Raw genomic sequence first — 51,169 nt, 5'->3', positions numbered from 1 at the left:
GACTACGAATTTCCCATCCGCCAGCATCGTTTGAAAATCCAATGGCATAGTATGTTCGATTGGTATTATTGTATCGAATTTCAGAACAGAATCTATTGGCAATGCAGAGAGGTATTCCTCGCTCTACAATGTAACGTAACAAATAAGGATTGGAAAGCGGTTGTGCTGAGAGGATTTCCAATTTGCGCTCGTAGATTTTTCTTTCACCGCCAAAAGAAAAATCTTGATGCGCTACTTGTTTAGCACCACTCAAAAGCCTGATGGCTTCGCTGATAGTGCAACGATGTAAAGCGCATACAAGGTCGATGATGTAGCCATATTCGCCCGAGCCGAAGTCGTACCACTGGTTGCGCTCTGTATTGACTTTGAAGGATGGTGTGCGTTCATTGCGCAGCGGAGAGTAGTACCAATAGTGAATGCCTTGTACTCGTGCTGGCGCATAGCCCTGTTGTTGCAAATAATCGGTGATAGCGATTTGCTTGATGTATTGTATTTCCATTGTGATGTTGTTTTAAGTTGAAATGAATTTGATCCAGCCTTTTTCTTTTGGAGGCTGGTTGATTGTTGTTTGGTCGGACGGTCGTACACTATAGGCACCCATTTGCGACCGACCAAACTTATTTCTCTTTGGTCGGGTTGGTTCAGGTATATATATAGCCTGCGTCCGACCGACCGAAGGTTTTATTGTAGAGAATTATGCCTGAGCCGATATTTTCCTCGCTCTTCTTTGACCAATATGCCTTTATTCAGCAGAAATTGCAAAAGCCCCTTAAGCTTTGTTTGTCCATAGGATTGTCCCACAACCTCTGCATAAACCTTTCTGAGTGCCACGATAAGTTCGCCATAGGTCAGGACTTCACGCAAAGAAAAGGCTTGTGTCAATGCTTTACGATGTTCCGTGTCGCTTATTTCATGGTAAGAATAGCGGTGGGGTTTGCTATCTGCGTCCTTGTAAGAAGTATCGATTTCGGGAATGCATATCTCATCTTCCATTTCCTTGAGCCGAAAAGCGAATTTGTTAAAGGGTTTAGAACGGATGATGGCTGGAGCAACGATGCTTCGGTCTGGCAGCGTGTTGTCTTTCATGATTTGCAAGACTGTCTCTGCCTTGTTGTTGAGTTCCGTGCCAATATGCCCTCGCGCGTTATCGTCTCCTTTATTGAGGTGCAGCACGGTCTGAATGTGGATATTCTGCTCGCTGGTCCACTGCATCAGGTCGCCTACAAGTTTAGTCGCCTCCGTTGAGTTATTGATGTCGAGCATCAAATCGCGAATGCCGTCAATGACTACCAAACCCACATTAGGCGTATGGTAGATGGCGTAACGGATAATCTCTCTGCGCTCGTTTGGGTCGGCAATGGCTCTGAGGTGGCTGAACTTCAAATGCTCGGGTTCTCTGTCTATCGGTAGTTTTGCCAATTTCAAAATACGTTGCATCACAAGTTGACAATGATAAGGGCTTTGTTCCGTATCAAAGTAAAGAATAGTGCGTTTACTTTCTGGGAATGATGCTTGATATTCCAGTACCTGCCCATTGACAAGAGCTGCTGCAACGATGGCACTCACATTGAAAGTCTTCTTGGCTTTCGCCTTACCTGTCGATACACTGAAGTTACCCAGCGTACCTATAATAGCTTCGTCTACTTGCAGTACAACAGGAGGAAGCGCAAACTCGTCCGTAACGTGAATGAGCGACACTTTCCAAATGTTTTCATAATCAGTCGTGTTCATCTTCGCCCTCCCGTCTTTCGCCCTGCCAATTCCAGCGCAAGTTCGGCATCCACAATAATCTTACGACCGACTTGTGTAATGGCACGATTGATTTTACCACTCTGTTTGATACGGTTAGCTGTGGGCAGACTGCACCCGAAGAGGCGTGCAATGCCTGCCAACCCATACACATATCGCTTTTCTTCTTTGGAGGAGGAAACTTTTGCCGTTTCTCCACTTGTGGACATATTGCCGTGCTGTGCCAAGAAGAGCAATTCTTCACCCGTCATCTGCCACACAGGTTTATCCAATAATTCGTTTGTCGTCATAACTCGATTGTTTTGAAATGAATAACTAACCCTTGCGCATAGGGCATTCAGTCAGCTCTGACGATGCAAAAGTAGAGGGCTTTTAATGCTATTCCAAGTGAAAGGGATATGGCGGGAAATATAAGAGAAAATAGGGAAATCAGAGACAATCAAAAACACTTAAACCATACTCATAAAGTAAACAATATCGGGCAAAATACCGTTTATAAGTAATTATTATGACTGTTTTAGTAATTTTCTCTTACACGTACATTAGATTCTAGACAGGTGTAGAACTATAAAAGTATTGAGAGGAAATCGTGTCTAATTTTTCACCAAGGGTAGCAACCTAACTTTGTGAGGGGAAAATAAATCTCTGTTCGCAAAATTCAGTCTCTCATTTACTTCCAGCAAACACTCTCCCTCGTAAGAACAAACTTTGGCTCCGTGTCATCACCACGGCCAAAGCTGCACGGTCGATGCCCCAGACCAAGCACGAATACCCGCAATCGCTTTTCCACCGTGCGAGATTGATTGCACCTACCGCTACAAGCTCCCAAAGGGCTCACTCCCTCTTCCCTCGAGCATATCAAAAATGGGCGGTAACCAACCACTAGGCGACAAGGTGTCCGCCAGAGCAAAGCGACTACCGATAAAAAGAAAGCAAGCCTTGGTGTCGCCAAACGGCGGATCCAAAGTCTGCTTGTAAATAGAAGTTTGTATAATCTTATCTCTTCTTGAAGATAAACAAAAAGTCAATGAACTTTACATAATTGACCATGCTTGCAGAATGTCTGTTGTTTCCAGAATGATTTCTGCTTATATAGGCTGGCATAGTGTCAAGCATTTTCTGATACCTTTTTATATCCTTTTGATTGTCTACTTCATAGAGTGAGGTGTAGCCATCTTTCTCCAACACATCCTTAATAAAGTCTGAACAACTCATTAGGGTGGTTGCATAGGCATTTCGGGATGTGGGGCTAAGACCTATTAGCTCCATAAACATTAGAAAATGCTTCTTATTTAGTGTTTCTTTTTCTGTTAATTCTCTCATGACTCAGGCATTATAAATCCTTTGTTTTCTATTTTGTCGATAATCTTCATCAGTTGCTTGCACTGTTTAGGAGAAGGCAACTTTCCCAAATTGATATAGTCGCCTATACCATTGATGAATGACAATTCACCATAAGGAAGAATTGCTTCTTTTGCAACCTCGGTATAAACCTTATGCCAATAAGCTGCGCCTAACTTAAATATTTCGACAGATAAGTCAACATTGCTATTAAACTTGTGTGCTCGCTTTGCAGCTTTTTCTGTATCTTTCGTTTCTTGGAGTGATACAAGGCTGGCAATGAACTGGTCGGAAAGTTGGATTTTCAATTCCTTACATTTCTTCCATGTGTCCAGTTTACGAGACATAGAACGTACCAAACCACCATCAGCTTCTTTCATCAAAAACTCATGGATAGCATGAGCGATTTGCTCCAATTCAGTTGCCAGTTGGTGGTATAGTGTTTGGTTCTTCCAGATGGAAACCCAATCAAGGTCAGCACCTTTTGGAAGCATTGACATCAATTTAGCAATAGAATAAGGAACTATCTGTGCCTTATTACCGCCAGAAGGATACCATTCTGCTTTATTCACCATTCGGTCGAGGGTGTCAAACACGATAACACAGCACACACATTTCTTAAAATATTCTTCGTTTATACTATCTCGTGACTTTTCGTATATATCATCAATGGTGGTTGCAAAACGCTTAAAGTTGATAGCAGAACTTTGACACACTTCATGAGGATTCATAGCAAAAGCATTCAAACACTTTGCCAGTTTCTCCTTTTTGAGAACTTGGTTTTTAGGATGCTTAGCCATGAACTGCTGACGTTGTGCCGGCGTAAGTTTCATCTGGTCTTGTTCCCATTTACCCCTTGAACGCTCATAGTACCAAATAGTTTGGAATGGATTTCCATTTACAGGCGGCGCCATTGTCTTCAGAGATAACTTCTCCATCATAACATGGAATGGATGATTAGAAAAGAAGTCTGCATCAGATACAGCATTCTGGCTATTTGCACATTGAGAAATTTTCTTTGTGATGTCATTATAGCGTTCCACCTCGTCCTCTGACATTTCGTTTTCAATGTTGAGAACGGTCAACTTCATTGGTACAAAGAGGTTCTGCATGGCATCCGCCATCTTTTCTTTTTTAATAATGGCATTTGCTAGGGAAGCAGTTGTCTGACCACCATTTATGATTTGTGGGTCTCGCATATGAACAATCTTTGTACCGTCGTCAGAGAAACGAACAGAACGTGCTACGACTGCAATACCATTATTATAGGTGAAAAAGTTTTCTGGGGAATTGATGATGGTGTCTCGTATTCCACGATTCACTTTTCCACGTATGCTCAGAAAAGCACGGACATTTCCTTGAAGCAACTTGCTACCATATTTCAGATAAGCATTTGCTAAGAAGCTACCAGGCACAATACCCAAATAAGCATCATAGTCTGCCTCTTCGCCGATTTGTGCTTTAAGGCATTGTATACCGTCACACCCAAACTCCTCTGTATCAAATTCAATTATCTCGGCAGAATTAGACGAGTATGTTTGGAAGAATCTTTCCAGCGTCCAAATATTTAATACAACTGGACGATCAAGGAAATCTTCTCGGCTAATATTTTTAACCTGTTTACTGAGGATGGAGTTTGAGATGATAACGAATTTGAAACGTACAATATCCCAATTCAACCTACCTCTTCCTGCTCTTTCTTTTATCTCTTTGGCAATACTTAAAGCAGGGTCAGAGTCATCGCAATAATCAGACATTTTGCCAGTCACGCTCTCCTCTATAAAATTGCGCATCCTTGTATAAAGTTCATCAATGCGTGTATTAGTAAGAGTCTGAACGGTGTCAATCTCATTTGAGAAATCACTGGCAATCATAATAAGAGCACCGTCTGCTTCATCATAAGCATAGGCATCAAATGCCATAAGACGGTTTCTCTTACCACGTATCTCAATTGATATTGGCATAGCATCGCTAACATCTCCCGTTTCTTCGAGGATTTCGAGAGATTTTTCTATGAATTGTGTCTCAGGAGCAGTTCCCTCATGCTCTGCATCGAAGCGAAGCTGCTCCATGAATTGTTTTCTATAATCTTCTATCTCCATGGGGTCGTTGACTTGAAAGTGTCTAATTCAGACAAAATTATTTCGTACTGTGATTTTGCAATTGCCTTTGGAAGCAAATCTCTCCTCAACCTCGGAAAGTCCTCTGTTACAGCAAATGTTAAACAATCTGTTATCTCATATACATAGTTGTCGTATTCTGGAGATCCCTCATATCCATACGTTGATAGTTTAGACATGAATACGTCTCTCACAAACTGATTGTTTATGTTAATCAGTAGCTCATTGACAATATTGTTTAGCTTTAAGCCTTTGTAGTTGGTACTCATCTTTTCGAGAGCATAAACGACAAGACTTCCATTTTCATTTCCATCAAGCTGTTCAATAGACGAAATTTTAACCAGCTCTTTGCCAGAAGAAACGGTTTTAATTTCAATCCATTTGTCATCAAAGGAAAAGTCCTTATGGGTCTTTTCTGGACCCATCCAACTTTCGATAGCTTTTTCTACACCAAATGTAGGAATCATTGTGTCTTTCAAGAAGAGTAATTCACCAATGAGACCCATAATTTCTGGCTCTGTAAGATTTCCTGTTGATGGTTTGAATAGCTTCTTCCAAGAGAAAAAGCGGTTGCAAATTTCCTTGTAACCTTGGTTTACGTCTGTAATTCCATCTACAGCGTCAGCCAAATCTTGGCAGAAAATGCTAAAACGTTCGAGCAATTCGTCTTTCTCTAATGAGAAACAAATTGAGTTGAACGAGTCGTGCTTAAATTGATCGACCAAAATCAGCTCTGAACATTTAACCTTAATGGGTGTAAATGCACCTCTGTATTCAAAAGAATAGAGTCCACTATCGTTTTTCCCGACATACAAATCTAATGCCGGGTTGCTGTTTAATCTTTTGTAAAATCCTGCATCGAAACCTTCCTTGAAGGTGTCGAAAATAGAGTTATTCGTCTTCATCGTCCAGCTCTTCAGGTTCATCCATCAAGTTTTGTGTATAGTAAACCTTATTCACCTTATAGTGCTTGGCTTTATCTACGCCTTTAACACCAGGGAAACCCATAGCAAATGCTACTACATATGATTGTCCCAAATCGCTTCTGAACTTGATGAGCTTCTGCTCTTCATCCTCATTTTCTTTTGGCGGTTTTGGTACAATCAGCATTACAATCAGAATGGGCTTTCTATTTGGCAAATGTTCAAAATAAGCCTTTGAGGGGATAGTTCGGTCTACACTGGATCCTTCTTCTTCCCATTTAGCTTTGCAAGCATTGACGGCTTTGGCTATCTGTTCCTCACTCAATGCCAATTTACCAGCACTGGTGTTAAGCAGTCGTCGTCTTGAACTGACAACAACAGCATTGTGCTCAATGTGGATAGCACGTCCTGCGCAGGTCAATTTCTCTAATCCTTCAATATCGAAATGCGTTTCAGATTCACCACCTTGGAAAACGACATCCCAAGAATCAAGACCTATTGTATTGGTGTCATCAATGAAATCTTTGATATACTCCTCGTTGAAACTTGGATTCATCTTAGAACACACAATACCACCGACAAAACTTGAAATCAGTGATTTGGGAACATCTCTAACAATATATGCGCCCTTACCTGACTTCTTGAAATTATAGCCATGACTCCACAGTTGAGAAGCTAATGCTTTTGTTTGTGCAACATTCTTCTTGTTTTGTTCGGTATTCAGACTAATGTACGAGGTTTCATGCAAATTGCCATAGAATGAAACTTGCTCATTCAGGTCAAATGACATGCGCATTTTGTTAGAGGCAGTGATTTGCAATTCCTCGCAATTATCTCGCACCTTAATACCAAAATCCTTTGGAGTAAGGTGCTGGTCAAACATCTTGCGAAGTTGCTCTTTCAAATCCTCTGAAGCTTTTGAAATCTCATCGTACCATCTTGCACTTGCCATGGTAGTCCAAATCTGAAATATATCCTCGTATTTAGGTCTATATCCAAACCATCTTCCCATCTGCATTAACACATCAAAGGTTGCTGTATTTCTATAGAAATAACTGGTAAGCAGCCCCTCCAATGTCAAGCCTCGTGAAAGGGCAATGCCACCCACAGCGATAACTCGTAACGATGGATTTTTCTTGTAGTCTAATTTGTTACTGTTCTTAGACCCATTGACAACAACAATTTTAATGTCATTGATTGCCTTGATAAGGTTTTCTTTCTGAAGGACTCTATCAACAGAAATATCTCCAATGAAAGAATAGTGCTTATGCCACAATTCTTCCAGAGTGTTATATAAAGGAAGACTTTTGTCTGCATCAGTGCCACTGAAAGAGAACTCTATTTTTGATTTAAAATCATTATAGATTTTCTCGACATGTTCCTTGATGACTCTCTGGACTTTTACGAAACGTGACATGTTAACAAGCATGCTACGTGGTTTCCCACTATCTCCGCGTAAGTCTCTTATAACATTTGCTAAGAAAAAACAATACATGGACTGGGTTAGTGATTTCGGAAAAACACCATCCCAGTTCTTGCTGTGCTTGTAGTAAAATGGGCCATCGTTTAGTCCATCTATGTCATTGGAGACTCTATCTTTATACTCTTCACTTGTATAGTCCGGCTCTTCAATATCTGTAATGAAGCGGACATTTCTATGGAACTCTCCATCTTCATCAAAGATTTTCTTTGCTCCTAAATATGTGGATGGGCTCGGCAATACATACATGAAGTTCTCTGGGAAAAGATCTGCATTCTTCATGCTGTCAACAGAGTCTGGGTCAATGAAACAGTTAGCGAAAGGAGTTGCCGTAAAACCGACATACGTTGCGTTTTTGAACAATGCACAGATATGTCTGATTTTGGCATTGGTCTTTGTCGGATTGGTTTCGTCCTTATTTGTATTCAATGAAGCATTATCTGCCTCGTCGTCGATAAGTAACAATGGGCAGTCGATGTATCCTTTAGAAGAATCGTAGTTGTTATTTTTTAGCCAGTTGTATAGTTTGTTGAGAACTGACACATTCTTCTTGATGACTAGTAAAACAGTCTTATGCGAAGCCAAAGATGTGACAATATTGTCATTGGTTGCAACAAAGTCATACGCTTGTGTTGTCAACGAGGTAGCCCGTACTTCTTTCATATCCAATCCGACACCGACACGATGTGTTTCAGGTGTTTTAAGAATGGGATTCATTGTACGAGCTAATCCAACGATGCCTTCATCAATACGTTGCTGAGTCTGCTGACGTAGGCTTTCCGTAATTCCTGCCAAAAGAATTACAACTTTATAGCCAGCATCAACAGCCTTGCATATCAAACCCGAATAGGTTGCTGTTTTTCCTGATTGTACATCACCAATCACAAGACCTCTACGAAGACGTATGCCCTCAAATTCTTCAGTCGGGTTGCCAAGACAATTCATAATCTGAGGCAGAGTTGTCTTGTCAAGGAGTTCTATGCTTTTGGGATTCAGCGAAGAAAATTCCTCCAAATACCTTTTGTATCTTGTCCAAAAGTATGGGTCTTCGATATTTTCTTCATGATACCAGTCTCTCACCTGGTCATAGTCATCGAAGATGGCACACCCTTTACTGTGTTTGATTGAGAAGCGTTGTTCTATATCATGGAAAACTAGTTTATATTCATCTTCCGTGAGTGTAACATTAAGAAACTTTTGGGTATTCTCAATGTATTTATCAATGTTATTATAATTGACTTCTATACCTCGATTTATGTCTGTTTTTACATTCTGATTAGTAATAATCAGAAAACTTTGTAGGAGTTCATTTTCCATATTTCTCGGTGCAATAGGTGTTCAACATTCCTTTTAATTCGCTTTTGGTGCAGAAAGGTTCGGAAGTCATAACGTATTCTATGGCCTCTTCTTTAGATTTCCCAAATTTCATAGCAGCTTCTACAAGAGTAATTCCTTGTTGATACAAATCGTCAAGGCGGTCGTCCCTCTCAGGGATTTCAATTACTTCGTTGCACCTGTCTATATATATCTGCTGAATGGGGATGCTTAGCTGAATTTCATCCAACATCAGATCAATGTATGAATGGTAGTCGGCAGGGATATAGTCTTTTACATTTTTAAAAAGCAGATTGTCTTTGTTTAACTCATAATAGAAGTTATTGTTGCGTCCTTGCATGCGGTTCCAAATATAGCTGATATTGGCATCCACATTTTCTTTTCTTCCTCGATGAGTCTGCTTTCTTGTTGCAATATCCATAGCGTCCTTAACCGTTTTTCTTAGCTGGTTAAGGATATTCTTTGGAATCGTTGCGGTTCTTTTTGTAATATCAATACCCCAAATGTCATCAAGACTATTGGGAATATTAACTCTGATTCTGGCGTTTTTTGTAAGTTCGCCTAAACGCATACCAAACCAAGTGCCCCAAATGATAAGCCTTTTGTTTCGGTATATGTAAAAACCCTGAAGGGAGCGAAAGTTCTCCGCCCCTCCAGCATTTTTCATGTCTTCAGCTGTCATGTCTGCAGCAAATGGCAACACAAAAGCTTTGACTTTAATTTGTCGTTCTATGTTTAAAGAATCACGATTACTTATGGAAACCTCTTTCTTTTGAGTGGTTTTTTTATTCTTTTCAAGGAAAGGGTCTCTGGGCTTTAACGAGTGATTGTTTATTTTAATTTTAATAGACTTGTCGTCGAGAAATCTGTGATAGATTAGCGACAGATAATCTGACGTTTTATTTTGAAGTTCAATAAGTGCGTCATAGATTTGCCCGTCAGAAGATTTTTCAAGAACATCAAAGTCTTGCCAAACCACCAAGGTACCATCATTAGATGACTCTAATAAATTCTCCACATAAGGTGTTGATGCAACCTCGTCTTTATTGAGTTCTTGTAAAATCCATGCTTTTTTTTCAAGGATATAGTTATAATCCCATCTAAAAGCATGTACTGAGCCCACCTGTTTGCTGACAACTGTTAATATTCGGCATTGTGACATTGATGCGGATTTCATTCCAAGTCCGAAACGTCCAAGGTCTGTTTCCTGTCGTTCTTCCTTAGAGTCACTTCCGTATCTCATAGCCTCAAACAATTCGTCAGAAGACATACCTTTTCCGTCATCCAGAATACCGACAGCAAGTGTGTCGTAACTTTTAAGAGGGAAAAATAAGATGACGTTCTTACAATTAGCACTGATGCTGTTATCAATAACATCTGCCACTGCGGACTCAAAGGAGTAACCCATTGAGCGCATTGACCCCATCAGCATATTTGCTCTCGGTATGTTTTCTCTATCTTTACTCATTGGATTTTAATCTTGATAAGAAAGGATTTTTTTCACGACAGCTTTTGCAAGCAGTGGAGGAACTGCATTTCCAATCTGTTGTTGAATATGAGAAATAGGACCTTCAAATATAAAATCATCAGGAAAACTCTGAATGCGAGCTGCTTCTCGAACAGACAAACCTCTATCTTGGAATGGATGAATAAGCATACTCTTACGGTAATTTGATATTACGACAGAAGGCTTGTCTGCCAACAAACGCTTATAGATACCGCTGTGTGTACGTTTTTTGTCTGCATAGTTTTCCATAAGGCTATCGGGAATTGTACGCCAATTTTGTCCCTGTTTGATATGCTTGTATCTTTCAATCACAAGGTCGTTATTCTTGGAAACAAAATTTTGGGTTGCATTTGCTGAGCGTTTACGCATTTGTTGAGCATAGCCGCTTGCCTCTTCAAATGAAATTCTATATGGCAGACTATCAAAGCTATCACCGTTACCGAGTATTGGCAAATCACCGATGGCTTCTTCTACACTGATTTGTTTCTCGTGTTTTTGGGGAAACTCAAATTTGATGCCATTAGCATTACCAATTAAGAAGAAGCGGTTACGATGTTGTGGAACGCCATAATCGGATGCCCACAGTACCGATGGAGAGACAGTATATCCAAGGCTTTCAAAACATTGTTCAATCATCTTTTGGGTTTCCCCATGATTCATGCTTGTAAGTCCAGATACGTTCTCAAAAACAAACCAAGTGGGATGCAATTCATCTACGAAACGAACAAACTCCCTAAATAATAAATTCTTAGGATTGTCCATGTTTCTGTTCATGGTATTTGACAAGGAAAAGCCTTGGCACGGGGGACCGCCCATAATAATAAAAACCTTATTATCGCCAACAATCTCTTTTGGCGATAATTTGGTAATATCATTACAGATAACCTCTGCTCCTTTATGATTTTTTCGGAAGGTTTGAGCTGCACTTTTGTTAATTTCAATAGCGTATTTAACATCAATCCCAGCCATTTCTGCACCGAGACTCAAACCACCAGCACCTGAAAATATATCTAATCCTATTTTAGGTTGCGTTGCATTTTCCTTTCCCTTGCCCATAGTATCAATCTAATGCTTTTTTAGATAGATTTTCCTTTACTATGGCAAGGAAATTTCTTTCATCATCAATATCAAGGGCTGAAAATTCTTTGTTCAGAACCTCCAACACCTCACTTAATTTATTTGCTTGCTCAATGAGCAACGTTTTTTCTTCCTGTGTCATGTTAAATTATATCTCTTCTTGCCAGATCGTCAAGCGTGACATCAAGAGCATTGGCGATTTTTATCATTGTCTTAAAACTTGGTTGGCAGGTGTTTGTTACCCATCTGGAAACAGTTGTTTGGTCTCGATGTAATTCATCTGCCAACCACTTGTTAGTGAGCTGCTTCTCTGCGAGTATAACCTTTATCCTATTTAGTTGTTTGCTCATAAATCGGCACTTGTTTAATTTTCGAGTTCAAAGTTACAATATTATATCAAAGAAGCAGCACAAACAGTCCTTAAACTTAGGCAAATATAGCAATTTTATAGCAAATAACACAATTTTAGGTGCATAATTGAACATAAGGGAGCGATATAACTGCACAATAGGCTATTACATCACGCTACTTACAGGTACACTCACTATATCATGTACTGGGAATTTCTTGCAACCGATATAGAGGGTGTCGAAAGCGTCGGAGCCGGCGGTGCGGTGTTCGAGGAGGTCTTCTTCCGATTCGGCGAGTTTCTCGCCCGACTTGTCCTTGCGGAAGCTGTTGCGCCCTCGGCTCACTCCTGCCGACTGGATGCAAGAATAAGGCCGGGATTGTTGCTACGGCTGAAAAAGGGACATAAGGCGTTGCTTACCAGCGAAGCCCTTGACTGATGAACTGGTGCTGCTCGTTAAGACGCATTGGGTTGCCTAGATGACCCACTTCTACTTGCTAACCGTGGCATTCAAACTCGTGGATGACCACGAAAATCCTACTCGTTGGTGGGAGATTTTGTTACGACAAAGGGCAATAGTGTAGTAGTTGATGACAGTCTTATTCTAGTAACTCTGAATGATACGTAAAAATAGAATCTTTGACATCGTGCCGCAATAAACCATACAAGAAATACCGAGAAACTTTTTGGGTGTAATAAAGGGTGTAAATCACGTAACTCGTTGATTTACACCCTTGTTTGCGGAGAGAGAGGGATTCGAACCCCCGGTGCCTCTCAGCACGGCGGTTTTCAAGACCGCTGTAATCGACCACTCTACCATCTCTCCTTTCAGTCGCTTGACGCGATGGCTTTTAGTCGAAAAGCGGTGCAAAGATAAAGGTATTTTTGGATACAACAAAGGGAAAAGGCATTTATTTTATATTTTTTTGAAATTTAGTTGATTTGGCCCAAAATGGAACAGGGGACACTGATTCGCGCGCCAAAGCATGGGGATTTCCTTTTCAAAGATGTTGGGAGGTTTAAGGTGGAGGAAACAAGATGGGAGGAGTATTATACCGCGAAAGGGGTAGTTGAGACAGGATAGGCTTTGCGTAATTTTGCAACCACCAAAAGAAATGAAAGTTTAGAAATATATTCATTAAAGAAAATAACAAAGAAAATTATGAAGAAGACATTAGTGGTGTTTGGTTCCAGCACCGGAACTCTCGAGGGCATTGCAGAAGACATTGCCAGCAAGTTAGGAGCCGATGTTAAGAATGTATCAGAAATTGATGTAGCTTTACTCGAAGAATATGACAACCTGCTGTTGGGCTCTTCCACTTGGGGCGCTGGCGAAGTTCAGGACGACTGGTACGATGGCCTCGAAGTGCTGAAACAAGCTAATTTGGCAGGCAAGACAATTGCGCTATACGGTTGTGGCGACGCTGAAAGCTACGGCGACACGTTCTGTGGTGCGCTGATCGAGCTCTACAACGCAGTGGTTAACAGTGGTGCTAAACTGGTGGGTGCTGTTGATGCATCAACTTATAACTATGTAGAGTCTGAAGCCGTTATTGATGGTAAGTTCGTCGGCTTGGCTCTCGACATCAACGAGGACAACAGTGAGCGCATTGCCAATTGGTTGGAAGAAATCAAAGGCGAGTTGGCTTAATCTCTTTCCGAAGCTTAGCCGGGCACATTTGTTACCCGACCTGACAGTCCCCTATTCGCGGCATTCCTTTTGTTTAAGGAGTTTGTCAGAAAACAGATTCCGCTTGCGGAACGAATAAAGGGCTGGTCCCGTAACTCACAAACACATTTTTATTATGGCAAAGTTTGAAAAAGGTAAGATTTTCGTAGCAAACGATTTGGTAGACTATGCAGAAGGTGGCGTAGTAAGTAAGGAATTGGTACACAACAATGCTGGTAGCGTAACGCTGTTTAGCTTTGACGAAGGCCAAGGCCTCTCCGAACACCTCGCACCTTTCGACGCCTTCATCCAAGTGACTGATGGCGAGATGCTACTCAATGTTGAAGGCACGGACAATCGCATCAAAGCCGGCGAGAGCTTCATCATTCCCAGTGGGGCACGTCACAGCGTAAAAGCAGAACGCCCCTTCAAAATGATTATTACAATGATACGAGGGTAGACACGAGGGGGACGACAACAAGATACAAGGGACGAGCATTAGAGCGGAGATGTTTTCTTCAACCAATATCTCGTACGAGGTGACTTGCAAAATCGTCCCCCGCCCTTTGTTATAAAACAAAAGAAACAATGAAAATCGAAAAAATCCACGCAAGAGAAATCCTCGACTCAAGAGGTAATCCCACGATAGAGGTAGAAGTGACACTCGAAAACGGTGTAATGGGTCGCGCCAGCGTTCCCTCTGGTGCTTCTACAGGTGAAAACGAAGCTCTCGAACTTCGCGATGGCGACAAGGCTCGTTATGGTGGTAAGGGCGTTTTGAAAGCTGTTGAGAATGTCAATAACATTATTGCTCCCGCGCTTCGTGGCGACAATGTGCTCAATCAGCGCGCCATCGACTATAAGATGCTCGACCTCGACGGTACGCCGACGAAGAGCAACTTGGGTGCTAACGCCATTTTGGGCGTGAGCTTGGCTGTAGCTCAAACGGCTGCCAAAGCTCTGAATATGCCGCTCTATCGCTACATTGGTGGCACTAACACCTACGTACTTCCTGTTCCGATGATGAACATTATCAATGGTGGTGCTCATAGTGATGCCCCCATCGCCTTCCAAGAATTCATGATTCGTCCGGTAGGTGCAAGTTCTGAGAAGGAAGCTATCCGCATGGGTGCAGAAGTGTTCCACGCATTGCAGAAGGATCTCAAGAAGCGCGGTCTCTCCACTGCTGTGGGCGACGAAGGTGGTTTCGCACCAGCTCTCGACGGCATTGAAGACGCCCTGCAGAGCATTGTCGACGCCATTCGCAACGCCGGCTACGAACCAGGCAAGGACATTCGCATTGCTATGGACTGCGCAGCGAGCGAGTTTGCTTCTGTTCGCGATGGTAAGTACTATTACAACTACAAGCAACTTTCTAACGGTATGCCTAAAGATCCGAACGGCAAAGAACTTTCCGATGACGAGCAGATTGCTTACCTCGAAGAACTCATCACCAAGTATCCTATCGACTCTATTGAGGATGGTCTCGACCAGAACGACTGGGAAGGTTGGAAGAAACTCACCGCTGCCATTGGCAACCGCTGCCAGCTTGTGGGCGATGACCTCTTTGTCACCAACACGCGTTTCCTGAAGAAGGGTATCGAACTGGGTGCAGCCAACTCTATTCTGATCAAGGTTAATCAGATTGGTTCACTCACCGAAACCCTTGAAGCCATCGAAATGGCTCACCGTCACGGCTACACCTCCGTAACTTCTCACCGCTCGGGCGAGACGGAGGATACTACGATTGCTGACATCGCTGTGGCTACCAACTCTGGACAGATCAAGACAGGTAGTATGAGCCGCACCGACCGTATGGCTAAGTACAACCAGCTCATTCGTATCGAAGAGGAACTGGGAGCCTGCGCAAGATATGGCTATGAGGCTTAAAAATCGAACTTTTTAGGCGGACACTACTATCCGTCCTAAAAAATACTCAAAACGAGGTACAAGAACAGAGAGGTTTTCCCTCCACTTGTGCCTCGTTTTTCTTGTGTGCTAAAAGCCATCTTGAAAAATGGCAGAATTGAGAAACACACTCACCGTAAACCACTGACAAACAAGCGCATAAAGAAGGGTAAAAATATCCTTATTGTGTCAGCTGACAGAATAAGGCTGTCAGTTCACGCAATAAGGCTGTCAGCTGACAGTCTTATTGTATTTTTGTCCCCTCATATACTTGTTCTTTCCTACCTCAACTCTTGTATTTCGCAGCTCACAACTTCTCCTTATCTTTGCATAAGAAAATCAAAAAGAAGAAATATGACATCTGATATTATCTGGGGAATACTCATCCCCCTCATAGGCACAACGCTGGGTGCCACTTTTGTGTTTTTACTCCGAAAAGAGTTGAGCCTCTCCGTCAACCGAATGCTCACAGGTTTTGCTGCTGGAGTGATGGTGGCAGCCTCTGTGTGGAGCCTGCTCATCCCTGCCATCGAGCAAAGTAGCCAGATGGGGCGGTGGTCCTTTGTTCCAGCCGTCATCGGCTTTTGGGTAGGTATCCTTTTCTTGTTGCTGCTCGACAAAATCATCCCCCACCTCCACGCAGGAGCCGTTGCACCAGAAGGTCCGAAGAGCCATTTGCAGCGTACCACGATGATGGTACTCGCCGTCGTACTCCACAACATCCCCGAGGGTATGGCCGTCGGAGCTATCTACTCCGGACTCTTGGGCGGCTCAAGCAGCGTGACGGCGGCGGGAGCTCTAACGCTCTCCATCGGTATTGCCATCCAGAACGTGCCCGAGGGAGCTATCATCTCGATGCCACTGAAGAGTGCGGGAATGGGCAAGCCGAAAGCCTTCCTTATGGGCTTCCTCTCGGGCGTAGTAGAACCCATTGCGGCCGTCCTTGTGCTCGTGGCTACAAGTGTTTTGCTCCCTGTTCTCCCCTACACGCTTGCCTTTGCAGCGGGTGCAATGATCTATGTCGTAGTGGAAGAGCTGATTCCAGAGATGTCGGAAGGACCTCACTCCAACATCGGCACCATCTTCTTTGCCGTGGGCTTCAGCGTGATGATGATGCTCGATGTGGCATTGGGATAAACCTCCGACAAACAGCAGAAAAATGATACTACTTCGAAAATACCCCTTCAAGGAAAGCACATGGGGAGAACAGTTGCTCTATGCCGCCATCGTTTTCCTTATTCTCTATTTGCTGCGCCCCTTTGGGCTGGCAGCTGCCAAGAGCAATATCTTGCTGCCGTGCCTCGCGTCGGGCCTCATCACCTTTCTCCTCGAGATGGTGCATACACTCGTTGCACGGCAGGTGATGAAGCGCAAAGCGAAATGGACAATCCTCGATGCCAGTATCGCCACGATTCTGCTCGTCGTCTTTATCGGCGTGGGGAATTTCGCCTTTTGGGGTTTGTATTTCGGGGTGAGTCTGTTCAATCTCTCCTTGCTTCTTACTTTCCTCTATTGGACCTCCATCGTTGGCCTTTTCATCACGTTTATCTCCATAGGCATTAGCTACAACCGCATGCTGCGAACAGAACTCGCCTCTATGCTCAACAAAACGGCGGAGCAGCAAACCGACATCCGCGTGAGCATCCGCGATGCAGCTGTGAGGGGACAAGCTCTGGAGTTGCCCATCAACGATTTCCTCTTTGCCGAGTCGGTGAGAAACGACATTATTGTCCACTACAAGCAGCAGGACACCGTTGCCAGTCAAACGTTCCGCCTGACCATTGCCGAGCTCATGCAGCAACTCCCCTACGACAATGTCTTTCAGTGTCACCGCTCTTTTGTTGTCAATCTCAACAATATCACGAAAGCCAAAGGTAATTCCAACGGCTATGTCCTCACGCTTGCCCCATCAGAAGCAACTGTACCCGTGTCGCGCTCCTATGTGGCAAAGCTCAAAACGTTCTTATAAAAACAGAGAAAGAAAATCGGCCTTATCAGCTCAAAGATAGGTCCGATTTTTTGATACTTATCCGCAGAAACCACTTAGTTGTTCGTCCCAAAAAATCGCTGCTCGTCCCACGCAGTAGTTATTTCTCCCAGAAAGTGGTTGTGCGTCACAACTATTTGCACGGTATTTTTCCCTTACATAATTTTGTTGCAGGAAATCGAACTGATACGGCCGTTTCTCCTTCGATCCAGATTCATTAAAGTTCCACTAAAAAACAACAAACATTATGAAAACTATCATTTCCAACCTCGCCATCGCCTTCTTCTTTATTGCAAGTATGAGTTTCTCCGCTTCGGCTCAAACCACCAAGGAAAAACCGCTCGACATGAAGCAGCAAATCAGCGCTTGCCTTAGTCAGATGCAAGCTCCCACGCCCGAAAACCTCCTCAACTGCATTGCACAGATGGAGCAAATAGAGGCACAGTTCCCCGACAGTGTACAGCCAAAGTACCAAGCGGCTCGCCTCTGCCTCATCTTTGCTGTGATGAATCCCCAAAACGACCAGGCCGACGGCCTTGCCAAAGCGGCAGACCGACGCATCAGCCAACTCCGAAAGATGAAAATGGCTTCGCCCTCCGATATCTATACCCTGCAAGGTTTCTACCTCACTGCGCTCATCGTGAAAAACCCGATGAAAGAAGGCCCTGTATATTATCGCGACGCGCTCGACTGCTTCGACAAGGCGCTACAGCTCGACCCTAACAACGCGTTTGCCCGACAACTCAAAGCGCGCTTTGTGGAAGAAGCAAATCGGATTATGGGAACGAAATAAAAACACATCGGACTGGTTGGCGTCCTCAGCGCGTTGCTAAATGGTTCAACCAGTCCGACTTTTTTTCTTTGAACTTTTCCGCTTTTCTTTCTCGCGCGGAAAAGTTTGCTTAGTCGCAGCTAAGACAGAATAAATAGGAGCGTCCTAAAAGTCTATTTTCACATCAATACCTACTTGCAACGGGCGCGTATATTGCGCATAGCGGCGCGACATAGAGATAAAGGACATCTCGCTATAATGGGCTTTCGTCAGATTTCTCGCCCAGAAATCAACACTCACCTTGCCAGCCAGCTCCACTCCCGCGTGGGCATTGAGCACTGCATGGAACGGACTGCTAAATGTATTGGCTTCGTCCCACCAAATACGCCCCGCACCCACCATTTCAGCTCCAACCGTGAAGGCCTCAAAGAAAGCGTTCGATAAAGGTTGGCGGAAGTCGGCCGAAGCCGCAAGCGTGTGTTCGGGAGCATAAGGCACAAAATTTCCTTTATAGTTCGTTGCGTGCGTAGCCCCTTTGGCCTGTCCGAGAAAATACTGTGTGAAAGTGCTATGTGCCCACCCATAGGAGGCTTGCAGGCTCAGGCGGTTATCGAGGAGGGAAGAGCGCACGCTCAGCTCCACTCCGTACGTCCGGCTTCGCCCTGCGTTCACAATCTCGCGCCCCATACCGCTGGGCGAGAAACGCGCCATCTGCAAGTGGTGGGTACTCAGGAGAAAGGCAGCAGCATCCAGTTGCAGCGCGCCTTCGAAGAGCGTGAGATGAGTGCCCAACTCGTGGTTCCAACTGTATTCAGGTTTATAAGACAATGCGGACACACTTACCTCTCTGGGCATATTGGCAGCAATCATACCGCTCATGCCTGCGATGGCCTTTTCTCGGCTCTCCTCCGTCAGGCTCGGCAGCGTTTGCAGCGTAGCGATGCTGTAGTCGCGCACCTGTCCCATGATGTTTCGGCGTAGGAGGTTTTGCGCAAGGTCGCTGTAGTTCTCCAGATTGTAGCCACCACTGCGATACCCCTTGCTCACTGCCCAATAAACATTTCCGATGCCGCTGGGCAAATCATACTGCAATGCCACCTTCGGAATGAGCTGCCAACTGCCATGATGGCTTTTTCCGGCCAGTCCTGCCTCGCTCGTGAAAGACTGATTGATGTCGAGCCCAAACGTAGGCATCTGGAGTTGGAAGAGATAGTTGTAGGGGCGCGCAGGAGAATTGAGCGTCAGCGCATGGCGGTCGTAGTCGAGGCGAAGTCCTGCTGTAAGCGATAGTCCCTCAAGGAGAAAATGGCGGAAAGTGGACTGATGGAACAGAGCCACGTTCATCCCCGGAGTTTTCAAAGAAGCATCGAACGGCAAACGAGAGTCGGTGAACTGCAAAGTAACGAAACTCGGCATCACACTGCGGAACATTGAATTGAGGAAGTCCACTCCGCCCGCATAGAAATTGACGGGGCAAGTGGTGCGCTTATTCTCGTAGAGAAAGAAAGCTCCCGTGGTCCACGCCCAGTGGCGCCCGTTGCTACCTTTGAAGTTCAGCTCTTCGCTCACGCTATTCATCCGCTGCCGCTGCTCAAGAGAAAAGATGTCCGCGCGGATGTAATCTTGGTCCATAAACAGGCGGTCGCGGAGATGGAGGTAGGAAGTAATGGCCGAAAAGGTGAACTTCTTGGCTTTATACTCTACGTTGAGTCCCGTATGGAAGAGTCCGCGGCGATAACTGCTTTGGCGATTTTGGGAAATGAGGTTGAGAAGATAAGGATAAGGCTCAGAAGCGGAGGTTGAACCAAGATAGTAGTAAGGGTTACTATTCTCATCGCTATAAAGATAGGCCGAACTAAAATCGAACCGCAGGCGGTCGTTGGCGCGCCAAACAGCTCGAAAGCGCCCTCCCCCCTCGTTGCTGCCATCGGCCTTGCGCCCTGTTGTCGTATTACGAAAGAAACCAGCACTACCCGCATAGAGTCCGCTCAGCGATATGTCCAGCCCTGGAGCAGGGTGAAGGAATGTGGTGGCACTGATGCGTCGCCCCGTATCTGGCCCAGAAGCACCCAGACGTACGGTCGTGCCGTTGTGTTGCGAGGGATCGGCCGTGAACACACGCATCAAACCGCTCATCGAACCGCGCCCATAGAGCGTTCCTTGCGGTCCGCGCAGGAGGTCGATACGGTCAATGTCGAGAAAAGAAAAGTCGTAGCAAGCTTTATCCGCAAAGGGAATATTGTCAACATAAAGTCCCACGGCCGGCGTATTGATGCGCGACCCCACACCGCGCACATAGATGGCACTCGTGAAGCGCGAACCATAGTTGGGCATATACACATTGGGCGCAAAAGCCGAGAGATTCTTCACGGCCTCAATGTGGTGGAGCGCCATCTCCTTTGTGCCAAACACAGAAGCCGAGACAGGTTGGTGGCGAAAAGCTGTGTGCTCTTTCGGAGAAGCCACAACGACAGCTTCCTCAATATCGTATACCCGCGAAGTATCCACAGGCGTGTCTTCCATAGTGCTCGCACTCACCGTTAGCGGAAAAACCAACGCGCCGAGCAGCAGTTTGTTATGCCTCATCTTAAATTGTTATTTTGTTTCGCTGGCAAAATTACATTTTTACTTGCGCGCCCGAAATCCTTATTTATAGGGACTTAAAACAACTTAATGCTGTCGGAACACATCTTTTTCCATCTTTTTTACACATTAAGGCAATAAAACATAGTGACTACTACGCTATAAATTCCTAACTTTGCCAACATAGCTCTTCAAAAGGAAAAACAATGAAAGATAGTTATAAAGAAGTAGACCGTATGTACGACGTTCTATGCGACGAACACCATCTCTTTCAGATGCTAAGTCGCTTCGGAATACCTCTGGGCTTCGGCGAGAAAAATGTGCGCGAAGTGTGCAAAGAGAGTAATGTCGATGTCACTACGTTCTTGGCCGTGGCCAACTACGTTAAAGTGGGGCCAGAAGTAGCCTCTTATTATGTAGATAAAGTTAGCGCGGCTGCCCTTACGGACTATCTCAAGCGTGCCCACTCTTATTTTCTCGATTTCCAACTCCCGGACATTCGCCGGCGCTTGGTGAGTTCTATCAACTGCTCCGATGCCAACGAAGTGGCATTCCTCATCCTCCAATTCTTCGATGAGTTCATGCGCGATGTTCGCCACCACATGGAAGCAGAGAATAAGAAGATGTTCCGGAGTGTAGACCAGTTGTTGCAGGGCGGCTCTATTCCCGATACACAATTCTTGCAGTTTGCTCACTCCAACGAGAGCTTTAATCACAAACTGCAAGAACTAAAGAACCTCATCATTAAATACTACAAAGGCGACGGGCCTAACGAACTGCTCAACACGGTTCTTTTCGACCTCTTCAACTGTGAGGAGGATCTCCAGCTGCATCGCGGCGTTGAAAACGACCTTTTCCTCCCCGCCGTGGAACTCCTGATGGAACGAACCAAGGGACAGCCGCTCCAGAAGAACGAGAATGACGAATCGCTCTCCGAACGCGAACGCGAAATAGTTATTTGCATTGCGCGCGGCATGAGCAACAAGGATGTGGCAGACAAGCTTTTCATCTCTATCAATACAGTCCTGACCCACCGCAAGAACATATTCCGCAAACTCGACATCCATTCTATCTCCGGCCTTACTATTTACGCCGTGGTGAATGGTCTTATCACGCTCGACGAGATTCGAGATCGGAAATAAAACATTCCTCATCCCCTTCTTTTCGCAAAGGAAAGAAGGGGATTCGTTTATCCTTTCGCCAGAGCCTCCCCACTCACCAGAGAAACACTGAAAGAAAGCCACCAGCACCCTCTTCATTGTCAAACAGATTCTTATTTTACGAAGTCGAGAATCACTTCTTTTGCAATAACAAATAAGAGCGGTTCTCCCCTTCGCCCACCTTGCCGAGAACGCAATAAGGATGTTCGCAGATACAATAAGGCTGTCGGCTGGCTTCCTTATTGTGTCGGCCCACGCCCTTATTCTGTCGGCCGACAGCCTTATTGCATTTTCACGCCACAGAAGGAGGTAGAATGAAACATTTAGGAAAGAAAATGGCTTTTTTATGTTGTAGAGCAGTTTTTCAAAGCTATTTTCCCAGAAAAATATCTGAGGAGAAAATAACTAAACCCCATTCACCAGTAAGAGCCACGATTTCGCGCTCCAGAAGGAGGAAGCAGATTGTCAAACAATTAGGCGGTAAATAAAAAATAGTTCGACGGGGCGAACCCGTTGGACTATTTTGCGAAATAGAATCAATAAAATCAGGGAAAAGCAGCTGCGCGAAGAGATGCGAGCTACTTAGATTTTTTCGAGCAGTTCGGGCGCGAAAGTAAGTGTGGCAACAGAAACGAGCGTGGGGATAGTAACCACCACCATCTTATTGCGCTTGCCTTGCACCTTTACGAAGATGCCCTCCACACCGTCGAAGTCGCCGCCGTGGATACGCACGCGGTCGCCGCGCTCAAAGTCGATTTCCTCCGGACGGAAGTAGAGTATCTCTTCCTCCGCTCCAGCCACTCGCTGAAAGGCGGCCATATCGTCATCGGGTACGATGATGCGGCGATTGCGCCCGTCTTGTCGCATACAAAGATACTGCAAGATGCGAGTGCGCTCCTTCACTTCCTGCATACGCTCCTCCGAGGCACGCACAAAAATGAGGTTGCTGATGGCGGGAATGCGCTGGCGCGTTTTTCGCCCTGCGTAAGTGCGCACCACCGTCTTCATCGGCACAAAGTTCTCAATGCCCCAACCGTCCAGCATTTGCTTGACTTTCATCGAGCGGTTGTAAACGGCCGACATCGCCCACCACCGAAGCTCTTCCTTCGTGGTGGCTGCGGACATCTTCGTTTCTTTGGGAAATTCCTCTTTTTGTTCCATCATGAGTATAGTAGTGACGGCAAAAATACAATTTATATCAGTTTATCACTCCTCTTTGTCTTGCTTTTTTCAGTAAAAAGGCAACAAGTGTATAATTCTGTTCAATAAAGATAAGGCGAAACGTACAAACGCAACAGCTGCGAGGAAGGACAGAAGGGAGATATTTTGCACTCGGTGAGGAGAGAAGCAAAATTTTAATGGAGGAAAGTTTTGAGGTGCGCTAAAGTCGTCGTAACTTCGCTGCTGCAATATCAAAATCATCATCCCCTATGATTCTTTTTTTCAGAACAAAGGAAAAAAGCGTGATTGCCACCGATGTGGATCACAAGCTCACCCCTGACGAAGTGAACGAACTCTGCTGGCTTTATGGCGACGCCGAAGTGCTATCAGGCGAAAACCTGACGGGCCAATATGTTGGGCCGCGCCGCGAAATGGTCACACCGTGGAGTACGAATGCCGTAGAGATTACTCAGAATATGGGTCTCCGCGGCATTTCTCGTATAGAGGAGTATTTCCCCGTGACAGGCAAGGATGCCGACCACGACCCGATGCTTCAGCGCCTCTATGATGGTCTCAACCAAGACATCTTCACCATCCATCACCAACCTGCGCCCATTGAGTATGTAGAAAATCTTGAAGCCTACAATGAGCAGGAAGGTTTGGCACTCAGCCCCGAAGAGATTGGCTACCTCCACCACGTGGAAGAACAATTGGGGCGCAAACTCACCGACTCAGAGGTGTTCGGTTTTGCCCAAATCAACAGCGAGCACTGCCGCCACAAAATCTTTGGCGGTACGTTTATCATCGACGGAAAGGAGCGCGAATCGTCGCTCTTCAATCTCATCAAAAAGACAACAAAGGAAAATCCGCATAAAATTATCTCGGCCTACAAGGACAACGTGGCGTTTGCCCAAGGTCCGGTTGTGGAGCAGTTTGCACCAGCAGACCATTCCACGAGCGATTATTTCATCATTCGCGACATTGAGAGTGTCATCTCTCTCAAGGCCGAAACGCACAACTTCCCCACTACCGTTGAGCCCTTCAATGGTGCTGCCACAGGAACGGGTGGAGAAATCCGCGACCGTATGGGCGGTGGTGTTGGCTCTTGGCCGATAGCTGGTACGGCTGTTTATATGACGGCCTACCCGCGCCTGGATGGCGGTCGCCCCTGGGAGGATGTGCTCCCCGTGCGCCAATGGCTCTATCAGACGCCCGAACAAATTCTCATCAAGGCTTCGAATGGTGCTTCCGACTTCGGAAACAAATTCGGCCAACCGCTGATTGCGGGTTCGGTGCTTACTTTTGAGCATCAGGAAAACAATGAGAAATATGGCTACGACAAAGTGATTATGCTGGCCGGAGGTGTGGGCTACGGCACCAAGCGAGATTGCCTCAAAGGTACGCCGGAGAAAGGCAACAAAGTGGTGGTTGTCGGTGGCGACAATTATCGCATCGGTTTGGGCGGCGGTAGTGTCAGCTCCGTTGATACGGGTCGCTACTCCTCCGGTATAGAACTCAACGCCATTCAGCGAGCTAATCCCGAAATGCAGAAGCGCGCCAACAACCTTGTCCGTGCGCTTTGCGAAGAGGAGGTAAACCCCGTTGTTTCGATCCACGACCACGGCTCGGCAGGTCATGTGAACTGTCTCTCCGAATTGGTGGAAGAATGTGGCGGACAAATCGACATGGCGAAACTCCCCATCGGCGATACGACACTCTCGGCTAAGGAAATCATCGCCAACGAGAGCCAGGAGCGCATGGGCCTCCTCATCGACCAGCAGCACCTCGAACACGTGCGCAAGATTGCGGAACGCGAACGCGCACCAATGTATGTGGTGGGCGAGACTACGGGCGATGCTCATTTCAGTTTTGTGCAAGCTGACGGCGTTCGTCCGTTCGATCTCGATGTGGCACAAATGTTTGGCCATTCACCGAAGACGGTCATGGTGGACGAGACAGTTGTGCGCCACTACGAAGATGCCACCTACGAGGCTCGTCATCTCAACGAATATCTCAACAATGTGCTCCAATTGGAGGCTGTGGCTTGCAAGGACTGGCTCACTAATAAAGTGGACCGTTCGGTAACGGGCAAGATTGCGCGCCAGCAATGTCAGGGCGAACTGCAACTGCCGTTGAGCGACTGCGGCGTGGTGGCTCTCGACTACCGCGGCCGTAAGGGTATCGCTACTGCGCTGGGTCATGCGCCGCAAGCCGGACTGGCCAACCCTGCTGCGGGCAGTGTGCTCTCTGTGGCCGAATCGCTCACCAATATCGTGTGGGCTCCTCTGTCTGAGGGACTCGACAGCGTTTCCCTATCGGCCAACTGGATGTGGCCTTGCCGCTCACAGAAGGGCGAGGATGCTCGTCTCTATGAAGGTGTGCAGGCTCTGTCCGACTTCTGTTGCGCGCTGCAAATCAATGTTCCCACGGGTAAGGACAGTCTTTCGCTCTCACAGCAATACCCCAATGGTGAGAAAATCATTTCTCCGGGTACGGTTATCGTGAGTGCTGGTGGCGAGGTGAGCGATGTTCGCAAAGTGGTTTCCCCCGTTGTTCAGAACAACCCGAAGACTTCGCTCTATCACATTGATTTCAGTTTCGACGACCTGCGCCTCGGTGGTTCGGCTTTTGCCCAAACGCTGAAGAAGGTGGGTAGCGATGTGCCCACGGTGAAGAATCCCGAATACTTCCGCGATGCTTTCAATGCCGTTCAGCAATTGGTGGAGAAAGGCCTCATCTTGGCGGGTCACGACATTAGTGCGGGCGGTCTCATCACCTGCCTGCTCGAGATGTGCTTTGCCAACACGGAGGGCGGACTTGAGATAGACCTTGACAACTTTAAGTGCGACGACCTCATCAAGGTGCTCTTCGCCGAGAACCCGGGTGTGGTGGTGCAGGTGAGCAACGCCAACAAGGCGGCCTTTAAGAAAGTGCTCGACGAAGCTGGCGTGGCATACGTCAAACTGGGACAACCCACCGATGAACGCCACATATTGGCCACTAAGGATGGTGCTACTTATCAGTTTGGTATCGACTACCTCCGCGATGTTTGGTACGAAACGTCCTATCTCCTCGACACAAAACAGAGTTTCAACGGCTGTGCGCGTAAACGTTATGAAAACTACAAGCAACAACCGATTGAGTTTAACATTGTTCAGCCCAACTGGAAGGGCACATTTGAGAGCCTCGGCATCACGCCCGAACGCCGCACGCCTACGGGCATCCGCGCTGCCATCATCCGCGAGAAAGGAACGAACGGTGAGCGCGAAATGGCCTATTCCTTATATCTGGCGGGCTTCGACGTAAAGGACGTGATGATGACCGACCTCATCAGCGGTCGCGAAACCCTCGACGATATCAATATGATTGTGTTCTGCGGTGGTTTCTCCAACTCCGATGTGCTCGGCTCAGCGAAAGGTTGGGCGGGAGCTTTCCTCTACAATCCCAAAGCAAAGGCAGCGCTCGATCGCTTCTATGCCCGCGAAGATACCTTGAGCTTAGGCGTTTGCAACGGTTGCCAATTGATGGTGGAACTCAACCTCATCAACCCCGAACACAAGCACCGCGCCCGTATGCTTCACAACGACAGCCACAAGTTTGAGAGTGCTTTCCTCGGCGTTACTGTCCCGACCAACCGCAGCGTGATGTTCGGCAGCCTCAGCGGCGACCGCCTCGGCATCTGGGTGGCACACGGTGAAGGCAAATTCTCCTTGCCCGAAGCAGAGGACAAGTACAACGTTGTCTTGAAGTACAGCTACGACGAGTACCCCGGCAATCCCAACGGTAGCGATTATAGCGTGGCGGGTATCTGCTCTGCTGATGGTCGCCACCTGGCCATGATGCCACACCTCGAGCGCTCTTGCTTCCCCTGGCAGTGTGGCACTTATCCCGAGCCACGCTGCGCCGACGAGATCACTCCTTGGGTGGAAGCCTTCGTGAATGCGCGCAAATGGATTGAGGAGCGCAAATAAGCCCTCCCCTCCATTTCTCAACACAATAAAAATGCGGAAATCCCTCAAAAAGATTTCCGCATTTTTCTATTCCATAATGGCTTGGCAGAAGAAGAAAAGCGCCTTTTCCTGATACTGTTCTACAAACTTACAGCCATCAATTCTGCACCGATATGGCGTATCTGCTCGGCAATTTGCTTTTCACGTTCTGCTGATGGATGCTTATTGCCACTGATGTATTGAGCAAACAAGCTTTGCGAGATACCTAAACGCCGAGCAATGGCAGAAGCATTGAGTTCTGGATGCTCCATGAAGAAACGATATAAGGAGGTATGCTCTTTCTTGTTGAAAAATCCCTCAAAACTCAAATCCTCATCCAAAGCTTCCCAGTGCAGGCCATAAGGAAGCACTTCATAAGCCTTCCGCTCCTCTTGCGTTGCGTCTCTCAAGCGTGGATAATCGGCAAAGCGTTCAAAGCCTCGTGTTCCATCCTCACGCTCAATCCAGATTTCAGTGTCGGTTGTCCATACTTTTACTTTCATAATCACTTATTTCCATTAAAGAACGTATTCCAACGTTCAATGATAATGTCCTTGTTCTCTTCAACTATTGATTCTACCAATTTTAACTCAGCTGGTTTCATTCCATTGTTTTCTACCAACACGACATCGGGCAATACATTAAACTTGGCACTTACTCCTCCTCTAACTGCGTGGATATGAATGGGGGTATGATCGTTTGAGTAGAACATAAACTTGAAACCAAATAGAATGAAAAGCGTAGGCATCGTCTTTAGTTGTTTTATTATGCCACAAATATAGATAATGAATTTATTACCTACAAACTTTTGAAAAACTTTTTATTGCCCTCCTCCCTGCCTCTTCCGCTTCACCGCAGCATTCCAATCTACCAACACCTCAATAGGCATCTTTTGCAGCTCCTCTTGCTTCTCAAACAGGAGCGAACCCCAGCAAGCATTTCCATGTATCTACGAGAGAAGACATCCTGACTTGAGCGCAAATTTCCTTATTGCGTTTGAGAATGCAATAAGCGCGTCGGCTGACGGAATAAGCCTGTCAGCTGATGCGCTTATTGTAGCGGAGGGGGCAAAAGAGGAAGCTGAATATGGGCAGAATCTCTCTCCTCTCCAGATATTGTTTTTGTGTTGTCACGTCGTCACGTTGTCACACTTTAGGGTTAAAGCGATGAAACGGTTTGTGCTATACGCGTGACAACAGTGTGACAACAAAAGTTTTATTGTCACGCGCCTGACTTATTGTATATCTTCTCATTATCTCATCCGTGACAACGTGACAACAAAAATGATTTTTACGGGTAGAGAACAGGTGAGATTCCTGCTCTTTGCATGATTGGCTTTCGCTCTCCCCGCTTGCAGTGCGACGCCGTCGGCGTCGGAGGTTGGTGGGCTGCTTCCCCACGGGTTCACCCTCGCTTTGCTCGGGCATCACCCGCGGTTAAGCATAGTGCGCCTCCGCCGGAGGCGGGACTTCACGAAGATAATGCTTACAATTTGGAGGATGAAAAACCACCTCTTCAAGTGTAATAATTTAGTAATGAAATAGTATTCAGAAATACTCTTTTACAGCAAACTCAAACTGGTCCATGAAAATTTGTTTGAAAGCATATAGATTATTCTGCTCATAAAAGATGAGCATTGCTTTCTTATAGTCGATGGAATCTACAGAGCGGAAACTTAGCGGACAATAGCCATTAGCTATCATAATAGCATTGCTCGTGATACGTGCCGTACGCTTGTTTCCATCTGAAAAAGCTTGAATATAGGACAAAAGCACTAAGGTGAGCAGGGCTTTCTCAAAAACATTTTTCTTTCCATTGACCAAATCACAAGTGTCGTGCATTGCTTCACGAATTTGGAACTCATTATCAAGAGGGCGATAGTTTGTCCCTGTAATACCTACACGGCGACGACGAAGTCCCCTATCAACAGAGAGATCTTTGGTCAGCAGTTGATGAATGTCTTCAATATGGCTTATACTAAGTTTCTCCAGATAATCTGGATTATCAAGGAGAAAATGAAGTGCATCCTTATGATTAAGGAGCATGACTGCTTCTTCCTTAGTCTTACCATCAGCTGTCTTGCTTTCACGCAGGAGGCGTTCCGTTTCCAGCAGAGAGTATGTATTCCCCTCAATCTGTGAAGATTTCCAACTAAGGTCAATGCCCAATCGCTCCATTTCCTTGCGATATTCACCAACAGTCATTCCATTGATATGCTTTCTGAACTCATCTTGCAACTGCACAAGATGAGACATTTCTTCATCAGTAAAAAGCGAAATAGTGGGAAGCTGTCCACGAATAAGTTCAAAGTTGAATGACGTCTGCACTTGGCGTTCGTCAATATCTAAAGCAAAGTACGTATCTAAATTGAGAGGCATCAATAGATATGCTTGATTTGAAAGACGATAACGTGTTGCACGAGCTTTTCCTACAACAACTATATCACCCTTTTGTGCAGCTGAAGACAAGATTCGTTTCAATGAAGCATCGCTTCCATCAAAACTAATACCTAACTTTATTTCATCGCGCGACGATAGCGGATTGTTATGCAGAAATTGTAGTATTTCGCGTGTAATATCCATAGGCTAAAAATCAAATCGGTGCAAATTTGGTGATTTTCTTATATAAATCGGCTCAAATTGAGCTAAAAAACACATCAAAAAGGACTCTTTTTGAGCCGATTCTCTTCAGAGATATCTTTTTAGGGAATTATCAGCCTCTATATTACGACGGAAAAACGTGGGGAAAGTAATAGAAAAAGAATCTATGCGCAATAGGCTCGGCTCAACTCTTTATAAACAAAAGCCGAGAGACTTTAGACGAGGCTAAAAATCTCTCGGAATAAGAATTATTTGATAGTGGAGTGTTAGCCAACTATTGCAGCAGAAACGGGGCAGTTGATAGTGCCACTCTTGTAATAGTAAGTACCGTCCACAACAACGGCTTTTGCTTTTGGGCCGGGAGTGGAGACGTTGATAGTTCCACCATCGAAAGTGAAGTCGCGATCCACCTTAATGCCGCGCGTCTTGCTCTCATCTGCCTGTCCCTTGTTGTAGGTAGTGCCCGTGAGCGTAATAGTAAGGGTTGGTGCGGTTCCAGAGGCGTTGTTCACCAGCAAGTTGGTTGCAGTCTTTATGCCTTTTTGTCCGTTGCCCGTACCAGTGATAGTAATGTTACCTCCGCTGATCGTTATCAGGCTGTCAGCTTTGAGTCCCTTCACATCATGGGCAGCATCGAGAGCTATCGTCAGTGTTCCGCCAGAGATCATCACTTGTCCGTTGTTCTCATCCGTGGAATGGTTTGTTGCCGCCACATCGATAGCATCTGATTTTACGCCCGCAATCGTGAGTTTTCCTCCTGCCATACGGAAATACTGCCCAACATGGAAACCATCCGTCACCGCAGAAGCCACATAGATATGCCCCAGAGAAGAATGCAGTTCGGTGTATTCGCCAGAGGCGAAGGCGTGTGCTTTGCGACCTGTCAGCGTCAGCGTGCCACCACCCGCAAATTCGGCGTGTCCGCGAACATAGAAGCAGGCTTTCTGAGAGCCAGAAGCGGCATCGGTCAGCGCGTTGGTCGTTCCATCAGCCAGCACCACTTTGATGCGCTTGCCGTTCTGCACATTGATGGCAGCACCAGAGGAAGAAGTCAGATCCACCCCTTGGAGCGTGAGTCGCATCTTATAGCTACCCGTTTGCGTAAAACTACCATCGGAGCTTGTGCCGCTCAGAACGTAGTTGACTTCCTGCGTCAGACCTGCGGCTGCCGTGATGCTCACGTGCGCACCACTGACGGAGGCCGTCAGATAGGGGGCAACATCGCCCGCCATAAACACGCGCGCACCACCGTTGGAGTATGACACTTCCACCTGCCCTGCCGTGACGGGGCGGCTATTAACAACGATAGAATCAATATCGGCAATGGTATATGTGCGCCCTGCAACGGTTAGCGTTGTTCCGTTGTCGTAGGTCATATCAGCGGCATCGGCGGCTGAAACGCCCACGCAAACCGAGCCTTGGTAGATATTGAGTGTTTGTGCCTCAACTGCCAAGGCGCAACACATTGTGATCAAAAGGAGAAAAAGCTTTTTCATCGGATGTAAACTTTAGAGGTGACACTGCCAACACTAACGAGGTAGAGACCGCGCTCCAAACCAGCGCATATCTCTTCTGTCCCGTTCCAACGCTTGCGGAAGTTGGTGAGCAAACGACCGTCAGTGGTGTACACACGAATGATGGTGCCCACTGGAGCCGACACGCTGACGCTTCCCTCCCCTATCGTGACGAGCGTTTGCCCATCTGTGGGATTGAGAACACCAGAAACTTCGGAGGTGAAGAACATCTTGGAGAGATCCGTCAGAGCCAGTGTGGTTGTTCCTTCCATGCTGGTGGCGGTCAGTGTGTTTCCAGAAAATGTTATCTTCAAACCATTGGCGGTTAAGCTTTTCTGCGTTCCATCTGTATGCTGGAACGTCAGATAGCTATAAGTTTGTGCCTTTGCGCCCATCGTGAGGAGCAAAAAGGCAGCGAGGGTAAAAATACGTTGCATAAGCGAGAGTATAGAATCTTAAAAACTGAAAGTATAGCCAACATTGATGGCGAAGGAGTTGGCATCATTGTCGCCATCATCGCCATTGGTGAAGACATAAGCCAACGAAACAGAGTGCTGGCGCGCCACCTTCCAATCAGCGCCCAGAATCCAGCGGCGTTTGTCGAGAGAAAAGCCATTTGCCAAATTGTTGCTAATCTCAAAGGAGGTGAAAGGCGTGATGGGACAGTGAGCTATGTTGTACGACACTCCGAAGCGTGAACGCAAGAAATGCTTTGTTTTAGCATCTTTTTCCTTTGCTTTGCTCTCTCTGTAAGCATAGACATTGTCGTTGAAAGAGCCTTGATAGGTTGCTCCCTCATAGGTGGCGGGATCGGACACTATGCCGCGGTATTTGTTCTCCGTCACCGTGACAGCCATGTTACGAGTGAGCTGATAGCGTTCGCGCAGAGAGAAGGTGAAACGCCCCACACGATATTTTCCTGTAGCATCGAAATGGAAGCGATGCTTTGTGCGCCAATAGGATTGCTTCACGTCGTAGCCGTTCATCCCTTTGGAACTGTTGTAGTGAACTTCCTCCTCTGGTCCAGTATAATCGCGAATGAAATCATACCCCACACCGAGTTTCAGAAACTTAAGGAGCTTATAGTCCACTCCTACGCCCAAATCGGTGCGCGTGAGGCGGCTCACAGCATCATCGAAGCGCATACCAGCAGAAGCCTCAACGGAGAAGCGCCCCAACTTTTTCTCTACGCCCACTTCGGGCCAAAGGCCGAAATCATCGGCGGCAGCGGGCAGCGACAGCATGGTGGCTACCAGTAATATAAATGTTTTATTCAAACGCATTGTCGTCTTTGAGGTTAGTCATGTGATCCACGGTCTTTAGGCGATCGGAATTGTCGATATAATAGACACGGAGCATGGTCATATCTTTGATGAAATCCACAGCTCCCACTTCCACACGCTGAACCTTCACGCCGAGTCGCTTTTCTAAGTCGGCCTTGAGTTCTTCGCTTTTGTCGGGGGTGATGAGTTTGATATTATCATACTTCACATACTTGCATCCCACTTTATTTTGCAAGGCAAAACGCTCTGACCCCCATACCACACCGAGGAAGATTACGTTTGCCATGAGTTTCTCCAAGAGGTCCATGTGGTCCGTGGAGCCATTCACCACGGAGATTGCAACGAGATAGAAAAGATAGGTCATCTCGCGAATGGGCACACTCTCTGTGCGATAGCGCAAAATACCGAATACGGCGAAAAGTCCCAATGCAGCACCAATCTCCATCTGCGATCCATTCATCAGATAAATCATCATGAAGATGGCCACACTCAGAAGGATAAACGTGAAATAGTAGTCGCGGCGATGACCTTTTGGATAATAGAGGAAATGGCAGATGACCCATACCATTAAGAAGTTAAGGCCAAAGCTAAGGCTTAATTTGAGAAGTTCAAGCCCTTCGAAAGTTTCTTCAGGGTCGAGAGGGGTGAGAAGCTCAGAAATGTTAGTTAAGAGAATCATGATGTTTTTTAAATTTATATCGTTGGATTGTCTTCAGCTCCTCGCATAGCGATGCGCTGAATAGTATGTAATTTTTCTTTGATGAGATTTTGTCGCAAGGCATCGTTGGTAAGTGCCGAACCGATACAGTATTTGCTAAATCCGCTGGGCTTGATGCGCAAAAGGCGAAGGTGGTCGAGCACGGGCGAAGCCACGCGGCCATCGCGCTTGAGTTCTATGACGGCAACGTTCTCAAGAGCAGCTCGGCGTTGCGTTTCAAAATTGTCGAAATGGAGGTTAAAATCTATCGTCAGACGCTCCGTCTTTGCACGGTTCACCAGCGTGATGCGCTGAAAGCGGTTTCCCACGGCCGGAGCGAGATTGGCAAACGAAAGCCCCGTTTGTTCGTTGAGAAATTCTTCCCCAACTCCCTCTTCGGCAACGGCCTGAATGGAGGGCACTTCTATACGTTTCTTTCGTGTCTTACCGTGATTATTTTTCTTTTTTATTTCTAAAAACGACAGCTTCGATTCCACATACGTTCGTGCCCTTACCTTCATGCGTGGTAAACGGCCTGTTTCGTGAGTATGATAGAGAAGATGCTCGGTAAGTTCGTCCCAATACACAGTGCGATACGAGGTGATGCGCAACCCTTTCACTTCCTGACAGAAATAGTCCTCATGGAGCAGCGCGAGTAGGCATATCAGCGTATTCGCATCGGTAACAAACTTTTGATCCATACGCTTCATGAGGCGTATGGAGGACATTTCCTCCAGAGAAATAGGCGACATTGTCTGCACAATACTCCTTAGTTTTTGTGTTTGGTGGTCTGTCATGACATTCCTTATGTATATGAATGTGAATTCAAGTCGCAAAAATAGTTAAAAACGCCTTGTCCGCAAACACTTTCTATGAAAACGACAAGTAGAAGAAGCAAAAAAAACATATTCTCCCATGCTCCAACCATCAGAAAACAGCTATACGTCCTTTCTTTCATAAAAAAGCAGAAAAAGTTTTGAGAGTTTCGAGCGAACCGCTAACTTTGCAGTCCATTTCCTTTTGGAAACATAACATAACAACAATTTAAATTTTTAATTTTTACTACTATGGCTTATGTAATTAGCGAAGACTGCGTTGCATGCGGCACTTGCATCGACGAATGTCCCTCCGGCGCAATTTCCGAAGGCGATCGTTACTCTATTGATCCTAACTCTTGTGTTGACTGCGGTACTTGTGCAGACGTTTGCCCATCAGGCGCAATCGCTCCAGGCGAGTAATCCTCTGTTTCAACAAAACAACAGACTCAACGGCTCAAGTCGAATATGGACTTGGAGCCGTTCTTTTTTTATCGCGCCACTACAAAAGCATACCGTTCTTCTTCTCATGTTCCTTTCTGATTAGGAACAGTGCGTTTCAAACTACACATTCTAGAAGGGCAGAGCATACACAATAAATACCGCGACCCGCCGTTAAGTTTAGAGATATGACTCCACTCAAACACATATATTGCCTACTGCTCGCTATGCTGTTCGCCATGAATGGCATCGCTCAAGAGCGCAAAATTCAGAACAAGCCCTACATCGATGAGCGCCAATTCCATTACGGTTTCTTCGTTGGCGTTCACGATCAAGGTATAAGACTGCAAAATAGTGGCCACATCGACCCCAATTCTGGAGCACAATGGACGGCGGAGAATGATGGGCAGAACTTCGGCTTCAGCGTGGGCATCTTGGGTGATTGGAAACTGGCCACTTGGCTAAACCTGCGCCTCAGTCCGGGGCTCCATTTCGGTTCGAAACACATCAAATTCCGCAACATCGCCGATGGCGAAACCAAGACACAAGACATGAAGTCCTGCTATATCGGAATGCCCATCGACCTAAAGGTGTCCGGCCCCCGCTTCAACAACTACCGCCCCTACGTGATTGCCGGTATTGCTCCCATGTACGACCTCACGAGCGGCAAACAAACACTGCTTCGTTCCACGCCCTACACCACAACCCTTGAAATAGGTCTCGGTTGCGACCTCTACCTCCCCTACTTCAAGCTCATCCCCGAACTAAAATTCAGCTTCGGCCTCAACAATATTCTCCGTAAGAATCGCCCTGACCTGACCGATTCTTCACAATATCTCTTCACACAAAGCGTTGACCGTGCCACTTTCAACATGGTCTCCCTCTGCTTCTACTTTGAGTAGAGCCTTAACGTCCCTGCAAGAACCGAAGAGAGAGAAAACGAAGATGTTAATAATTGAGCATTTCATCTGTAAGTGCTGAGTATAGCAATTACATATCGCCTCTTAACTACCGCTACTGTAAATGTAGACACCTTTAAGACACTACTACGAGAAACAAAATGAAACTGGGATATATACATAGCAACAAAGAAGAACAGGCTCGAGTGTTGCAAGTTTTGAAGATGACTTCGGAGTCGGTCGCACTTGAGGAGCTGGGTATTGGGCGTATTCGAGACGCTTTTGCCGACAAGATGTTTCCAGGTGTATCCACCCTGCAAAAACATATAAAGCAATAAGAGATTTTGCAAAAACATTACGGAATAACTCTTTGCCAACGAAACGCAAACGAGAGACGCCTACCACCAATCAGGCAACAATGACAATACCAACGCCTCATCGATGTGCTCACTTGGTATCGTATGACTTTAGGGCAACCCCGCCAAGAGGAACTATTAAACCTCTTGAAAAATATGCACCTATCAGATAAGCAACACAAGGAACTCACCATTGATCTATGCCCCTATAACAGGCAGAAGCAAAAGTAGCCTCACGCCTCTCACACATAAACCATTGATTCTAAACACCTAACATCTCAACTTACTGAAGCAAAAAATATCCTTATTGCGTCAGCTGACACAATAAGGCTGTCAGCTGACGCCCTTATTGTATTTTCAAACGCAATAAGGATATTTACGCCGCGCTCTATCGCAGCATTTCTGCTCTTTCAGAAAGGGTGTAGAAAAAGCACTGGAGCAAATGAAAGAGTTAGCGGCAACGTGGATGCAGTGCGACACCGCCAGTGTCGGAAAGTTCTATATCACTTACCCACGGGTTCTCCCTCGCTCTGCTCGGGCATCACCCGCGGTTAAGCATGGGGTGTCCCCGCCGGGGACAGTGGGTGAAAACATTCCGATAAAAGGTGATAGGTACACAAAAGGGGGAAGATCGCAAAGAAATAGTGGACAAAAATAACTCACGCCTCCGGCGGAGGCGCACCATGCGTAACCGCGGGTGATACCCGAACGATAGTGAGGGAGAACCCGTGGACTGTAAGCAGCACCATCCTCCGACACCGACGGTGTCGCACTGAAAGCGTGGACAGAAAAGCCACACAAACGGGAGAATAAGTAGGATACTTCTGTATGGAATTTTCAAAATTCCATGCCTATAACAAATTCTGTGAAATCGGCCTTGGTGAGATGGGCTTTCACATCGCCGCCGAGATAGAAACCCTTCCAGCGCGGGAAGTGGTAGCGCAGACCGATGCGCTCATAGTAAGGCTTTTCCTCCCACTTGGCTTCCTGCCCCATTTGGCGGTGGAGATAAACGCCTAAAGACATAGCTAACGAGAGGTTGTGATAGAAAACTTCATGGCGAGCAGCAAGGCCTACCGACCACGGGGAATGGGGCAACTGGACACCTGCTGCACAGTCGAGCGCGGCAATATGGTGCGCCGCCTGCGCATAGTTGAGATCGAGCCCCAGGCCACTTGCCCAGCGCCGCGCATAGCGATACATGAAATTGATTTGCAGACTGTAAGTGGGATAGATACGGAAATGTCCTGTGCGATAGTCTGGGTGTGACGGAGGCGTGTTATACTGCGTTTTAATCCAATCCTCTAAAAGAGATTTTCCACCTATGCCCAACTGCGCCCCCCAATAGAAGCGGCGCACAAAGGAGGACGGCGCTCCGCTCTCGGCCTGTTGCGGTCGGAGATCTTCTGCGGGAGCTGAAGGATAATAGAGGAGAGTCAGACTCGGCCCCACTGAGTTTTCCCCCTTATTGGGACGATCGAGCGCACCATTACTGTGGTGGCGAAATTCCATGCCCAACTGCATCGCCCAATGCGGCGAAAACCAATAGGAAGCGCGAAGACCAGCACCGAAATAAATATTCCAGCGACTCCCCAAGAGTTCGTTATCGACATTATTATGCCGATTGTAGAAACGCGAAGCCATGCCAACGCCAAAATTGAGGGCGTAGTCCACCTCCCAATGGGGGCGGCGGAGCAAAGGGCGCAAGAAACCGCCATAGAGCGTCCACACCTGCCCCATCCGCGACACATAATCGACAGGTACGGCCTGTCCCCAATCGGGTGCTGCTTCTTTGTGCATCGTCACATTGTGGTAATTACCCCAAAGCAACCCAACGGAGAACGTCGGGTAGTTGTAGTCTGCCGCAAAGGAGTCGGCATCCTCGGGGCGCGTGCGATAGTTCAGTGCCACCCCTATGCTCACATTCTTGTTCTCATGTAGCCACATCCGCTCGTAAGGGTCGATTTTGAGCACGTGGCCGGGCATCACTTCCAGTGCCACGCCCAGATGGGCACTATCGGGACGGAACGTTGGCACCGCGGTTTGAGCCACGGCGCAGAGGGAGAAAAGGGACAAAAAGAGAGATAGAATTTTCAATGTGTCGGAGTTTTGAAAGCGCAAGATAGGAATTATTTTAGGAAAAGTTTTGACCTAACGAAAATAAACACGTATCTTGCGCAACATGATGCTATTGAACTTGTTGACAACCTTGCTTTCTGTCCTGCTGTGGCCGTGGCACGACACACCCGCTACGGATGCACGGCAGGAAATCTACACCGATCTCTATCGCGCGGCGGGGAGCTTATATGTCTACAAGGAACCGCGCCAAGAGAAAAGCACACCTATACCTCACGGCTATACTCCCATTGCGCTCCAACTCTTTGCGCGCAACGGTTCGCGCTATTTGATGCAGAAAACGGACTATGAGCGGCCGCGCCAAATCTTGCAGCGTGCTCAGGCAGCGGGAAAACTGACAGCCTTGGGCCGAGAGGTGCTGGCAGAGGTGGATTCGCTCGCCACTTTGGCACGAGGCCACTACGGAGAAATCACGCGGGCTGGCATCGAACAGCATCGGGGCATTGCGCGCCGCATGTTCTATCGGCACAAAGAGATATTCGGCCGCGCCAAAACCATAGAGGTGGTATCAACACCTTCGCTCCACTGTCAGCAATCTATGCAGAGCCAATGTGCACAATTATTGGCACTCAACCCACACCTGCAATTCTCCACCGACATCGCCAGCCACAGTTGGTTTTCAGGCCTCATCAGTGCCCACACAACGGAACTGACGTCCGTCAATCCCTATCGGCTGATGGGTTGCCTTTTCAACGACACGATTTACATCCGCCAACACATCGAGGCCTGCTCTCTATTTCAACAGCTCTTCTTGCTGGCAGCCAACATCCAGAGTTTGGATTGCCGCCTCGACCTTTTCCGCATCTTCACGCGGGACGAATGCTACGCCTACTGGAGGGACGATAATTACAGCATCTTCCGAAAATATACCCGAACACCGCGCTTCGATGCAGGCAAAGAGGCCACAGAACTGCTCATGAGTCGCATCGAGCAACAAGTCCAAAAGAGCTTTGAGCGTCAGCAGCCGAGTGCAATGCTCTGCTTTGGCAATGAAGAGAATCTGCTGCGCCTCTGCGAAGCACTCAATCTCAACGGATGCTCGCTGCAAGCCCCCACTTCGGAGGAAGTGGCCACGCATTGGCGTAGCTATCAGCTTTTTCCGCTGGGTGCTAACTTGCAACTCGTGTTCTACCGTTCACGGAAAAATCCGCGCATACTTGTGAAGGTGTTGCTCAACGAACGCGAAACTCGCATCCCTATCCCTTCCGACACTGCTCCCTACTACGATTGGGAACAAGTGAAACTCTTTGTGCATCAAATGCTGGCAAAACAATGAGCCGCCTCTCTATGCCTCCTCATCCGAAAGACCTACAAAAATCTTTAATTGCTTTGCTTTCCGAGGGGCTTATGGTATCTTTGCACACAATAATCAATCAATTAAATAGCTATCATGGCTCAACAAGAAGACGTTTTCAAGAAAATAGTATCTCATTGTAAGGAATATGGCTTCGTATTCCCTTCTTCCGAACTCTACGACGGACTCGGCGCTGTATATGACTACGGTCAGAACGGTGTAGAACTGAAAAACAACATCAAGCAGTATTGGTGGCAGAGCATGGTGCTGCTCCACGATAACATTGTGGGCCTCGACAGTGCCATCTTCATGCACCCCACTATCTGGAAAGCCAGCGGTCACGTGGATGCTTTCAATGATCCCCTCATCGACAACCGCGACTCAAAGAAACGCTATCGCGCCGATGTTCTCATTGAAGATCAAATTGCTAAATACGATGAGAAGATAGAGAAAGAGGTGGCCAAAGCACGCAAACGTTTTGGCGACAACTTCGACGAAGCGAAATATCGCGAAACAAGCGAACGCGTGCTTGAGTACCAAGCAAAGCGTGATGCCCTCGAAGAGCGCTACAAAGAAGCTATGAACGGCACCGACCTGCAAGCACTCAAACAAATCATCCTCGATGAGGAAATTGTCGACCCCATTAGCGGCACGCGCAACTGGACCGATGTACGCCAGTTCAACTTGATGTTCAAAACATCTATGGGCTCTACTGCTGATGGTTCAAGCGACATCTACCTCCGCCCCGAAACGGCACAGGGTATCTTTGTCAACTACCTCAACGTGCAGAAAACGGGCCGCATGAAAATTCCTTTTGGTATCGCCCAAATCGGTAAGGCTTTCCGCAACGAGATCGTTGCCCGTCAGTTCATCTTCCGTATGCGCGAATTCGAACAGATGGAGATGCAGTTCTTCGTGAAGCCCGGAACTGAAATCGACTGGTTCAAAAACTGGAAAGAGATGCGTATGAAATGGCACCAGGCTCTGGGCTTCGGTGCTGAAAACTATCGCTTCCACGACCATGAGAAGCTGGCTTTCTACGCCAATGCAGCCACCGACATCGAGTTTAAGATGCCGTTCGGATTCAAAGAGGTAGAGGGTATCCACAGCCGTACGAACTACGACCTCACACAGCACGAGAAATTCAGCGGAAAGAGTATCAAATACTTCGATCCTGAAACGAAAGAAAGTTACACGCCGTACGTCATCGAAACAAGTATCGGTGTGGACCGTATGTACCTCTCGGTGATGTGCCACTCCTACCAGGAAGAGCAGCTCGAGAATGGCGAGACGCGCACAGTGCTCAAACTGCCCGCTGCCCTTGCTCCGGTGAAGCTGGCCATACTGCCACTCATCAAGAAAGACGGTCTGCCCGAAAAGGCGCGTGAGATCATGAACGATCTGAAGTTCCACTTCAATTGCAAATATGAAGAAAAGGATACCATCGGTAAGCGCTATCGCCGACAGGATGCTATCGGTACGCCGTACTGTATCACTATCGACCACGATACGCTGACTGACAACTGCGTAACGCTTCGCGATCGCGACACAATGCAGCAGGAGCGTGTGCCCATCAGCGAGCTTCGTTCGCTCATCGAAGACAAAGTATCCATTACTAGCCTCCTCAAAAAATTGCAGTAATAACAACACTGTCCCGCTCCTCAGCCAATGAGGAGTGGGACAGGTAATTTCCTTCGACAATCAGCATTATGAAAAATCTTTTCAAAATCCTGCTGACGGCAGCAGCCTTGGTGCTGACCTTCGCCTCTTGCTCGGAACATCTCAATTCCGAAAACGACGATTTCGCCAACAACTGGAAAGGACAGAACACAGCTGCCTTTGCCGAACACATGAAGCAAGCCAAAGCGGCCATCGCTACGGCCAAGGCGCAGTATGGCTCCGATTGGGAAGCCCACTGTAACTATCGCATCTATCGCTACTTCGGCTATACGGACAATACAAAAGCTTCCATCAACGACTCTATCTGCGTGGAGATTGTGAAGCAGGGAATGGGCAGCGGATGTCCACTCTATACCGACTCCGTCAGTATGAACTATATGGTGCGCCTCATCCCTTCGGCCAGCTATCCCACGGGGAAACTCATCGACCATTCTGGTCAGACAATCAATGAAGAGGACATTTTCAGCACAACCCATTCAGCTCCGCGCCACTTCCTCGTGAGCGCCCAAATATCGGGTATGCAAACGGCTCTGCAACACATGCACATCGGCGACCGCTGGCGCATCTATATCCCCAGTGATTTGGCGTATGGATCTAACAACCTGCTCGGTAGCTCCGGTATTCCGGCCTACTCCATGCTCCGCTTCGATGTAGAACTCAAAGCTTATGCCCGCGTAGGAACAAAGCTCTAACGCTGACACATACACACATAATAATAGCCGCAGTAAATAAAATTACTGCGGCTATTGTTGTATTAAAAAACGCCCTATTCAGCTTTATTTTTTTGTCAGTCCTTCCGACAGATTTACGGCGATTCCGCGACGCTGCTGGTCGTCGGTGAGCGGACGGAGGCGGCGGAGGAAATCGGTGTAGTTGCGGCGCGATGGATAGCTCCAACCGGCTTCGGCCAAGGCGGCGGCGCGGGGGAAGGCCTGATAGTAGAGACGTTCCGTGGAGTTGATACATTCGCTCCAAAGTGTGCCACTAACGCCGAGCAGATTCTGATGCACAAAGGTGCTGTCCTGTCCCCACGCAGGATCGAGGCGGTAAGTCTGCTGAAGCGTTGTGACGGGCATTCCCCAGTTCACCTCCGGCATATCGCCGCGCTGCTGCGGATAGTCGAGATAGCAGTGCTCGCCAGGGCAGAGCATGATTTGAGCTTTGTTGCGCACGGCTGCATCAATGGCCGTCTTTGTCAGACCATGGCGCCAAGCATAGACAACGCAACCTGGTTGTATCGTTTTGAATTCTTGCTCGTACCAATACATCGGCGTCTTCTTCAGCGCCTTGAGGCGGTCGATGACGCGGTCGAAAAGATACTGCTGCAACTGCCAGTTTTCCGTAAATCCTTCCTTGCGTTTCAACTCCTGACAAGCGGGGCAATCGCTCCATGCACCCAAAGGTGGCTGACCGGCTTCGTCGCCTCCCAAATGAACATAGGGAGCTGGAAATACATCGGCCAACTCCGTAAGGACATTGTCGAGAAACTCATAGACGAAGGGTTCGGCGGGGCAGAGCAATTCGTTGCTCACGCCACACGTCAAGCGAATGGGTACGGGCTTCTTGGCACACGACAGTTGCGGAAAACAATGGACGGCAGCCACCTCATGCCCCGGTAGTTCTATCTCGGGAATAATCATGACGTGATACTGCGCGGCAAAGCGAACCAATTCGCGCATCTGCGCTTGGGTGTAGAAACCACTGATGCGCTCGGGCATATCGTCCATGCCCACGCGGTCGGAGGCTTTCTGCGTGAGCTGCGGATACTTCTTGATTTCGATGCGCCAACCTTGATCGTCCACCAAATGGAGGTGCAGCGCATTGTATTTATAGCGCGCCATTTCCACGACAAAGGCCTTCAAGTCGGCAAAGGGAATGAAATGGCGCACGGGGTCGACCATCAATTCGCGGATCTGCGTGCGTGGTTGGTCGGCAATGTGCAAGGCGGGGATTTTCTCAGAGCGCGCCCCTGAGCCGTTACCGATGCAGAGCTGTTCGAGCGTCATCAGTCCGCGGAACACACCGGCGGCTGTCTTGCCTTTGAGCACTACGCCTTTTTTGGAAATGTCTAAAGTGTAGGCTTCATCATTGGGGAGAGAGGCATCGAGTTGGAGCTGAATGGTCGGACCTGTTTTGCGACGCACTTTCATATAGGCCGTGCGCTCTGTGAGTATGCGCTCGGCTTGCAACTTCTCGTTGTTCAATTCTTGAGGGGCTTCCACGCCAATCACATCGGCCCAACGGAGGGGACGATGGCGGATGCGTTTCCGCTTGCCGCTGCTCACCGTTGCTTCCTCAAAGGTTTCTTCGGGAAACACCTCCAGCGTGAGCGGTTTGGGGACGAGAATCTCCTCGGGACGGCACACGTTTGCCTTTTCCTTTTTGCCAAAGAAATGTCGCCAGCCTGGTGCGCGGCGGTAGTCCTTGCGAGCCCGCTCCGGAACAATGAGTTCCACGCGGCGGAGGTCGATACCGTCGAAGGCATTGTCGGCGCAAATGGGTGGCACAAGGGCCGAGAGGCGCACAGTGCGGAGCCCGCTGCAATTGGCAAAGGCAAAAGGAGCGAGGCGCGTAGTTCCCTCAAAGGAGAGTTCGCGCAATTTGCTGCAACCGTTGAACGCTGAAGCCTCTACCACGCGGGTAGTGGCGGGGAAACGCAAGCGCCCGCCGATGCCCTTGCAGGCAAAGAAGGCTTGACTACCCACGGAGTCGAGCTGCAACGGCAAAACGAGCGACCGCAGCCGATAGCGCGAGTGCATGGCGTTGCGGGGAATCACCGTGCAGTTGGTTTTAGAAAGGTCGAGGGAGGTTTCGTTCACCTTCACGTCGCGCAGTTGGCGGAAATTCTGCGCACTGGTTGGGAGACCAATGAGTAGGGCCAGGAAAAAGGCGGAAAGTGTTTTCATGTTTATGCGTTACTTTGAGGGATATGTGCGAGATTATTGCGGGTCGTCCATTGTCAGCGTGCGAGTGCCGTCCTCGTTTTCCACGATATTGACGCGCACGGCATCTTCGGGGAGCATATCTTCGATGAGTTCGGGCCATTCCATGAAACAGAGGTTACCCGAATAAACATAGTCCTCATAACCGATGTCGTAGACCTCTTCTTCTTTCTTGATGCGATAGAAATCGAAATGGAAGATAGGACCTTGCGGCGTGGCATATTCATTGACGATGGCAAAGGTGGGAGAATTCACCTCGTCGTCCGTGCCGAGCGCGTTGCAGAGTTCTTTGATAAACGTGGTCTTCCCTGCCCCCATTTTTCCATAAAAGGCAAAGACTTTTCGATCTGCCATAGCGGCGATAAACTGCTCAACTGCTTGCGGCATTTTCTCCAGCGAAGGAATTTGTATTGTTGTCATATCTTTCTGTTTTGTCATTTTCGGCGAAGATAGCATAAAACTACAAAATAGGAAAGTATACCCGCCGCAGATTAGCACCTTGGAACCGATATGAGCCACTGAGTTGGACGATGTCCCATCGAGGCAGCCTACCAAAAGAAGTTTTGTCGTGCTGGCTCTATCTGGGAAGCAGAAAAACGCCTATGGAGATGCGGGGAGGCACGTCCATAGGCGGAAGAAGTTTTACAATATAATTCTTACAAGAAATCAGCGAATGAGTTTCTTTATTCCTTCGATGAGCTGTTCGAGCGGCATACCTGTGCGGTCGCTCATGGCTTGTATGTCCACTTTTCCTATCATGAGCCGACCAAGCGGCGTATTGAGCATTTTGAATTTGGAATCCAATTCGGGCAAACGACTTTTGAGCGCGGGATATTGCGCAAGGAGATCTTTCAGGCGCGTTTGTGGCGTGATCTCCGTCACGGCTTGGGTTTCGGCAACTTCGGTTTGTTCCGTCTCTGCTTGGGTGGGTGCTTCGGCAACTGCTGGGGCATCGCCATTGCTCCAGGTGAGCAGCGTTTGCGAACCTTCCAAAGCGCGGATGTGTGTGCAATCCTGCATCATTTCGAGTACACCGCGGAAGTTGCCCTCCTTGTCGCGCACAGCCACATATATAATATAGATGAACAATCCTGGCTTATTGATCCAGAATTCGGCCTTGTCCTGCTCACCACTTCTGAGTTTGTCGATCACTTCGCGAACGATGTGGGCACTCTTGCGCGGATGGCAATTCATCACTTCGCGCCCGATGACGTTCTTACTACGCGGGAAAATGCGGTGGTCGGTGTCGGAATAGAAACAAACGAGTTCGTTCTCGTCTACAAAGGAGATGTCGATGGGCAGGTGCTTGTAGATCAGATTCACCTGTTCCAGGGTGAGTTTTCCCGTTGCAACGTCCAGGATGTTGTTGCCTTTGTCAGCATAGCCATACTTAGCGAGCAGGGCTTGCAGGTCATTGGCAAAATCGTTGTGAGCAGCGGGGGCAGCTTGCGGCTTCACTTCGGCAGCGGTATGCTCCACCTCGAAAAAGGCAAAGCCGATTTCCTGATCGCCACTCTTCATGTCTTCAAATTCTTCGGCACTGATGAGCGCGAGGGATGTGGGATAGAGGATGAATTCTTCCTTCTGCATCAAATCGCGCGCATATAGCAGCACGCGTTCTTGCTGCTTGATGAAAGCATCTTCGTTATCCTCGCGCAACAGGCGTTCGGCTTCTCTGATTTCATCGCGCACCATGTCATCGAAAGTCCACATCGTAGTAGTGGGACGGGTAAAACCTTTCTGCTCAAGCACGGGGTAGAGCTGATTTTGCTTGCGCTTGTAGTGTAAGGGGTATTGACTGATTTTCTCGTAGAGTTCTAACCATTGGTTTTTAATCATGGGATATTGCACCAAATCCTCCACCGCCAAGAGCAAACGCTTCATCTCTTCGTTCTCTTTGAGATAGTGCATAATGGGGTGGTCGGCTGGAAGATTGGGCAAACTATTGTCGATGGCATCGCCCAGCATATCTATCACGGAATGCACATCCTCGCGGATACATTCATCGCTGCTTTCTTCCGTCATCGTTTGTTCTATGTAGGCCACATGATAGGCACTAACTTTTCCCACACGTTCTTTGATCTGCTGTTGGGCTTCGGCAGCCGACAGTTTACCAGCTTTGAAGGCATTTTCTATCTCGAAAAGCGCATTGAGCTTTTCTGTATCCATAGGCGGAAGGTAATCTTTCATTCTATTGTCCATATCGTATTCAATTTTATTATTTGCAAAAATAAGCATAAATCAGACAAGAAAAAAACGCTACACAGACAAAGGAATAAAGACTATCTGCACACTACCCCCTTTCTTCACTTCCCTAACATTTTCCGAAAAACAGGACGTTTATTCTTTTCCTCCAAAAGGTTTTTCTGCCGTTCCATAGAGAGTAGCGAGGAAGGAAGACAGAAGGAAAAAGAGTGATTGATAGTAGCAAAAAAGAGCCAAGGAATCATCCGCTTTCGATTCCACAGGACCCACACACAAAAGTTAAAGACTTGATTTCATGCCACTTAAAGGCGCCTAAAAATACAATAAGGTTGTCAGCTGATAGCCTTATTGTGTCGGCTGGCTTCCTTATTGCGTCAGCTGACACAATAAGGAGGCAATTAAGAGGAAACATACTCCTCTCCACTGTTTATTTTTTCGTTGTCATGTCGTCACGTTGTCACACTTTGAGCATAACTAACTGAAAAAAATATGGATTGAGAGCGTGACAACAAGGTGACAACAAAAATAAGTTTTTCTTGGTAGGAGTGATAATACCCCCAATTCGGGATAACATTAAATACTCTCGCATACTTCCGCTATCCCTACAATTGCTATTGAAATTTGGATTAGACTCATCTTCCTACCAAAATGTAATCCAGTTAGTCTTATTCTTATATAAAAAGTTCTGAGGTCAGAGCAGCTCGGTCAGCAAACTCTTGAGATAGCTATCAGAAACATTGGCGAGTTCGCTCTTGTCATAAATGGTGAGCAGATTGACTTCAATATGCTCGTGCGTAAGAACCACATGATAGGTTATCACTCTTGCACCGCTACTCTTGCCTTTGCCTTTCGATGCAATAGCCATCCTCACCTTGCGCATGCCATTGCCAAGGTCTACCCCTTGCATAGGGTCAGTTTCCATGGCTCGCATAAAAACCTTGAAGTCGTTCGTGAGCGAATGGTATTTCTTCGCCAATCGCTTGAACTGTCGCTTAAACTCCTCGCCAAGATAAATCTCCACAGTCATACGCCTTCTTCAAGTTCCTTGATGAAATCTTCAGCCGTCTGCATTTTCGTGTCTTTTTCCTTCGCTGTCTTCAATTCGTCAACGGCGCGTGTCAGTGTTTTCTTCACGTACGCCTTGCGTGCCTGCTCCTCTCCTTTATAGATAGAAGTGGAAGCCACGCCACGAAGCATGCTTATTGCGCGTCGTATGCTCTGTGCGGTAGAGTCTTCGTCAAGTGTTACCAAAATCTGTGTCATATTCTTGCCTTCTGTTTTCTGCAAATATACAATTGTCCGTCAACAATTCCAAATATCAGAGGAGTTTTCCATTTCCGTTGTGTATCAGTATGTCAAAAAGTGAAGGGAATAGTGAAATCAAATGAAGCAAAAGTAGACTATCTGAAATGTATTTCAAATATTTGTACACTAATCCCAGAACTGCGAGAATCGTTTGAGCATAACAAACTGAAAAAGTAAGAATTGAACGCGCTACAACAACATGACAATGCTGTGACAACAAATATCATTTTTTTACGGGTAGGAATCAAAATAGAAGCAACAGTTTTTGCCCACTGTCCCCAGAGGCGTGAGTTACCATACGAAAATCCAGCTGCAGGGATAAAGGAGCTGCGACTCAGAGTTTTTTACGACCGAACACTGCCTTTCTGATGGTACGCAACATAGCTTTTTTCTCGTTCCTCCTAAATCCATCTTCTTTTTTCTACTTTTGGCACGCTTTTAGTATAAAGGCTTTGTCACAAACAAATACGTAAATAATCAAAACTAAAATACAAGTATTATGAACATTCAACCATTAGCAGACAGAGTTCTGGTGCAGCCACAAGAGGCTGAAGAGAAAACAGCAGGTGGCATTATCATCCCCGACACCGCAAAGAAAGAACGTCCCATCGAAGGTAAGGTGCTGGCCGTTGGGCAAGGCACAAAAGACGAGGAAATGGTTCTGAAAGTGGGCGATAAGGTACTCTATGGAAAATATAGCGGTACAGAAGTGGAACTGGACGGCGAAAATTTCCTCATCATGCGTCAGAGTGACGTTTTGGCAGTAGTGAAATAATCGTTTTCAAGAACTAACATTATACATTTCAAAATAAAGATTTATCATGGCAAAAGATATCAGATACAATGTGGATGCGCGCGAAGCGCTCCGCGAAGGTGCCAACGCTTTGGCAAACGCAGTGAAAGTGACCCTCGGCCCTAAAGGTCGCAATGTGGTGATCGACAAAAAATTCGGTGCTCCGCGCATCACGAAAGATGGCGTTACAGTGGCAAAAGAAATCGAACTGGAAGATAGTTTCGAGAATGCTGGCGCACAGCTCGTGAAGAGCGTTGCGAGCAAGACGGGCGACGATGCCGGTGATGGTACTACGACTGCTACCGTCCTGACGCAGGCCATCCTGACAGAGGGTATGAGAAATGTGGCAGCTGGTGCTAACCCGCTCGACCTGAAGCGCGGTATGGACAAGGCTGTGGCAAAAGTGGTAGAAGGCATTAAGGCACAGGCTGAACAAGTGGGCGAAAGCTACGAGAAGATTGAGCAAGTGGCAAGCATCTCTGCTAACAACGATGCTGAAATTGGTAAGCTCATTGCCGATGGTATGCGCGCTGTCAGCGTGAATGGTGTTATCACCATTGAGGACGCAAAGGGTCGCGACACGGTGCTCAAGACTGTGGAAGGTATGCAGTTCGACCGCGGTTACCTCTCTCCCTACTTCGTGACCGATTCTGAAAAGATGCAGTGCGACATGGAGAAGCCGTACATTCTCATCTACGATAAGAAGATTTCTAACTTGAAGGATTTCCTCCCCGTGCTCGAACCAGCAGCACAAAGCGGCCGTCCTCTCCTCGTCATTGCTGAGGATGTGGACAGCGAGGCGCTGACTACGCTCGTAGTAAACCGCCTGCGTGGTAGCTTGAAGATTTGCGCTGTGAAAGCTCCTGGCTTCGGTGATCGCCGCAAGGCCATGCTGGAAGACATCGCAGTGCTGACGGGTGGCGTTGTTGTGAGCGAAGAGAAGGGCTTGAAGCTCGAACAGACTACGCTCGAAATGCTCGGTTCTGCCGATAAGGTGACCATCTCTAAGGAGAACACGACCATCGTGAACGGTGCAGGTCAGAAGAACCTGATTCAGGATCGTATCAACCAAATCAAGAACGAGATTGCAAACAGCACATCTTCTTACGACAAGGAGAAACTCCAGGAACGCCTTGCAAAACTGAGCGGTGGCGTTTGCGTGCTCGAAGTGGGTGCTGCTTCTGAAACTGAACAGAAGGAGAAGAAAGACCGCTGCGACGATGCTCTCTGCGCTACGCGTGCAGCTATCGAGGAAGGCATCGTGACGGGTGGTGGCGTAAGCTACATCCGCGCACAGAAGGCTCTCGACGATCTGAAAGGCGACAACCAGGACGAACAGACGGGTATCGCTATCATCCGCCGCGCCATTGAAGAACCGCTCCGCCAGATTTGCTATAATGCTGGCATCGAGGGTGCTGTGGTTGTAAACAACGTTCGCGAGGGCGAGGGCAACTATGGCTACAACGCCAAGACCGAGAAGTACGAAGACCTCCGCGCTGCTGGTGTTGTTGACCCTGCAAAGGTGGCTCGCGTTGCACTTGAAAACGCAGCTTCTGTTGCTGGTATGTTCCTCACCACCGAGTGTGTCATCTGCGACAAGAAGGAGGAAAATCCTGCTCCCGCAATGCCCGCTCCCGGCATGGGCGGCATGATGTAAGCCAACCCCATCGCTTCATAGCGAAGAAAGATAAAAGCAAGGGATAGTTACACGATAGTAACTATCCCTTTTAGTTTGCCTAATATTGCAGAATGGAATAAAAATCAGTACACAAAGTTGTGGTAAAATTACCGACCTGAAGAGTTCAAAGGATACGGATTGACCCATGGAGAAGAAATGAGATAAAACGAATGGCAGAAATGTAGCTATAAACGTTTACTTTTTCTTTCGCCCGAACATTCCTCTCTATCCGTTATTTAATGTTCTGCATGCCCTATTTTATCCATGTATGTAATACCCAAAGCAGACAAAACGAATACGACATGAATACTGATTTGCATAATCGTGTGTTGTGTGTCAATATTCTCGGCTACAAATGTTTCCAACAAATGGACGGCAGAAATACTAATGAGCGATATCATCAGCTTGTGCTTTAATGCATTTGGATTTATCTTTCCAAGATAACCGAACTGATTATTGTCCTTATCCTTCTCAATAATCTCCAATCTGCTGACAAACGACCAGTATCCTCCAATTACGCAGACGATGATTAAATTCAAAACCATAGAAACATCCACCATACCTATAGCCAACATCAGGATGGTTTCTTCTGTGAACGTCCCTATATGTATCAAGCTATGTACAACTTCTTTACAAAAAACGAAAGAGTACATTCCCATAACTACGCACATTCCAAGATACACAGGAACTTGAAGCCATCGACTTTGAAAGATGCACCACTCTATGGCCTTTTCTAATTTATCACTCATAAAAATATTTTTTTAAAGTATTTGCATTAAGTAATCAACGATCTTTGTGTGACGCTGACGAATTTTTTCTTTGTCCCAAAGTTGGTCTTGCTCCGTCATTCGCTGAACTTCCAACTGCTGTTGTAAGTATGTATAACTATCACGCTTTATCTGAAATCTACCATTGCTTAACGACGTATTATGACTACCAGACAGCAGTAAGTAGTTGCCCAAACACTCCAAATATCGGTTATAGAAGTCTTCATCATAAGGGCAATAACCATTATCAGCTTCTTTGTTTTCGGTTTGTGGTGCGATGTGCTCGAGGTGTGGAGTCTCAATGCTGTCATATCTGACAGGACTATAACCAGACTTTCCGCTGGCTATCAGATAGTTTTCGTATTTCCATAAGAGAAACTTTGCGGTTTGATGATTCATCCCCATATTGAGGCAACGAGCAAGCTCTTCATTATTCCAATATCCCCACCAATCATTTCGGTTTTTCATCCATTCAATATGATTGACAACCGTCATGGCATTAGATCCCATTTCCTGATAGCATTTATTGAGACGCCACAGTAAATTAGCACGAGTACCGATAATACGATTGCGCAAGAATATTTGTTCCAGAGATTTTGTGATACTGTCCTAAAAAAGTGTGTAAGCTCCAAAGTTCTTATATTTGTAGTGAAT

The 51,169-nt window shown here is 47.0% G+C and carries 46 protein-coding genes and 1 tRNA gene; 16 read left to right on the top strand and 31 right to left on the bottom strand.

Annotated elements, in window-relative coordinates:
• From ABLA33_RS04150 to ABLA33_RS04090, 13 genes are all read right to left on the bottom strand, one after another.
• A partial coding sequence (locus tag ABLA33_RS04150; RefSeq protein ID WP_347719349.1) for a CHC2 zinc finger domain-containing protein occupies positions 1-499 on the bottom strand: 499 nt, incomplete at its 3' end.
• Between the two features lie 182 nt (positions 500-681).
• A complete protein-coding gene (locus ABLA33_RS04145) occupies positions 682-1,731 on the bottom strand; it encodes an AAA family ATPase (protein WP_347719348.1) in 1,050 nt (349 codons plus the stop codon).
• Positions 1,728-2,039: a DUF3853 family protein gene (locus tag ABLA33_RS04140; RefSeq protein ID WP_287393835.1), complete on the bottom strand. Its 312-nt coding sequence runs from the start codon at positions 2,037-2,039 to the stop codon at positions 1,728-1,730. The genes ABLA33_RS04145 and ABLA33_RS04140 overlap by 4 nt, the downstream gene beginning before the upstream one ends.
• 706 nt (positions 2,040-2,745) lie before the next feature.
• Positions 2,746-3,072, bottom strand: a complete 327-nt coding sequence (locus ABLA33_RS04135) for a hypothetical protein (RefSeq protein WP_287393833.1) — start codon at positions 3,070-3,072, stop codon at positions 2,746-2,748.
• Positions 3,069-5,192 (bottom strand): AIPR family protein, encoded by a 2,124-nt coding sequence (locus tag ABLA33_RS04130; protein WP_287393831.1) that lies wholly within the window; start codon positions 5,190-5,192, stop codon positions 3,069-3,071. The genes ABLA33_RS04135 and ABLA33_RS04130 overlap by 4 nt, the downstream gene beginning before the upstream one ends.
• Positions 5,183-6,115: a PD-(D/E)XK motif protein gene (locus ABLA33_RS04125; RefSeq protein ID WP_347719347.1), complete on the bottom strand. Its 933-nt coding sequence runs from the start codon at positions 6,113-6,115 to the stop codon at positions 5,183-5,185. The genes ABLA33_RS04130 and ABLA33_RS04125 overlap by 10 nt, the downstream gene beginning before the upstream one ends.
• The gene (locus tag ABLA33_RS04120) at positions 6,102-8,930 is read right to left on the bottom strand and encodes a Z1 domain-containing protein (protein ID WP_287393827.1); all 2,829 of its coding nucleotides are present in this window, start codon (positions 8,928-8,930) and stop codon (positions 6,102-6,104) included. Before ABLA33_RS04120 ends, ABLA33_RS04125 begins: the two co-directional genes overlap by 14 nt.
• A complete protein-coding gene (locus tag ABLA33_RS04115) occupies positions 8,920-10,416 on the bottom strand; it encodes an ATP-binding protein (protein ID WP_347719346.1) in 1,497 nt (498 codons plus the stop codon). Before ABLA33_RS04115 ends, ABLA33_RS04120 begins: the two co-directional genes overlap by 11 nt.
• 6 nt (positions 10,417-10,422) lie before the next feature.
• Entirely contained in the window at positions 10,423-11,511 is a 1,089-nt protein-coding gene (locus ABLA33_RS04110) for a DNA cytosine methyltransferase (RefSeq protein WP_287393822.1), read from the bottom strand.
• Between the two features lie 4 nt (positions 11,512-11,515).
• On the bottom strand, positions 11,516-11,674 hold the full coding sequence (locus ABLA33_RS04105; protein WP_211820123.1) for a hypothetical protein: 159 nt from the start codon (positions 11,672-11,674) through the stop codon (positions 11,516-11,518).
• A 1-nt stretch (position 11,675) separates the two neighbouring features.
• Positions 11,676-11,882: a helix-turn-helix transcriptional regulator gene (locus tag ABLA33_RS04100; RefSeq protein WP_099836927.1), complete on the bottom strand. Its 207-nt coding sequence runs from the start codon at positions 11,880-11,882 to the stop codon at positions 11,676-11,678.
• A 165-nt stretch (positions 11,883-12,047) separates the two neighbouring features.
• Entirely contained in the window at positions 12,048-12,227 is a 180-nt protein-coding gene (locus tag ABLA33_RS04095; RefSeq protein WP_347719345.1) for a hypothetical protein, read from the bottom strand.
• A 395-nt stretch (positions 12,228-12,622) separates the two neighbouring features.
• A tRNA-Ser gene (locus ABLA33_RS04090) sits at positions 12,623-12,707 on the bottom strand.
• Between the two features lie 336 nt (positions 12,708-13,043).
• Here ABLA33_RS04090 and fldA point away from each other — a divergent pair.
• From fldA to ABLA33_RS04060, 6 genes are all read left to right on the top strand, one after another.
• The gene (gene fldA, locus ABLA33_RS04085) at positions 13,044-13,532 is read left to right on the top strand and encodes a flavodoxin FldA (RefSeq protein ID WP_347719344.1); all 489 of its coding nucleotides are present in this window, start codon (positions 13,044-13,046) and stop codon (positions 13,530-13,532) included.
• 154 nt (positions 13,533-13,686) lie between these two features.
• On the top strand, positions 13,687-14,010 hold the full coding sequence (locus ABLA33_RS04080; RefSeq protein ID WP_311490593.1) for a cupin domain-containing protein: 324 nt from the start codon (positions 13,687-13,689) through the stop codon (positions 14,008-14,010).
• Between the two features lie 128 nt (positions 14,011-14,138).
• Positions 14,139-15,440, top strand: coding sequence for a phosphopyruvate hydratase (eno, locus tag ABLA33_RS04075; protein WP_311490594.1), 1,302 nt, complete (start codon positions 14,139-14,141; stop codon positions 15,438-15,440).
• 372 nt (positions 15,441-15,812) lie between these two features.
• On the top strand, positions 15,813-16,595 hold the full coding sequence (locus ABLA33_RS04070) for a ZIP family metal transporter (protein ID WP_311490595.1): 783 nt from the start codon (positions 15,813-15,815) through the stop codon (positions 16,593-16,595).
• 22 nt (positions 16,596-16,617) lie between these two features.
• Entirely contained in the window at positions 16,618-17,427 is an 810-nt protein-coding gene (locus ABLA33_RS04065; protein WP_347719343.1) for a LytTR family transcriptional regulator DNA-binding domain-containing protein, read from the top strand.
• A 265-nt stretch (positions 17,428-17,692) separates the two neighbouring features.
• A complete protein-coding gene (locus ABLA33_RS04060) occupies positions 17,693-18,238 on the top strand; it encodes a tetratricopeptide repeat protein (protein ID WP_347719342.1) in 546 nt (181 codons plus the stop codon).
• Positions 18,239-18,382: 144 nt separating this feature from the next.
• Here ABLA33_RS04060 and ABLA33_RS04055 read toward each other — a convergent pair whose 3' ends face one another.
• Complete coding sequence (locus ABLA33_RS04055) at positions 18,383-20,803, bottom strand: TonB-dependent receptor (protein ID WP_347719341.1); 2,421 nt, start codon at positions 20,801-20,803, stop codon at positions 18,383-18,385.
• A gap of 203 nt (positions 20,804-21,006) precedes the next feature.
• On the opposite strand from ABLA33_RS04055, the gene ABLA33_RS04050 reads away from it, so the two are divergent.
• Complete coding sequence (locus tag ABLA33_RS04050; RefSeq protein WP_347719340.1) at positions 21,007-21,942, top strand: helix-turn-helix transcriptional regulator; 936 nt, start codon at positions 21,007-21,009, stop codon at positions 21,940-21,942.
• Positions 21,943-22,542: 600 nt separating this feature from the next.
• Here the strand turns inward: ABLA33_RS04050 and ABLA33_RS04045 are convergent.
• Positions 22,543-23,124: a UpxY family transcription antiterminator gene (locus ABLA33_RS04045; protein ID WP_347719339.1), complete on the bottom strand. Its 582-nt coding sequence runs from the start codon at positions 23,122-23,124 to the stop codon at positions 22,543-22,545.
• A 266-nt stretch (positions 23,125-23,390) separates the two neighbouring features.
• Between ABLA33_RS04045 and purL the strand changes: the two genes are divergently transcribed.
• Positions 23,391-27,092: a phosphoribosylformylglycinamidine synthase gene (gene purL / locus ABLA33_RS04040; RefSeq protein WP_347719338.1), complete on the top strand. Its 3,702-nt coding sequence runs from the start codon at positions 23,391-23,393 to the stop codon at positions 27,090-27,092.
• Between the two features lie 119 nt (positions 27,093-27,211).
• On the opposite strand, the gene ABLA33_RS04035 is transcribed toward purL, so the two are convergent.
• The 8 genes from ABLA33_RS04035 to ABLA33_RS04000 all read right to left on the bottom strand — a co-directional run bounded on the left by ABLA33_RS04035 (position 27,212) and on the right by ABLA33_RS04000 (position 34,001).
• Entirely contained in the window at positions 27,212-27,613 is a 402-nt protein-coding gene (locus tag ABLA33_RS04035; protein ID WP_347719337.1) for a DUF2442 domain-containing protein, read from the bottom strand.
• Between the two features lie 2 nt (positions 27,614-27,615).
• The gene (locus tag ABLA33_RS04030) at positions 27,616-27,858 is read right to left on the bottom strand and encodes a DUF4160 domain-containing protein (protein ID WP_009348446.1); all 243 of its coding nucleotides are present in this window, start codon (positions 27,856-27,858) and stop codon (positions 27,616-27,618) included.
• Between the two features lie 799 nt (positions 27,859-28,657).
• The gene (locus ABLA33_RS04025) at positions 28,658-29,692 is read right to left on the bottom strand and encodes a Fic family protein (RefSeq protein WP_009348451.1); all 1,035 of its coding nucleotides are present in this window, start codon (positions 29,690-29,692) and stop codon (positions 28,658-28,660) included.
• A gap of 284 nt (positions 29,693-29,976) precedes the next feature.
• Positions 29,977-31,206: a carbohydrate-binding domain-containing protein gene (locus tag ABLA33_RS04020; protein ID WP_347719336.1), complete on the bottom strand. Its 1,230-nt coding sequence runs from the start codon at positions 31,204-31,206 to the stop codon at positions 29,977-29,979.
• A complete protein-coding gene (locus tag ABLA33_RS04015; RefSeq protein WP_347719335.1) occupies positions 31,203-31,661 on the bottom strand; it encodes a hypothetical protein in 459 nt (152 codons plus the stop codon). Before ABLA33_RS04015 ends, ABLA33_RS04020 begins: the two co-directional genes overlap by 4 nt.
• Before the next feature lie 18 nt (positions 31,662-31,679).
• The gene (locus tag ABLA33_RS04010; protein WP_347719334.1) at positions 31,680-32,501 is read right to left on the bottom strand and encodes a DUF2490 domain-containing protein; all 822 of its coding nucleotides are present in this window, start codon (positions 32,499-32,501) and stop codon (positions 31,680-31,682) included.
• On the bottom strand, positions 32,494-33,186 hold the full coding sequence (locus ABLA33_RS04005; RefSeq protein ID WP_311490606.1) for a DUF4956 domain-containing protein: 693 nt from the start codon (positions 33,184-33,186) through the stop codon (positions 32,494-32,496). The genes ABLA33_RS04010 and ABLA33_RS04005 overlap by 8 nt, the downstream gene beginning before the upstream one ends.
• A 14-nt stretch (positions 33,187-33,200) precedes the next feature.
• Positions 33,201-34,001: a polyphosphate polymerase domain-containing protein gene (locus ABLA33_RS04000; RefSeq protein WP_311490607.1), complete on the bottom strand. Its 801-nt coding sequence runs from the start codon at positions 33,999-34,001 to the stop codon at positions 33,201-33,203.
• 270 nt (positions 34,002-34,271) lie between these two features.
• Between ABLA33_RS04000 and ABLA33_RS03995 the strand changes: the two genes are divergently transcribed.
• The 3 genes from ABLA33_RS03995 to ABLA33_RS03985 all read left to right on the top strand — a co-directional run bounded on the left by ABLA33_RS03995 (position 34,272) and on the right by ABLA33_RS03985 (position 35,697).
• The gene (locus ABLA33_RS03995; RefSeq protein ID WP_183697900.1) at positions 34,272-34,442 is read left to right on the top strand and encodes a 4Fe-4S binding protein; all 171 of its coding nucleotides are present in this window, start codon (positions 34,272-34,274) and stop codon (positions 34,440-34,442) included.
• A 206-nt stretch (positions 34,443-34,648) separates the two neighbouring features.
• Positions 34,649-35,362: a porin family protein gene (locus ABLA33_RS03990; RefSeq protein WP_347719333.1), complete on the top strand. Its 714-nt coding sequence runs from the start codon at positions 34,649-34,651 to the stop codon at positions 35,360-35,362.
• Positions 35,363-35,520: 158 nt separating this feature from the next.
• The gene (locus tag ABLA33_RS03985) at positions 35,521-35,697 is read left to right on the top strand and encodes a DUF6361 family protein (RefSeq protein WP_347719332.1); all 177 of its coding nucleotides are present in this window, start codon (positions 35,521-35,523) and stop codon (positions 35,695-35,697) included.
• An 855-nt stretch (positions 35,698-36,552) separates the two neighbouring features.
• On the opposite strand, the gene ABLA33_RS03980 is transcribed toward ABLA33_RS03985, so the two are convergent.
• Positions 36,553-37,812, bottom strand: coding sequence for an acyloxyacyl hydrolase (locus ABLA33_RS03980; protein WP_347719331.1), 1,260 nt, complete (start codon positions 37,810-37,812; stop codon positions 36,553-36,555).
• Between the two features lie 85 nt (positions 37,813-37,897).
• Between ABLA33_RS03980 and ABLA33_RS03975 the strand changes: the two genes are divergently transcribed.
• The 3 genes from ABLA33_RS03975 (at position 37,898) to ABLA33_RS03965 (ending at position 41,517) form a co-directional block, all read left to right on the top strand.
• On the top strand, positions 37,898-39,127 hold the full coding sequence (locus ABLA33_RS03975) for a hypothetical protein (RefSeq protein WP_347719330.1): 1,230 nt from the start codon (positions 37,898-37,900) through the stop codon (positions 39,125-39,127).
• A gap of 114 nt (positions 39,128-39,241) precedes the next feature.
• A complete protein-coding gene (locus tag ABLA33_RS03970; protein ID WP_347719329.1) occupies positions 39,242-40,786 on the top strand; it encodes a glycine--tRNA ligase in 1,545 nt (514 codons plus the stop codon).
• 68 nt (positions 40,787-40,854) lie between these two features.
• Entirely contained in the window at positions 40,855-41,517 is a 663-nt protein-coding gene (locus ABLA33_RS03965; protein ID WP_347719328.1) for an FKBP-type peptidyl-prolyl cis-trans isomerase, read from the top strand.
• A gap of 84 nt (positions 41,518-41,601) precedes the next feature.
• Here ABLA33_RS03965 and ABLA33_RS03960 read toward each other — a convergent pair whose 3' ends face one another.
• From ABLA33_RS03960 to ABLA33_RS03940, 5 genes are all read right to left on the bottom strand, one after another.
• Positions 41,602-43,731 carry a family 20 glycosylhydrolase gene (locus ABLA33_RS03960; RefSeq protein ID WP_347719327.1) on the bottom strand — a complete coding sequence of 710 codons (2,130 nt, stop codon included), beginning with the start codon at positions 43,729-43,731 and terminating at the stop codon, positions 41,602-41,604.
• Between the two features lie 33 nt (positions 43,732-43,764).
• A complete protein-coding gene (gene tsaE, locus ABLA33_RS03955) occupies positions 43,765-44,187 on the bottom strand; it encodes a tRNA (adenosine(37)-N6)-threonylcarbamoyltransferase complex ATPase subunit type 1 TsaE (protein ID WP_347719326.1) in 423 nt (140 codons plus the stop codon).
• A gap of 246 nt (positions 44,188-44,433) precedes the next feature.
• Positions 44,434-45,969, bottom strand: a complete 1,536-nt coding sequence (locus ABLA33_RS03950) for a DUF438 domain-containing protein (protein ID WP_347719325.1) — start codon at positions 45,967-45,969, stop codon at positions 44,434-44,436.
• Between the two features lie 694 nt (positions 45,970-46,663).
• Positions 46,664-46,999, bottom strand: coding sequence for an addiction module toxin RelE (locus ABLA33_RS03945; RefSeq protein ID WP_347719324.1), 336 nt, complete (start codon positions 46,997-46,999; stop codon positions 46,664-46,666).
• On the bottom strand, positions 46,996-47,235 hold the full coding sequence (locus ABLA33_RS03940; protein WP_347719323.1) for a hypothetical protein: 240 nt from the start codon (positions 47,233-47,235) through the stop codon (positions 46,996-46,998). Before ABLA33_RS03940 ends, ABLA33_RS03945 begins: the two co-directional genes overlap by 4 nt.
• A gap of 541 nt (positions 47,236-47,776) precedes the next feature.
• Between ABLA33_RS03940 and ABLA33_RS03935 the strand changes: the two genes are divergently transcribed.
• Together ABLA33_RS03935 and groL are read left to right on the top strand one after the other, a co-directional pair.
• Complete coding sequence (locus ABLA33_RS03935) at positions 47,777-48,052, top strand: co-chaperone GroES (protein WP_009348469.1); 276 nt, start codon at positions 47,777-47,779, stop codon at positions 48,050-48,052.
• A gap of 46 nt (positions 48,053-48,098) precedes the next feature.
• Positions 48,099-49,727, top strand: a complete 1,629-nt coding sequence (gene groL, locus ABLA33_RS03930) for a chaperonin GroEL (protein WP_009348470.1) — start codon at positions 48,099-48,101, stop codon at positions 49,725-49,727.
• A gap of 257 nt (positions 49,728-49,984) precedes the next feature.
• On the opposite strand, the gene ABLA33_RS03925 is transcribed toward groL, so the two are convergent.
• Together ABLA33_RS03925 and ABLA33_RS03920 are read right to left on the bottom strand one after the other, a co-directional pair.
• The gene (locus ABLA33_RS03925) at positions 49,985-50,497 is read right to left on the bottom strand and encodes a TIGR00645 family protein (protein ID WP_347719322.1); all 513 of its coding nucleotides are present in this window, start codon (positions 50,495-50,497) and stop codon (positions 49,985-49,987) included.
• 12 nt (positions 50,498-50,509) lie between these two features.
• Complete coding sequence (locus ABLA33_RS03920; protein ID WP_347719321.1) at positions 50,510-51,091, bottom strand: HNH endonuclease family protein; 582 nt, start codon at positions 51,089-51,091, stop codon at positions 50,510-50,512.
• Positions 51,092-51,169: the final 78 nt, after the last annotated feature.

Origin of the sequence: uncultured Alloprevotella sp., assembly GCF_963536905.1 — a bacterium.
GTDB lineage: Bacteria > Bacteroidota > Bacteroidia > Bacteroidales > Bacteroidaceae > Alloprevotella.
Note: the sequence above shows the minus strand (reverse complement) of the source record. Positions and strands in the feature narration are given on the sequence as shown.

Excerpts from the sequence above, each read along its gene's own strand:
- ABLA33_RS04145 (WP_347719348.1), bottom strand. The coding sequence starts at position 1,731 with ATGAACACGACTGATTATGAAAACATTTGGAAAGTGTCGCTCATTCAC.
- ABLA33_RS04140 (WP_287393835.1), bottom strand. The coding sequence starts at position 2,039 with ATGACGACAAACGAATTATTGGATAAACCTGTGTGGCAGATGACGGGT.
- ABLA33_RS04135 (WP_287393833.1), bottom strand. The coding sequence starts at position 3,072 with ATGAGAGAATTAACAGAAAAAGAAACACTAAATAAGAAGCATTTTCTA.
- ABLA33_RS04130 (WP_287393831.1), bottom strand. The coding sequence starts at position 5,192 with ATGGAGATAGAAGATTATAGAAAACAATTCATGGAGCAGCTTCGCTTC.
- ABLA33_RS04125 (WP_347719347.1), bottom strand. The coding sequence starts at position 6,115 with ATGAAGACGAATAACTCTATTTTCGACACCTTCAAGGAAGGTTTCGAT.
- ABLA33_RS04120 (WP_287393827.1), bottom strand. The coding sequence starts at position 8,930 with ATGGAAAATGAACTCCTACAAAGTTTTCTGATTATTACTAATCAGAAT.
- ABLA33_RS04115 (WP_347719346.1), bottom strand. The coding sequence starts at position 10,416 with ATGAGTAAAGATAGAGAAAACATACCGAGAGCAAATATGCTGATGGGG.
- ABLA33_RS04110 (WP_287393822.1), bottom strand. The coding sequence starts at position 11,511 with ATGGGCAAGGGAAAGGAAAATGCAACGCAACCTAAAATAGGATTAGAT.
- ABLA33_RS04105 (WP_211820123.1), bottom strand. The coding sequence starts at position 11,674 with ATGACACAGGAAGAAAAAACGTTGCTCATTGAGCAAGCAAATAAATTA.
- ABLA33_RS04100 (WP_099836927.1), bottom strand. The coding sequence starts at position 11,882 with ATGAGCAAACAACTAAATAGGATAAAGGTTATACTCGCAGAGAAGCAG.
- fldA (WP_347719344.1), top strand. The coding sequence starts at position 13,044 with ATGAAGAAGACATTAGTGGTGTTTGGTTCCAGCACCGGAACTCTCGAG.
- ABLA33_RS04080 (WP_311490593.1), top strand. The coding sequence starts at position 13,687 with ATGGCAAAGTTTGAAAAAGGTAAGATTTTCGTAGCAAACGATTTGGTA.
- eno (WP_311490594.1), top strand. The coding sequence starts at position 14,139 with ATGAAAATCGAAAAAATCCACGCAAGAGAAATCCTCGACTCAAGAGGT.
- ABLA33_RS04070 (WP_311490595.1), top strand. The coding sequence starts at position 15,813 with ATGACATCTGATATTATCTGGGGAATACTCATCCCCCTCATAGGCACA.
- ABLA33_RS04065 (WP_347719343.1), top strand. The coding sequence starts at position 16,618 with ATGATACTACTTCGAAAATACCCCTTCAAGGAAAGCACATGGGGAGAA.
- ABLA33_RS04060 (WP_347719342.1), top strand. The coding sequence starts at position 17,693 with ATGAAAACTATCATTTCCAACCTCGCCATCGCCTTCTTCTTTATTGCA.
- ABLA33_RS04055 (WP_347719341.1), bottom strand. The coding sequence starts at position 20,803 with ATGAGGCATAACAAACTGCTGCTCGGCGCGTTGGTTTTTCCGCTAACG.
- ABLA33_RS04050 (WP_347719340.1), top strand. The coding sequence starts at position 21,007 with ATGAAAGATAGTTATAAAGAAGTAGACCGTATGTACGACGTTCTATGC.
- ABLA33_RS04045 (WP_347719339.1), bottom strand. The coding sequence starts at position 23,124 with ATGATGGAACAAAAAGAGGAATTTCCCAAAGAAACGAAGATGTCCGCA.
- purL (WP_347719338.1), top strand. The coding sequence starts at position 23,391 with ATGATTCTTTTTTTCAGAACAAAGGAAAAAAGCGTGATTGCCACCGAT.
- ABLA33_RS04035 (WP_347719337.1), bottom strand. The coding sequence starts at position 27,613 with ATGAAAGTAAAAGTATGGACAACCGACACTGAAATCTGGATTGAGCGT.
- ABLA33_RS04030 (WP_009348446.1), bottom strand. The coding sequence starts at position 27,858 with ATGCCTACGCTTTTCATTCTATTTGGTTTCAAGTTTATGTTCTACTCA.
- ABLA33_RS04025 (WP_009348451.1), bottom strand. The coding sequence starts at position 29,692 with ATGGATATTACACGCGAAATACTACAATTTCTGCATAACAATCCGCTA.
- ABLA33_RS04020 (WP_347719336.1), bottom strand. The coding sequence starts at position 31,206 with ATGAAAAAGCTTTTTCTCCTTTTGATCACAATGTGTTGCGCCTTGGCA.
- ABLA33_RS04015 (WP_347719335.1), bottom strand. The coding sequence starts at position 31,661 with ATGCAACGTATTTTTACCCTCGCTGCCTTTTTGCTCCTCACGATGGGC.
- ABLA33_RS04005 (WP_311490606.1), bottom strand. The coding sequence starts at position 33,186 with ATGATTCTCTTAACTAACATTTCTGAGCTTCTCACCCCTCTCGACCCT.
- ABLA33_RS04000 (WP_311490607.1), bottom strand. The coding sequence starts at position 34,001 with ATGACAGACCACCAAACACAAAAACTAAGGAGTATTGTGCAGACAATG.
- ABLA33_RS03995 (WP_183697900.1), top strand. The coding sequence starts at position 34,272 with ATGGCTTATGTAATTAGCGAAGACTGCGTTGCATGCGGCACTTGCATC.
- ABLA33_RS03990 (WP_347719333.1), top strand. The coding sequence starts at position 34,649 with ATGACTCCACTCAAACACATATATTGCCTACTGCTCGCTATGCTGTTC.
- ABLA33_RS03985 (WP_347719332.1), top strand. The coding sequence starts at position 35,521 with ATGAAACTGGGATATATACATAGCAACAAAGAAGAACAGGCTCGAGTG.
- ABLA33_RS03975 (WP_347719330.1), top strand. The coding sequence starts at position 37,898 with ATGATGCTATTGAACTTGTTGACAACCTTGCTTTCTGTCCTGCTGTGG.
- ABLA33_RS03970 (WP_347719329.1), top strand. The coding sequence starts at position 39,242 with ATGGCTCAACAAGAAGACGTTTTCAAGAAAATAGTATCTCATTGTAAG.
- ABLA33_RS03965 (WP_347719328.1), top strand. The coding sequence starts at position 40,855 with ATGAAAAATCTTTTCAAAATCCTGCTGACGGCAGCAGCCTTGGTGCTG.
- ABLA33_RS03960 (WP_347719327.1), bottom strand. The coding sequence starts at position 43,731 with ATGAAAACACTTTCCGCCTTTTTCCTGGCCCTACTCATTGGTCTCCCA.
- tsaE (WP_347719326.1), bottom strand. The coding sequence starts at position 44,187 with ATGACAACAATACAAATTCCTTCGCTGGAGAAAATGCCGCAAGCAGTT.
- ABLA33_RS03950 (WP_347719325.1), bottom strand. The coding sequence starts at position 45,969 with ATGGACAATAGAATGAAAGATTACCTTCCGCCTATGGATACAGAAAAG.
- ABLA33_RS03945 (WP_347719324.1), bottom strand. The coding sequence starts at position 46,999 with ATGACTGTGGAGATTTATCTTGGCGAGGAGTTTAAGCGACAGTTCAAG.
- ABLA33_RS03940 (WP_347719323.1), bottom strand. The coding sequence starts at position 47,235 with ATGACACAGATTTTGGTAACACTTGACGAAGACTCTACCGCACAGAGC.
- ABLA33_RS03935 (WP_009348469.1), top strand. The coding sequence starts at position 47,777 with ATGAACATTCAACCATTAGCAGACAGAGTTCTGGTGCAGCCACAAGAG.
- groL (WP_009348470.1), top strand. The coding sequence starts at position 48,099 with ATGGCAAAAGATATCAGATACAATGTGGATGCGCGCGAAGCGCTCCGC.
- ABLA33_RS03925 (WP_347719322.1), bottom strand. The coding sequence starts at position 50,497 with ATGAGTGATAAATTAGAAAAGGCCATAGAGTGGTGCATCTTTCAAAGT.